Below are 42,874 nucleotides of genomic sequence, written 5' to 3' on the forward strand. Positions count from 1 at the left end.
CTGCAAATCGTTGCCCAACTATGTGTTGCGTACAAAGCCTCATGGGATCCCACCATTCTTCAGGGAGTATGCTATGACGAGTTACCAAACCTCTCTGAGTTCATCTCACTTCTACAGGCAGCCAAGGTATAACCTTTGCGCGAAGCCCCACAACTCCATGTTAAATGAGCAATCTGTGACTTATACCGGACATTCAGAGATCAACCTCGAAGGACGGCAATTGGCCGCTAGTCAACACTCCCTTTGCCGGTCAGTCCAGGTGGCCCGGAACAAGCGTTAGCGTTTCCAGTAAATTTTAAATCACCAGAAACGCCGTTCGGCATATTCCGACACAGATGATGGGATTCTTACATTCATTGGAGATTACGACCTGCCACGAGGGTAAGCACTGCGTAGATTTAGGTCAAAGCATCCACAGCCAGCCACCCAGCGCGGCGGCGGCAATGACCGGGATAATGCCGAGTTTGAACCGAAACAACGCCAGTAACGCGGCCAGACTCAGCCCGGCGGCAAACAGGTCGAACGATCCGTTCCAGCCCTGCGGCCAGAACACGTGGTAAGCAAAAAATACGGCCAGATTGACGATGACGCCGACCACGGCGGCGGTGACGCCGGTCAGCGGGGCGGTGAATTTCAGATTGCCGTGGGTGGTTTCCACCAGCGGGCCGCCGGCCAGAATGAACAAAAAGCTGGGTAGGTAGGTAAAGTAGGTGACGACGACAGCCGCCACACTGCCGGCCAAAAACGCCGAATCCGCGCCAAACCAGGCTTGGCCCCAACCGGCGACGAAACCGACAAAGGTGTTCACCATGATCAACGGGCCGGGCGTGGTTTCGCCCAGCGCCAGCGCGTCGATCATTTGCTGCGGCGTCAGCCAGTGGTAGTGTTCCACTGCCCCCTGATAGACGTAAGGCAATACCGCATAGGCGCCACCGAAGGTCAGCCAGGCGGCCTTGGTAAAGAACCAGCCCATTTGGGTCAAACCGCCCTGCCAGCCGTATTCTGCGCACAGCCAGCCCAGCACGCCGGCCCACAGCACCAAGCCTATCGCCAACAGGCGGTAGAACTTGCCCCAACTGAATAGGGCGTGCGCTGGCGTTGGCGTATCGTCGTCGATCACGGCCGGGCCGAAATTGGCCTTGGCGCTGCCGTGGCCGCCGCCGATCGCAAAATACTGCGGTGCCCACCGGCCGCCGACGGCGCCAATCAAGCCGGCCGCAATCACGATCAATGGAAACGGCAATTGCAACGCAAAAATGGCGACAAAGGCTGCCGCCGCCATCGCCCACAGCCAGCGGTTTTTCAAGGCCCGCGAACCGATCCGATAGGCAGCAAACAACACGATCGCCGTGACGGCCGGTTTGATGCCGTAAAGCAGGCCGGCCACCGCGGGCAAGTCGCCGAACCGCATGTAGACCCAGCCCAGGCCGATCAAAATCAACAGCGCCGGCAGAAAAAACAGGCCACCGGCGATCAAGGCTCCCGGGGTTTTGTGCAGCAGCCAGCCGATGTAGGTTGCCAATTGTTGGGCTTCCGGGCCGGGCAGTACCATGCAGTAATTCAAGGCGTGCAGATAGCGTTTTTCACTGATCCAGCGCCGGCGCTCGACCAACTCCTGGTGCATGATCGCTATTTGCCCGGCCGGTCCGCCGAAGCTGATAAAGCCCAGTTTCAGCCAGAATTTGCCGGCTTCGGCTAGGCTGGGGCTGACAGGTGCATGCTGCGGATTTTGGTTCATAGTCTGGGCCGGAGGGGGATACCGCTTTTTACCATGAGTAATTGGGGTTCAGTTCGGCCATTTTCTGACCCAAAGATGGCGGCCCCAGTATAAAAACACCGGAAACAGGCCCCACCAGAAAAAATGTTCCAGCCGGCCGGTCGCTTCGTCGCCGTAGGGGACGACGAAAGCCGGTACCGCCAGCATCCAGATTACGGATAAGACCACCGCCAGTTTGTTTTTGCGGTTTAACCGCCGGAACCAGGTAATTGTTCTGATCATGTTTGCTCGCCGTCGAGGCGGCGGACTTTTGCGCCAAGGAAATTGCGTAGCAACGACACGGCGACGATGGCGGCGGCGAATCCTCCGCAAGCCCACAGAAAGGGTTGCACGTAACCGATGATCACGGCGCAGCCGACCAGAAAAAAGCCCAGGAAGCTGAATTCCCAGCCGATGTGGTAACCGTCCAGCATCGCCGCCAAGCCCAAAATCAGCAATATAACCAAGTCGGCGCTGACGCCGGACAATTGGCCGGACTTGTTCAAAAACGCGGCGGCGATCACGACCACGATGGTATGCAGCCAATGCATCGCCTGCGCCCTCAACACCTGACCGAAATCGGCGGCGCCGTTCTTGGCCTGCAGCCAGGACACGAACACCGAAAGCGAGCCGAATACGAACACCATAGCCAGCCAGTAACCGTAGCCGTCATCCGGATTGAAATCGGTAATGTAAATTCCGGCCAGAGATAACAAAACCAGCAGAATAAACACGCTCTGCTCGACAAAAACGTAGCGCTTGCCGGGTTCGGTTTCGGGTATTGACGGTTCTTGATACATAGTTGAGATTCCTTCGGAATTGATATTGGCTGGACGTCATTATCGCGCCAGCATAGCTTGGACCGCTTGGGTCAGTAAAGCCGTGTGCGTGCTCAGGGCAATGGTTTGTATGCCAGCAGTTGGGCCATGGTTTCCAGCAACGCGATACGCGGATGAGTCTTGAGCCATACCAGGGCAATGGAACGACTGGGGCGTTGCCGAATGTCGATGTACCGAATGTCTTTGTCTTCCGGCTGAATCGCCACGGACGGCATCAAGGTAACGCCGACACCGTTCCTGACCATGAAACGCAGGGTTTCCAGGCTCGACGCCCGAAAATCGTGTTCGATGAAACGGGACGGGTCGCACAATTTCAGTGCCTGGTCGCGCAGGCAGTGGCCTTCGTCCAGCAGTAGCAGGTTTTCGTTGGCGGCTTGGTTGAGGTCGACTTCGGCCTGATCGGCGAGCGGATGATCGGCGCTGACTGCCAGCGTGAACGGGTCCTCGAACAATACGCGGGAGTCCAGCGTGTCGGGGGCGATCGGCAAGGCCAGCAGGGCCGCGTCCAGTTTTTTGTCGAGCAGCAATGCGATCAAGGCGTGGGTTTTTTCCTCAACCAGTTGCAATTTGAGTTCCGGGTAATGTTGCTTGATGCGAAAAACGTACTCCGGCAATACGTAACTCGCCAGCGACGGAAACGCGCCCAGTGACAGTTGGTTGCGTTGGCGGCCGCTGGCATGGGCAGCGATTTGGCGAATGGCGCGGGCGTCGTCGAGTATACGGCGGGCGATGGGTAAAATCTCCCGACAGGCTTCGGTTACGTCCACATTGTTTTTGTCGCGCAAGAACAGGTCCACACCCAGATAGTCCTCGAGCTTTTTGATTTGGGTGCTCAAAGTGGGTTGGCTGATTGCACAATGTTCGGCCGCTTGGCTGAAGTTTCTAAATTCCGCCACCGCTACCAGATAGCTCAATTCGCGCAATGTCATGGCTTGCTGCCCGTCGTTAGTTGGAAAGTCCGGAAACGTTGGTTTCGGCCGCAAATGATAACAACATAAAGCGAGACTTATTGATTCCGCCTATCGGCTTATCGAGGGAATCAATTTCAAATTGCGGGCTCTATTCGGTTCAATGTCGCCACCGAGCACAATCAAAGGGCGGACGGATAATTCGCTAGTACCGTTGGCAATGGCAGATAAGTTTATTTGCCATCGCCGTACAGCAATTCGGTAGTGCCTGAGCGATGGAGCCAAGTTTAAGCGGCTACGGTTTTATTTCGTAGCGGGATCTAAACTCAGCTATCGACGGTACGTATTTTCGTTGACTAACAATAATTAACAGAGGTGCACCATGAAAACCAAACCCATTTTGCTGGCGTCTGTCTTGGCGCTAGCCATATCCTCGGCATCGAACGCCGGCCAGGTGTTCCAGGAATCGCAGCCGACCATGAATAGCTTCTGGTGGCCGGAGCAATTGGATTTGACGCCGCTACGCCAGCACGCCGCCGAGTCCAATCCGTTGGGACAAAGTTTTAATTACGCGGCTCAATTCAAAACCCTGGACTTGACGGCGGTGAAAAAGGATATCGCCGGGGTGCTGCATACGTCCCAACCCTGGTGGCCGGCGGATTACGGCAATTACGGGCCGTTCTTCATTCGCATGGCCTGGCATAGCGCCGGTGTTTACCGCATCTTCGACGGCCGAGGCGGCGCCTCCGGCGGCCAGCAACGCTTCGAACCGCTCAACAGTTGGCCGGACAACGTCAACCTGGACAAAGCCCGCCGCTTGTTGTGGCCGATCAAGCAAAAATACGGCGCCAAGTTATCCTGGGCCGATTTGATGGTGCTGGCCGGCAACGTGGCGCTGGAAGACATGGGCTTCAAGACCTTAGGTTTTGCCGGCGGCCGTGCCGACGATTGGGAAGCCGAGGTCGTGAATTGGGGTAGCGAAAAGAAATTTCTGGCCGACGAACGCCATAACGAAAAAGGCGAGCTGGCGAAACCGCTGGCCGCCGTGCAAATGGGCCTGATTTACGTCAACCCGGAGGGGCCCGGCGGCAATCCCGATCCGTTGGCGGCTGCCAAACACATCCGCGAAGCCTTCGGCCGGATGGCGATGAACGACGAGGAAACCGTGGCGCTGATCGCCGGCGGCCATACCTTCGGCAAGGCCCACGGTGCACATAAGGCGGACGAATGCGTCGGTAAGGAACCGGCCGCTGCCGGCATCGAACAGCAAGGCCTGGGCTGGGCCAACAAATGCGGTGCAGGCAACGGGGTCGACACGGTCAGTAGCGGCCTGGAGGGGGCCTGGTCGACCAATCCGACCCGCTGGACCCACGATTACCTGACTTGGCTGTACACCTTCGAGTGGCAACAAACCAAGAGCCCTGCCGGTGCGACGCAATGGATTCCGAAAGACGGCAAGGGCGACAACTTCGTGCCGGACGCGCACGATTCGAGCAAGCGCCATCCGCCGATCATGTTCACCACCGATTTGGCTTTAAAAATGGACCCGGAGTATCAAAAAATCTCCAAACGTTTCCTGGATGACCCTAAAGCGTTCGAAGCGGCGTTCGCCAAAGCCTGGTTCAAGCTGACCCATCGCGACATGGGGCCGAAAGCGCGTTACGTCGGCGCCGAAGTGCCGGCCGAAGACTTTATCTGGCAGGATCCTATCCCCAAAGTCGATCATAAACTGATCGATGCCAAGGATGTCGCCAAGCTGAAATCGGCGATTCTGGCTTCGGATTTGACGATTCCGGAACTGGTCAGAACCGCCTGGGCATCGGCAGCCACCTTCCGCGGTACCGACCTGCGCGGCGGCGCCAACGGCGCGCGGATTCGGCTGGCGCCGCAGAAAGACTGGGAGGCCAACGATCCCGCCGAATTGGCTAAAGTGCTGGGCAAACTGGAAGCCGTCCAAGCCGACTTTAACCGCACTTTGAAAGGCGGCAAGAAAGTGTCGCTGGCCGACGTGATCGTGCTGGGCGGGTCGGCGGCGGTGGAAGAAGCCGCCAAAAAGGCCGGTTACAAGGTGCAAGTACCGTTCAAACCGGGGCGGATGGACGCGACCCAGGAGCAAACCGATGCCAATTCCGTCGCGGCGTTGGAACCGAAGGCCGACGGTTTCCGCAATTACTTCGGCAAGGATAATGCGCATTCGCCGGCGGAAATGCTGGTCGAGCGCGCCAACTTCCTGACCTTGACCGTACCGGAAATGACGGTGCTGGTCGGCGGTATGCGGGCACTGGATGCCAACGCCGGTCATAGCAAGCACGGCGTACTGACCAGCCGGCCGGGCACACTGAATAACGATTTCTTCGTCAATTTGTTGGATATGTCGACGCAGTGGAGCAAGTCGGCCAGTGATGGCATTTATGAGGGGCTTGACCGTTCGACCAAGCAAGTCAAATGGACTGCGACCCCCGTCGATTTGATCTTCGGCTCCAACTCCGAGTTGCGGGCGGTGGCCGAGGTGTACGCGGCGGACGACGCCAAACAGAAGTTCGTTCAGGACTTCGCCACTGCCTGGGCCAAGGTGATGGATTTGGATCGTTTCGACTTACGTTAAACGCTCAGGGCTCGACTTGTCCCGGTTCCGGTCAAGTCGAGCGTCCACAGCTCAAAAAAAGGTACGCTGAGGTGGCTCATCAGGATGGTGCGAGTGGCATAACAGGTTAACTTGAGTGCCGATGCGTTTGATTGCAGAGATTACGAATTCCGGATTACAAAGGAGTTATTTATGAGAGTTTTTGGCGGCGTTGGCATTATCGCCTGTTGGCTGGGCCTGACAATAGCGCCGGCCTTGGCGCAAGAATCCGCATTGGATGTCGGTGTCGGCGAACGTTTACTGGTGTTGGCTCCCCATCCGGACGACGAGAGTCTTAGTTCTGCCGGTTTGACTCAGCGAGTGTTTGCCAAAGGCGGCTCGGTGCGAGCCGTTGTCGTGACATCCGGCGATGCCTATGTCGATGCGGTAAAAATGGATACCGGCAAAAGCCGCTTGTCTGCGGCCGATTATTTGGCATTCGGCGAAAAACGGCTGGAAGAATCCCGCCGGGCGGCGCAGATTTTAGGCAACGGTTTCCTGCACTTGGATTTAATGGGATTTTCCGACGGTGCGATCTATTCCGCTCTGGTATCGCATTGGCGGCGTAACAGCCCGTTTCGGTCGCAATTCACCGGGTTCGACCATGTACCGTATCGCGACAGCCAGGATTGGGGCTACGCGCAAGACGGTAAAGATCTGGTCGCAGAATTGGTGGCGATCATGCAGGAGACCAAACCGACCATCATCAGTTTTCCGGATGTGATGGAAGATGATTCCGACCATGCCGGATTGGGTATGTTTGCATTGTTGGCGGTGCACGAATGGCGGGCGCAAGCATCGGCCGAACAGGTCAACCCGAAAATGTTGGCGTATCTGGTGCATTGGCCGCATTGGCCTACGGGTTCGGATTGGGGCGTCGCGGAGGATTGGAGCAACCAACCCATGCATTTGCCGGAAAATCTGCCGCTACGCCGGCATCGCCGGGTTTGCCTGGATTTGACGCCGACCGAGATCGCTCGCAAGCACGATGCGATTGCCCAGTACGCGACGCAGCAACGCATTATGGCCGATTTTTTGGCCTCCTTCGTTCGCAGCAGCGAATGTTTTACCCAGCTGACGCCGGCGAATACCAATCGGATAGAAGTGGTCATTGAGCATTGGCAACAGGTGCGCAAGGCCTTCAACAACCATCCGCTGGACCGGCGAAAAATTTGACAGGATTTGGCTTGCGGCGGGCTCCGTGGCAGTTGCCTCACGTTGGGCGACGCCGTAGCGTCAGGCGCCGGGATTCGCCCACACTCCCGATGTGGGCGATGCAGCCGCCGCTGGCGCTATCAGATTACGCCGCCGCAGAGTCCGGTGACCGGGTTGTAATGTTGTCCTGCCACCGGACAGATAATCCTGAAATTTACGCCCGGCTTGCGGTACTGGCCGATTGAATCCAGCATGAAGTAGGGAACTAACGGCACCGGGCCGTTAAACTGGTAATCCAAACCCACGCTGGAGAAAGGCGCTTTGCCGCCGATGCCGACGAAAAAACCGTTTTTGAAATCGTAGCCGCCGCCGACCTCGCCTTGCAGATAGTCGGCGCCGTTAAAGTATTTCAATCTTATTTGTCCGGGCTGCAGGCCGCCCCAAACCCGGAATGAAAACGAAATATCGCCGCCATAGGTATCGCCGTTCGAGCTGATGTTGGCATGGCGGAATCCGACGACCAATTCAGGAATGAAGCTTTCTCCCAAAGTCCATTTCAAGCCGGCGTAGCCGTTATCGACATTGCGGTTGCTACGCGAGCTGTTGATCAGCGGCGAGGTATTGACGAAGGAGGCCATTGCCGAACTACTGAATAGTAATGCGGCCGCCGCGATCGGCCCGAAATTGCGTTTATAGAGGAAAGTCATGGTTTTTCTCGTTATTGTTGTTATCGGTTGTCCGAACGCCGAGCGTTCGTGCCGCACAGTATCGGAGAGATTTCCGCGATCCAACAAACGGATTAGGCAAAATAAGGCCGGGTAGTCACACTTTTGCGAACCGGTTCCGGGATGGTTGTATTAGCGCCTGCAATTTTTAGGGCCTGCGCCGTTTGGCTTGGAACCGTCAGAACGGCGTATTGGCCGGGCGCCGGACAGAGGTAATAAGCTAAAGACAGTGTTTGTGCCGCGGCAGCTTTAGCCGCGGCACAAGATCGGAAGCTGCATTCCGGGCAAACCGGTCTGTGCTTGCCCGGTTGAGCGATAACCGCTTATTCGGCTGCGCTAGCGATTACTGCGGCGGGCCGTTGTTCGCCTTTGCCGATTTCCAGTAAATCCCAGAACAGCAGGCCGCCGCCGGCCGCGGTGATCAGGCCGAACACCATGCGCCAGACCATGGCCTGCATAAACCACGGGTGGTTTTGCGCGGCGAAGTAGCCGGCCCAGGTCGAGCCTTCGACGGCACGTTCTATGAAGGATTGCTCATAACCTGCGATCAACAGCGCTACGGTCATGCCTAGCACGCCGAGGTTCAATAAAATCGCCGCCGCTTTCCAGCGCCAGCCGTTGACCAGGTCGCCGCCCATCCAGACCTTACCGCGCGCCTGCTGCGCCGCCAGGTAAAAGAAGGCGATGTTGATCGTGGCGTAGGCGCCGAAGAAGGCCAGATGGCCGTGCGAGGCCGACCATTGCGTACCGTGGGTGTACAGGTTGATTTGCGGCAGGGTGTGCATGAAACCCCAGACGCCGGCGCCGAGGAAGTTGCCGAAGGTGTGGGCGATGATCCAGGCCAGGGCAGGGTGGTTACTGTTTTTAAAGCGATGGACGCCAGAATCGTAGACCGAGTGCACCACCATCGCTACCAGCGGGATTGGTTCCAAGGCCGAGAAAAATCCACCGATGCTGAACCAGTATTCCGGCGTGCCGATCCAAAAATAATGGTGGCCCAAGCCCAAAATACCGGAGCCGAACATCAGCGCCACTTCGATATACAACCAGGTTTGCACGATTTGGCGACGCACGCCAAGCAGTTTCATCAAGCTCCAGGCCATGATGCAGCCGACCAAGACTTCCCAGGTGGCTTCCACCCACAAATGGATCACCCACCACCACCAGTACTGGTCGACCGAAATGTTGGTTACGTAAAACATCCCGGCCAGATACAAACCGGCCAATGCCACCAAGTCCAGCACCAGTACGCCGGCGATGCCGGACCACCGGCCCTTGGCAAAGGTGGCGGCGACGTTGTAGAAAAAGGTCAAGACCACGACGACGATGCCGATGTCGGCCCAGCGCGGCGCTTCGATGTATTCGCGACCTTCGTTGATCAGCCACAGCGAGGTATCGTTGCCGGCGCCGAACTGGATGAACAAGTAAACTAAAACCACCAGCGTCACGGCGCCGGTCAGCACCCAAAACGCCAGTTGGCCCCATTTCAGACCGACGATTTCGACGCCGCTTTCGTCTTCCAGAAACCAGTAGACCGAGCCGATAAAACCGTACAACATCCACACCACCATGGCGTTGATGTGCACCATGCGGTTGACGTTGAAATCCAGGATTTCGTAAAGAAAACTCGGAAACAAGAATTGCAGCCCGGCCAGCAACCCAAACAGCAATTGCGCCATGAATAGCACCATGGCGACGGTGAAGTAGTGCACTGCCAGTTTCTGGCCGCCGCTTAAATGCGGATTGGCCATGAACTCAGCGTGACGTTGCTTGCAGCCGGACCAGCAGGCGGCCGCTTTGTCTTGGAAAGTTGTCGCTGTCATCGTCTTATTCCTCTGCGCCGAGTGCTCTGAAATTATGCGGGAAGCCGTTGGTGTCGATGGCTGCCATCCATTTCAGGAAAGCGACGATGCCTTCGGCCTCTTGTGGGGTGATCTCCAGGTTCGGCATCTTGCGGTTGGAACCGAAGGTGCGGGCGTTCTTTTCCGGATCGAGCAGGAAATTGAGCATCATCTGTTCACGCGATTCTTTGGCGATCCAGCCCTGGTCCAGCCAGGCTTTTGTCAGATCCGGCGCATAATAGGCGCCGTTGCCGAGCAGGGTGTGGCAGTTCATGCAGTTTTTGGCCTGCACGGTTTTTTTGCCCAGATCGACCAGTTTTTCAGCTTCCTCTTCGCTCAGGATTTTACCGAACAAGGGCGCTTCGGCGCCGATCACGGGCTGGTAACGCTGTTTGGTTTTATCGAAACGGTAACCGACGTCTTGGTTGATCACGCTGTAAGCCGGTACCCGCGGGCCGCCGGCGGAAATTTTCGCCAACGAGTCGAAGGTTAAAATCACTAGCAGTACGAATGAGCCGCCGGTGACCCAGATTGCGGTTTTCTTCCAGAAAGTTTCCGACGCCCAGCGCGGTGGGATGTGTTCAGTCATGGTGGTCTCCTGCTTGGTGAGGGGGATGATGGTCCGGCTGGTGCGTGGCTGCGCACAACTGCCAGATAAAGCGCGGCATCCAGCCGTAACCTAGCGCCATTAGCAGCGACAGAACCAGCCAATAGTCGCTGAAATGGTTGACGTAGCTAAAAACAGCGACGCAAACCATCAATGCGAAGTATGTTATCCACGCGGCAATGCCCAGCGACCGGCGGCCGCTGGCCTTGCCCCAGGCAAATAGCGCCGCGTACAGCGTGGCGAGCAAAATAATCAGCGCCGCACTGAAAAAACTCAGAAAAAAGTCGGATAACGCCACCGGTTCTATCAACATCGGTTACCACCGCCAGGTAAGTTTTTAAGGTGTTTTTTAAATGCAGCTTTACGACAAGTGTAAGCGCCATTAACATTTATTTCAAATACAGCTTTGTGAGGACTGGATATGCAACTGACTGCACACACCGATTACGCGCTGCGCGTACTGATTTATCTCAACGTCAATAACGAAAAATTGGTCACGATTACCGAGCTGGCCGAGTTCTTCGGCATTTCCAGAAACCATCTGGTCAAAGTGGTACACAAGCTGGGTGTCAAGGGTTTCATCAAAACCGTACGCGGCAAAGGCGGCGGCATCCGCCTGTCCCGGCCGGCCCAGGAAATCAGTATCGGTAATGTGGTGCGCGAAGTCGAAGGCCGGTTTCAGATGGCCGAATGCTTCAATCCGAAAAAGCAGGGGCTTTGCCCGTTGGAAAATGGGTGCGGCTTGACCGGTCTATTGGGTCACGCCATCGAACAGTTTTTGCAAACCTTGGATAAAGCCGTATTGAGCGACTTTAGCGCTCCGCAGGCCTTGACCAGACGGGCTGTCGGTTGAGGTATCGGGGTGGGTAACTGCGGTTAAGTTTATTCCTGCCAAAGGCAGACGCCGCCGCTAGCCTTGGTGATTTTAGCCAAACGTTGTTGATGTGCCGACAGTTCGTCGTCACTGCAGGCGATCACCTTCAAACGCGGCCGATCCGCCGGCAACCGCACAATCGCGCGTTCGCTGCCGCCGTCCTGCTGGTCGCCCTCGTCCAGCAATGAAGACTGGCCGCCGGTCATCAACAAATAAACGTCGGCCAGAATTTCGGCGTCGAGCAGCGCGCCGTGCAACTCCCGGTGGCTGTTGTCGATGCCGTAACGTTTGCATAACGCGTCCAGGCTATTGCGGGCGCCGGGATGTTTTTTGCGGGCATAGGCCAGCGTGTCGAATACGCTGCTGTTGCTTTCCACGGTGCGGGCTTCGCGCGGCAGTTGCGACAGCTCGTGATTCAAAAAGCCGACGTCGAACGGCGCATTATGGATGATCAGCTCGGCGCCGGCGGTAAACGCCATGAAATCTTCCACCACGTCGGCGAAGCGCGGTTTGTCGCGCAGGAATTCGTTGGTGATGCCGTGGACTTCAATCGCGCCGGCGTCGATTTCCCGATCCGGGTTCAGATAGACGTGGAAATGGTTGCGGGTCAGCCGGCGATTAACCAACTCGACACAGCCGATTTCGATGATTTTGTGGCCTTCTTTCGGGTTGATACCGGTGGTTTCGGTATCCAGAACGACTTGACGGTGAGTCGGTTTACTCATGCCTTGGCCTCAGGAGCAAAAGTGTTTCAACAATTCGGTTTGCACTTGGTAAAGCGGGTGTTGTTCGTCGTGTACTTGCCGGTATTGGCCGTCGGGACCGAGCAGCCAAGCCTGGGTGTTGTCCTTCAAATAGCCGTCCAGGTCGCCGAGTACACGTTCGACGATTTTTTTGTCGGCAATCGGGAAGCAAACTTCGACCCGGCGGAACAGATTGCGGTTCATCAAGTCGGCACTGGAGGCGTAGACGGCCCAGTCGCCGCCGTTGTAGAAGGCATAAACCCGGGTATGTTCCAAGAAGCGGCCGACGATGGAGCGGACTTCGATATTGTCTGAAACCCCAGGCACGCCCGGCCGCAGGCAGCAAACGCCGCGCACGATCAATTTGATCTCGACTCCGGCCTGCGAGGCGCGATAAAGGGCTTGAATCGCGTGCTCCTCGACCACGGCATTGACCTTGATTATGATCTTGGCCGTTTTACCTTTCTTGGCCTGTTCAATTTCTCTTTCCACCATTTTCAGCAAGCCGGGATGCAGCGTAAACGGCGATTGCAGCAATTTATTCAGCTTGCTAACCTTGCCCAGACTGGTCAATTGCATGAATACCCGGCGTACGTCCTCGGCCAGTTCCTTCTCGCAGGTGAACAGGCCGTAATCGGTATATAGTCTGGCCGTGCGCGGATGGTAGTTGCCGGTGCCGAGATGGACGTAATTGCGTAAGCTGTTGCCCTCCTTGCGCAGCACCATGCACATTTTGGCGTGGGTTTTATATCCGACTACGCCGTATACCACGTGCGCCGCGGCTTCCTGTAATTTGGCGGCCAGGCCGATATTGTCCTTTTCGTCGAACCTGGCCCGCAATTCGATCACGACCGTGACTTCCTTACCGGCACGGGCGGCTTTGATCAGCGCGGCGACGATAGGCGAATCGACACCGGTTCGGTACAAGGTTTGTTTGATGGCTAACACGTCGGGATCGGCTGCGGCCTGCTTGATGAAATCGACCACCGGCGAAAACGATTCGTAGGGATGGTGCAGCAGGATGTCCTGTTTGCGGATGCTGGCGAAGAAGTCTTTGTTGCGGCCGAAGGCCGACGGTACGCTGGGTTTGAACGGCGGAAACTTCAAATCGGGCCGTTCGATCATGTTGTAGATGGCTTGCATCCGGCTCAAATTGACCGGGCCGTTGGCCAAAAACAATCGATCTTGGGTCAAGTCGAAGCGTGCCAACAGGAATTGGGTGGTTTCTTCCGGGCAATTGGCGTCGATTTCCAGTCTAACCTCGTCGCCGTAGTTCCGCATCGCCAGTTCGCCTTCCACGGCGAGCAGCAAATCGTCGATCGCGTCGTCGTCGACGAAAAAGTCGCTGTTTCGAGTGACCCGGAATTGGTAACAACCTTTTACCGTCATGCCGTTGAACAGGTCGTTGACAAAGGCGTGGATGATCGACGACAGAAACACAAAATCGTGCGGCCCGCTGTCGGTTTCGCTGACCGGCAATTGGATGATGCGCGGCAGAGCCCGCGGTGCCTGCAGCACGGCGCGGCCGCTGTTGCGGCCGAACGCGTCTTTTCCGGTCAACGAGATGATGAAGTTCAAACTCTTGTTCAGGATGCGCGGAAACGGGTGGGCCGAATCCAAACCGACCGGCGTCAGAATCGGCAGCAATTCCTCGTTGAAGTATCTTTCCAGCCAGGCTTTTTGCGACGGCGACCAACGGTCGCGGCGCAGGAAGCGGATGTTTTCGCCTTCCAGCTTCGGGATCAGAATTTCGTTCAGCACCCGGTATTGTTCGGCGACCAGCTCGTGGGCTTTTTGCGAAATTTTCTCGAACTGTTCGTTGATGGTCAGGCCGTCGGCGCTGACCAGATTCGGGTCCATTTCCGCCATCTGTAACAAGCTGGCGACGCGCACCTCGTAGAACTCGTCGAGGTTGGAACAGGATATGCATAGATAATTCAAGCGCTCCAGCAGCGGGAGTCTTTCGTCCAATGCCTGCGCCAGCACCCGAACGTTGAATTCCAGCAGGCTGTGTTCGCGGTTCAGGTAGAGTTCGGGACTCGTCAAATCGATGGATTCCATGTCTGCTGCGGGTTGGATTGGGTTGAATTGATTATAAAGGAATTTTTTCGGCCTTGGGTTACAGCGGCGCCTCAGGCCTCGAACTTGCTATAATCGCCGCCATCACGCAAATCGGATGCCATTGATGAACTTCCCAACCATTGAGTCTTTTGTCGGAAATACGCCATTGGTGCGCCTGCAACGTCTGCCGGTGGCCGGCGGCAACACCGTTTTATTGAAGTTGGAAGGCAATAATCCGGCCGGTTCGGTCAAGGACCGGCCGGCTGTCAGCATGATCAAGCACGCCGAAGCCCGCGGCGAGATCAAACCGGGCGACCGGTTGATCGAAGCCACCAGCGGCAATACCGGTATCGCATTGGCGATGGCCGCGGCGATCAAGGGTTATAAAATGACCTTGATCATGCCCGACAACATGAGCGCGGAACGGATCGCGTCGATGAAAGCCTATGGCGCCGAGATCATTTTGACCCCGGCAAAACAGAGCATGGAAGGCGCGATCGATTTGGCGCGGGCGATGGAAGCCCGCGGCGAAGGCCGGATTTTGGACCAGTTTGCCAATCCCGATAATCCGCGGGCGCATTACGAAGGAACCGGCCCGGAAATTTGGCGCGACACCGATGGCAAAGTAACCCATTTCGTCAGCTCGATGGGGACTACCGGCACGATTATGGGGACTTCGAGGTATCTGAAGCAGCAAAATCCGGATGTTCAAATCGTCGGCGTGCAGCCGGCAGGCGAATCGAAGATACCCGGCATCCGCCGCTGGCCGCAGGAGTATCTGCCGAAAATCTACGACGCCAGCCGGGTGGATCGGATCATCGAAGTCGAGCAATTGGATGCCGAAAACACCACGCGCAGTCTGGCGGCGGTGGAAGGTATTTTTGCCGGGGTCTCTTCCGGCGGTGCCGTGTTTGCCGCGTTGAAATTGGCCGAGCAAGTCGAAAACAGATTGATCGTCACCATCGTCTGCGACCGCGGTGACCGCTATTTGTCGACCGGCGTATTTCCGACCTGAACCACCTCTTTTAAACTATCCGTCTTCGCATCCTGTCATGTCGGGTCGCGCTCTACCGAGCGGCCCCGACCTAACTTCTACTGATAATGGCCCACAAGAAAAAACTTCCGCTCGAACCCGTCACCGTAACCATCGAATCACTGTCCCACGACGGCCGCGGCGTCAGCCACGTCAACGGCAAAGTGGTATTCATCGACGAAGCCTTACCCGGCGAAACCCTGGATTTTGTCTACACCGACAGCCGCCGCGATTATGCTGAAGGCAAGGTCGTCGAATTGCACGACCGCAACCCGCATCGGGTGGAGCCGGCTTGTCCGCATTTCGGCCGCTGCGGCGGTTGCAGTTTTCAGCATGTCGACGACGCCGAGCAAATTCATTTCAAGGAAGAATTGTTGCGCGACCAGTTCCGCCGGATCGGTAAGCTGGAAATCCCGCAAATCTGGGAAGCGTTGACCGGGCCGCATTGGGGATACCGGCGTAAAGCCAGGATGGGCGTGAAATGGGTGGCGAAGAAGGGCAGGGTGTTGGTCGGCTTTCGTGAACGGCGCAATCCGTTTTTGGCGGAAATCGATAGTTGCAAGGTCATGCATCCTATCGTCGGCGAAAATCTGTTGGCCTTGGGCGAAATGATCGCCGGCCTGTCGATCAAGGACAAGATTCCGCAGATTGAAGTCGCGATCGGCGACAACGACTGCGTGCTGGCGGTGCGGGTATTGGAACCGCCTAATTTGGCAGACAAGCAGCGCATGCGCGAATATGCCGAAAAGTTGGGGGTAACGATTTGTCTGCAACCGAAAGGCCCGGACAGCATCGTGCCGCTGGACGGGGAAGCCGAAGTCGTGCCGAGTTATGCCTTGGCCGAGCAGGGCGTCAAATTCAATTTCCGCCCGGCGATGTTCACTCAAGTGAACTATGAAATTAACCGGAAGATGGTGAGCCGCGCCATTGAGGCCTTGGAGTTGGGCAAAGACGACCGGGTGCTGGATTTGTTTTGCGGCCTGGGCAATTTCACCTTGCCATTAGCGACCCGCACCGGCCATGTCGTCGGCGTGGAGGGCGATTTGCCGTTGGTCAACCATGCCAGGGAAAATGCCCGTCTCAACAATCTGCAGAATGTCGAGTTTCACGTCGCCGATTTGAGCAAAGACGTCAAGGATCTGCCGTGGTGCAAGCAAAAATTCGATAAAGTCCTGCTCGACCCGTCGAGGGCCGGTGCGTCGGAGGTTTTGCACAATTTCAAGCATTGGCAGCCGGAACGGATCGTTTATGTGTCCTGTAATCCGTCGACGCTGGCCCGCGACGCCGGTATTCTGGTCAACGAACTCGGCTACAAACTGGTCAAAGCCGGTGTGATGGACATGTTCCCGCAGACCGCCCACGTCGAATCGATTGCATTGTTTGTGAAATGACGGAAGCGTCGGCGGCTTGCTTGATCGATGTGTCGATCGCCGAACAGCGCTTGCGTTTGCTGCAAGCCGGCGAAGTGGCTGCCGATTATCCGGTATCGACTGCAAAAAACGGTCCCGGCGAAAGAAAGGGCAGTTACTGTACGCCGACCGGCTGGCACCGGGTTCGAGCCAAAATCGGTGCCGGTTTGCCGATTAACAGCGTGTTCAAAGCCCGGCGTCCGACCGGCGAGATTTACAGTCCCGACTTGTCGATTCAACAGCCGCAACGCGACTGGATTTTGAGCCGGATTCTGTGGTTGGGCGGTTTGGAGCCGGGCAAGAACCGTTACGGCGAGGTCGATAGTGGCTGGCGGTATATCTATATCCATGGCACGCCGGACGAATTGATGAACGGACAACCGGAGTCGCACGGTTGCGTGCGGATGAACAACGCCGACGTGATTGCCTTGTTCGCTGCGGTGCCGGTCGGTTGCCGGGTATTTATTCATGTCTGAGCCTGGTATCCAAGAGATGACGGGCAACTTAAAACTGCGAAGCATGCCTGCCGATCACGGCGTGCCACCTGTATGAATCGCATTGTTTTAGGCATCGAATACGACGGCAGCGCTTACGCCGGCTGGCAATGGCAGCAGAGTAAGCGCACCGTGCAAGGCGAACTGGAACGTGCCTTGAGCAAAATCGCCTGCGCGCCGATCAGTGTGTTATGCGCTGGCCGCACCGATGCCGGCGTCCATGCGCTGGAACAAGTGGTGCATTTCGATAGCCCGGTGCAGCGCGATTTGCGCGGCTGGTTGATGGGTGGCAACAGCCATTTGCCGGACGATATCCGGATTACCTGGGCGCAGCCGGCGGTTGCCGACTTTCACGCCAGATACAGCGCCATTGCCCGAGCTTACCGCTATGTGATTTTGAACCGGCCGACAAAATCGGCCCTGCTGCGTAATCAGGCAACCTGGTGCTATTGGCCGTTGGACGAGCAGCGTATGCACCGAGCCGCGCAGCATTTGCTCGGCGAACACGATTTTTCCTCGTTTCGCGCCCAAAGCTGCCAATCGGTCAGTCCGAACCGACTGATGTATTTCATCGACGTCTACCGCGACGGCGAGAAAGTGGTGGTCGATTTATGCGCCAATGCCTTTTTGCATCATATGGTGCGCAATATCGCCGGCGTATTGATCGAAATTGGTAGCGGTAAACAGCCTGAGGATTGGACTGCCGAGCTATTGGTCGCCAAGGACCGTACTAGAGCTGCAATGACGGCGCCGCCCCATGGTCTGCATCTGGCCGCGGTGTATTACCCAAGCGAATATGGCGTCGCCAAACATCCGCTTTTCGATAAGTTGCCGGCTAACGCCAAGCGGTTTGATTGACGCGAACGGTTTGGCCGGCGTTTGCTGGACGGGGCCAGCCTTCGTTATTTAGGTAGATCAGAGTTGACATCTATGCTGGCGATCTATACAATGGCGACTTCACTTGACTCAGCCGAGGTGGTGAAATTGGTAGACGCGCTAGCTTCAGGTGCTAGTGGGGGTAACCCCGTGGAGGTTCAAGTCCTCTCCTCGGCACCATTTATTTTTCCGGATAAATGGCCTTTGTAATTCCCGCATTTTATTACGATAAGCCTCAAAGACATACATTGGTCTTTGAATAGCGTTTCATAACTCTTGCATCAAGAGCACTTCTTTGGCGAGCATCCCTTTCAGTTCCGCCGCGGTAACTTTTGTTTGAGATTATTTCAATTCCGAGAGCAGTTGCTCTAGCATACGGTTAGCCTGACTTAAATAGCCCGAGCCGAACAAATTCAAGTGGTTGAGAATATGGTAGAGGTTGTACAAGGTTTTGCGGACTTTGTAGCCTGGATCCAAAGGGTAGTACGCTTGGTACGCCGAATAGAATTCTCGGTCGAAACCGCCGAACAATTCGGTCATGGCAATATCCGCTTCGCGGTCGCCGTAATAGCAGGCCGGATCGAACATCACCGGCTTCCCCTGGCTGTCGGCGGCAGCGTTGCCGCCCCATAAATCGCCATGCAACAGGGATGGTTGCGGTCGATAGCTGTCGAATAGGCTGTTTAGCCGTTCCTGAAGTTTTTCCCCCTGTTTTTGCAGTGTGCCGCGATGGCCGTTTTCGGCGGCAAGTTGCAATTGCTTGGCCAGGCGCTGGTCGCGCCAAAATTCCATCCAGTCATGATGCCTCGGGTTGTATTGAGGAGTTGAGCCGATGGTGTTGTCGATGGTCCAGCCAAAGTAGGCTTGCGGTTGGAGGTGTATGCGGGCCAGTTGTTCGCCGAATAGTGCGGCAGCACCGGCTGACAAGGAGCGCAGTTCGATGTATTCCAAAACCAAGTAGGCGTATTGCTGATGCTGGCCATGGCAGACCACATTCGGGATGCGGACAGCACCGATACCGGCCAATTCGGTCAAGCCGACGGCTTCGGCAGCAAACATGTCGGCCAATTCCGCTCGGTTAAGTTTGATAAACCAGTCGATACCCTGGCTTTGTAACCGATAAGCGGAATTGATGTCGCCGCCGCCGACGTTAGTCAGGCGAGCTTCGGCCAGATTTTGTCCGGTCGATTGCGCCAGATGCTGCATCAAGGGTTGCAATCGGTCCGACATCGGCAGGCCCTTATTTTCCCCAGCTGTCGCGTAAGGTCACGGTACGATTGAATACCAATTTGCCGGCTTTGCTATCCAGGTCGTCCAGGTAGAAATATCCGGTGCGTTCGAATTGGTAGCGCGTGTCCGGTGCCGGCTTGGCTAAGCTGGCTTCCAGGCGGCAGTCGCTAAGAATTTCCAGTGAGTTGGGATTGATGCCGTCCAGGAAATTGTCCAACGTGTCCGGGTTGGGGTTGCTGAACAAGCGGTCGTATAAACGCAATTCCGCCGGGATGGAATGCGCCTCGGATACCCAATGGATGACGCCTTTGACTTTGCGGCCTTCCGGGTTTTTGCCCAAGGTTGCGGGGTCGTAGCTGCAAATGAGTTCGACAACGCTGCCGGCAGCGTCTTTGATCACTTCATCGCATTTGATGACATAAGAGCCGCGCAAGCGCACTTCGCCGCCCGGCACCAGGCGTTTGAAGTCTTTGGGCGGGTTTTCCATGAAGTCGTCTTGTTCGATCAATATGACTTTGCCGAACGGCACTTCGCGGCTACCCATTTCCGGTTTTTGCGGATGGTTGGCAATCTGGTAGGTTTCGGTTTTGCCGTCTTCCCAGTTGCTGAGCGTCACTTTCAGTGGTCGCAACACCGCCATAGCTCGTGGTGCGCGTTCGTTCAAATCTTCGCGGATACAGTTTTCCAACACCCCCATCTCGATCCAGGAATCGTTTTTGGTCACGCCGATCCGTTCGCAGAAATCGCGAATCGCTTCCGGGGTGAAACCGGCGCGGCGTAGGCCGGAAATGGTCGGCATCCGCGGATCGTCCCAGCCGGAAACATGCTTCTCGGTGACCAGTTGCAGCAGTTTGCGCTTGCTGACGATGGTGTATTCCAGTTGCAGGCGGGCGAATTCGATTTGTTGCGGATGGCAAGGTGTGTTCAATTTATCCAACACCCAGTCGTACAAAGGTCGATGGTCTTCGAATTCCAAAGTACAGATCGAGTGGGTGATACCTTCCAGCATGTCAGACAAGCAATGGGTGTAGTCGTACATCGGGTAGATGCACCATGCGTCCCCGGTGCGGTGGTGGTGCACCCGGCGGATGCGGTAGATCACCGGATCGCGCATGTTGATATTCGGTGACGCCATATCGATTTTGGCGCGCAGCACATATTGGCCGTCGTTGAACTCGCCGGCGCGCATGCGTTGGAATAAATCCAGGTTGTCATCGATGCTGCGGTTGCGGTCCGGGCTTTCTTTGCCCGGTTGGGTCAAGGTGCCGCGGTCCATGCGCATTTGTTCTGAACTGGAACTGTCGACATAAGCGTCGCCTTGTTTAATCAGCTGCACCGCGTAGTCGTAGAGCTGTTCAAAATAATCCGAGGCGTGGAATTTGCCGGCATATTTGAATCCAAGCCAAGCGACGTCGCGCTCGATCGACTCCATGTACTCGACGCTTTCCTTTTCCGGATTGGTGTCGTCGAAGCGCAAATTACAGGTGCCTTTGTTTTCCAGTGCCAGAGTGAAATTCAGACAGATCGATTTGGCATGGCCGATATGCAGATAGCCGTTAGGCTCTGGCGGGAAGCGGGTGGCAACCTTGCCCTGGTTTTTGTTGGAGGCCAAGTCGGCGGCAATAATATGGCGAATGAAATTAGGCGCGGCGGTGCTGTTATCGTTGGCGGACATGTTCGGTTGCGAGTTGAGGTTTTAGATTTTTTGCGAGAACGCTGATAAAAGCTAAGCGTCCAGTCATTTTAACGAGTTTGTCGTGAGCCCGTAAAGGCGAATGCAAACCGCGATAGAAGCCGGAAAATGGTTTATCCAACTGATATATATAGAAATTGTTAAATTATTAGCACTCTTGTTAAACGAGTGCTAGAATTCGGGCATGTCTAATTTTTCAGAAAAATCGAGGAAGATATGAGTAACAGCTTGGCTTTACCCATCAATTTGTCGGTTGGGACTTTTGATTCATACTTGAACCTGATTGCGCAGATGCCCAAGCTCAGCGCCGAACAGGAGCAGGAACTGGCTTTACGTTACCGCGATCGTGGTGATTTGGAAGCAGCGCGCGAATTGGTGATGACGAACCTGCGGTTTGTCGCCCACGTGGCGCGCGGGTACTCCGGATATGGTCTACCGATGGCCGATATCGTGCAGGAAGGTAATATCGGCTTGATGAAGGCAGTCAAACGATTCGACCCCGACATGGGCGTACGTCTGGTGTCGTTCGCGGTCCATTGGATCAAAGCCGAAATCCACGAATATGTGATCCGGAACTGGCGTATCGTCAAAGTCGCCACAACCAAAGCGCAACGTAAATTGTTTTTCAATCTACGTAAATTCAAAAAGGAATTGAGCTATCTAACGCGGGAAGATGCCGAAGCGATTGCCGAAAATCTGGACGTAGACGTCAAAACCGTCTACGAGATGGAGCGGCGGCTGGACGGTCGCGACGTGGGGCTGGAGCCCACTGGCGACGATAGCGAAGATCAGGTGCAGGCCCCGATTGCCTACCTGGAACAACACGGCGCCGACCCGGCATTAATGCTCGAAGCCAGCGACTGGGAAGGTCGCAAGGAAGAGCTGCTGATGGATGCCATGGCGGGGCTGGACGAAAGAAGCAGGGATATTCTGGCTAGCCGGTGGTTGGTCGAAGAAAAAGCTACATTGCACGAGCTTGCCGATCGGTATCAAGTATCTGCAGAACGGATTCGGCAGCTTGAGCAAAACGCGATGAAGAAACTCCGAGCGGCGGTGACATTAGAAGCTTGATAAAAAAACATTTGTCATTTCTGAATATTTCAGTATAATGACGCTTTCTTTGCCGGGGTGGTGAAACTGGTAGACGCGCCGGATTCAAAATCCGGTTCCTTCGGGAGTGTCGGTTCGATTCCGACCCTCGGTACCACCTACCTATCTAAGGTAGTCCAAAGAAATTTAAAAACCCGCGAGCCTCAAGGCTTAGCGGGTTTTTTATTGTCCAAAGAAATCAAGCCAAAGCCCACCTTATGCACCAAAATTTGTTGTACTGGTAAATTTAGCCGCTAAAACTGTGGGCCAGTACAACACCGGTACAACAGAATGGCGATAAATCTGAATAAAGACACAGTCTATAGGGCAGCAAAATCAAAGGAAAAGGATTATAAAATCAGTGATGGCGGCGGTTGGTGCTACTGTTCAAAAAAGACGGTGCCAAGCGATAGATGTTCTACTACCGATTCGAAGGCAAACAAAACACCTTAGGCTTTGGCGTTTATCCTGACGTCACTCTTGAAAACGCCCGCCGAAAAGCGGAGGAAGCCAGAAGCAATCTCGCCAGCTGCATTAATCCCGGCGCGATCAGAAAGCAAGCCAAAGTCGACAAACAGCAAACCGTCGAAAATCAAAAACGCCTCGAAGCCGGTTTGCCAATCATCAATAACCACTTACGCGAAGGCGACGTGTTACACGTGCATTCGATAGACCGTCTAGCGCGCAATCTGAAAGACCTGCAAAACATTATTGAGCAGTTCACCGGAAAAGGTGTCTCGGTCAAGTTTTAAAAGGAGCACCTCACCTTCGAAGCGGCCAAGGCGCACGGGCGGAAGTTGGGCGCGCCGGCAAAAATGTCCGCCGAGCAGGCTGCCGAGATAAGAGCGAGGATCGAAGCCGGCGAAGAGAAAAGCGCCGTCGCCAAAGCCTATGGCATCAGCCGGCCGACCCTGTATAAACTGCTAGCCGCTTGATTGAGACTGGCGAAGAACTGGCGCGGGAAAATTGATTAAAGCCTGGGTGCCGGACGACTGCAAAACGGAAAATGAAGAGAGGCGCCGCCGATACCAGGACAGACATTACCGGCGCATTGGACAGGGATGACACAGCTAGCCCCATCAACACCTCTCGGATGATTGTAGCCCAAGCGGCACCTTGGCCGAAAGCGGCAGCGCCGACCGATAAAATCTCAATTACGCAAAAAAAGACTTGACAAGGTTTTTCGCGTAAAAACCAATTTTTTACCACCTCTCACCCTGCCGCGCAGAAAGCCGTTTCTCGCATCCGACGATCAGCCAGGCGCTGCGCCTGAGCCGAGACGATACACGGCCGGCAGCCCATTGCCTTGCGGCGCATGCGCGCCATTCTCGAAGGCAAAAATCGAGTTTTAAAACCGGCCTTATAATCAATAAGCCACTGATTAAGCTTGGTTTTATCCGAATTTCAAAAAGCCATATCAGTTATTCACCCTTTTGGCGACGCTGAACGTCGCTCGCAATTTTGGAGAAATAAACATGGCCCTCACAGTACCCAGTGCCGATAGTTTTGGTGGCTTGCCCGATGTCCGCCAGCGCAGCGACCGTCCGGCCGCCAGCTTTCTGAATCCGGGGGAAACCTTGGCTTTGGAATCGGCCAGCCAAGCCGCCACCGCGCTAAACAACGCTGCAATTCAACTCGCAAAGCAGGAGCGTGAAAAAAACATCGCCCTGCAAGCCAAAGCCGGCGCCAACGACTTGGACGTATTCGACCAAGACCAGGCCTTCGGTAACACGAAAAAATTTAAGTGTTGTCAAATAAAGTACGGTATTCGAGCTTTCCAACATGAGCTCTTCTCTCTATTTCTTGCTCAAACTTCTTAATAGATTAATTGCTAGTTGTGCCGTAGATTTTACGGGAGGATTTAGCCAATGTTTAAAACCAAGTGACACTAAAAAGGTAGCTTCACATTCGCTTGTGTTCAGACACTGGCAATATAGAACTGCCACTGTTTTTGCATCATTTAGATTATTACGAGAGGTTGCTCTAGTCTTTTGCATGCAATTTGGACAGTTTAATTTTATTTGAAAGTTGTTGCTGAGTTACTACAAAATATTGAGCACTATATTGTCTTGTTATTACTTAAGTCTTTCAGTTAAATTGGAGGCATCAAAACGCCAGTATATAATTCTGGAAAGCCTGCTTGTCGGGTCATTTGAATAAATATTACGACAAGCAGATAAAAAGTTTTTGGCCCCAACTGAAAAGCAGTTGTCATTTTCGGAATTTATCCACTTAATATGCTTATTAAAGAATATACGTAGCTTTTCTTTTGTAAGCTGCTTTAATGCGGCTTCATACTGTTCGACTGTAGAGTTGCTGAAAGCTGCGATTTCTCTATTCCCCCACCCACCATTAGAAACAATGTTTTCTAATGCTTCTATAAGACTTAGTTGTTGAGTTTTTTTTAGCTCAATTTCCTCCAATTTCTCAGTTATTTTTTTGTGAACTTTGTTCCCAAACTGCGTGCTTCCTGAAAAATCAATATTTTCTTGATTTTCTATGCTATCCAAACAAGCATCAATAAATTTATTTGCTAGTTGCGTTTCTCCAATATTCTCAACAGTTTCAACTATAGCTGTAACTGTTTCGTAATTGAGCATGCTAACCACAGTTAGCAGGTTATTTGCTAATTCTAACAATTCTGACTGGCTTTTATCAGGATCCCAATAAACACTTTGGAAAAAATCTCTAAGCCGGGCATCTACATCCGAACTATTTTTTTGCTTTTTGTATATTTCAAATTGAGATTTTATGCCTTCGATGTCAAGCATTCCATTCTGTAGGAAGTCATAAACCATTTCCTCGAATCTGTCTGAACTAACAATTCCTAAATTCCACAATAGCGCATCCCAATAAATCTCATTGTCCGTTCGTTTGTTTTCTTTGTCTGGAAGTAAGTGCCGCCAAGAGCTTGATGATTTTATATATTCAAACGGGGGAGGATTTTCGATGGCTCGATAATGAGATGCGGTTAACAATACGGTGCTCGGTATCCAATTAGTTAATATATCATCGTCAGCATTAGCCTCATCTCTTAGCAAAACAACTGTATTTATTATTTTATTAATAACTCTTATATTATTAATTTTCAACACTTCAATAGATTTCTTGATCTCAGAAATGTAGGCGTCTGATCTCTTGTTTGCGGCAATATCAAAAGACTCTGAAGATGTTGGTTCTAGCGTAATTTCGACATCAATTATTTTCTCGTGTAGAGAAGACCATATGGTGCTATCTGATAGCTTGTCAGTATTTATAAGAATTAAAAATCTGTTTTTGTGATTTTGAGAGTATTCATCTAAGAATCCAAGCAGCTCATCTATATCAAGCGATTTATGCTTTCGCTCAATGTCGTCTATTACAATTAACTTGTATTTTAATAGATTTGGCAGCCATAAAAGAATTCCTTCTTCTGTTGAATATCCTGTGAATTTTCCTAAAAATTTATCTATAATTCCGCCACCTGTTAGCATTGCCTTATCAACAATATCTATATCGCTTTGACAAATATCTTTAAAAAGTCGCAATTTAAGTTCATTTATTGTCTTCACCCCGAACAATGAAACATATATTGGTTTTTTACTAGAAATTGTTTTTTCTTCAGAAATGTCTTTCCAGAGCTTTGTTTTTCCAGTCCCCCATTTTCCTTTTAATACAACCACTTTGTGTTCATCGTTATTTAGTAGTTTCTCTAGTCTAAATTTTGTTTTCTTAAAGTTGTTACTCATTTTCAAAAATTCTTCTATATTTTTTATGGTAAAAATTATAATTTCCTGCAAAATCTAAATTATGCCTGAATTTGCATTTAGTTTGCATACATCCCAGTGTTTTTAATATCATTCAGTTAACCGGATAGCCCGACGAGGCGAAAAGCGGGTTTCGTCAGCTCTTTTCCGGTATTCCATAGTGACGGCTACGCTTTGACGCAGGGGCAATGCTGCTGGTGTATTTTTCCGGATAAGGCAATTGGTAACAGCTTGCATTTTTAGTGTTTGCTTATTTTAAAAAATAATGGATTCGTTTTGAAAAATAAATACTTAAATAAATTTCTGCTCGCAATGCCAAACCAGTAGACAAAGACTTTCGCCTAAACAACGGTTCTGGATTGTATTTGCTGGTTAAGACCAACGGCGCCAAATGGTGGCGATTCGATTATTCCATCGACGGCCGCCGAAAAACTATTTCTCTTGGCGTTTATCCCTCAACCAGCTTAACCGATGCCAGGCGTAAAACGGACAAGCCCGCGCGCCTGTGGTCAACGGCAGCGATTCCAACAAAATTTGAAAAACCCATAAAGCCCCCAAACAGGGAGCGTTAGAACAGGAAAGGCGCCTCGATGCCGGCCTGTGCTGATTATCAGCTTCAATATGTCACCCGAGAATGGCTGGCGTCGCCCGCTCACCCCGTTCTAAATATTACTCAGCAAAAGAAACAGTGCCGCTTCGAGTGATATGTCTTCCCGGCGATCGGACAAATGCCGATCGGCGACTTGAAGTCGCCGGATGTTTTCGCCATCGTCCAGCCGCTGATCATCAAAAACCAATGGGACCGCGCGGCGCGAGTGACGGCGGAGAAAGCCGCTAGTTGATAAGTCGATAAAATACGGTAAAAGTGGAGTAGAGTATTTTGCGAATAAGAAACTAACGAGGGCGAAGGTCATGATAGATAAGCAAAAAATCGGCGAGATTTACCGGCTTGCGGTCGAATGGCTGAATGCGGCCTGGGCTTGGCTACAGGGGCGTTGGCGCGCTTTTAATGCCAAAAGCGCGGATGGCGCCGGCCAATCCGGCAGCGACGCGCCGAAGCAATCGCGATTCTGGTTGTATCTGCTTTTAGGTATTTTCCTGTTGTCGATTTTTGCCGGCGGCGAACGTATCCAGGGTCGGGAAATCCCGTATAGCCAGTTCATCAATCTGGTCAATGAAGACAAAGTGGAAAATGCCGTCGTGACCCAGCGCTTCATTAACGGCACCTTGAAGCAGGAAGACCAAAAGATCGGCAAACAATTTTTCACGATACCGCTGTGGGACGAGTCGTTGGTCAAAAACCTGCAGGCGCATAAGGTGGAATATGTGGTCAGGAGCGGCGATAACTGGGCCAGCAGCTTGTTGTTCAATTGGATCATTCCAATCGCGATTTTTGCCGGCATCTGGATCTGGCTGTTACCGAAAATGGCCGGTGGAGGCGGTCGCGGTTTTCTGAATCTGGGCAACAAAATGCGCATCCAGCAGGAAAGCTCGAAAACTACGTTCGACGATGTAGCCGGCGCCGATAGCGCCAAACAGGAACTTAAGGAAACCATCGAATTTTTAAAAGCGCCGGAAAAATTGCAAAAGCTGGGTGGGCGGATGCCGAAAGGCGTATTACTGGTCGGCTCGCCGGGTACCGGGAAAACCTTGCTGGCGCGGGCCGTTTCCGGCGAGGCCGGCGTGCCGTTCTTCAATATCAGCGCTTCCGAGTTTATCGAATTATTCGTCGGTGTCGGCGCGGCGCGGGTGCGGGACTTGTTCGAACAGGCCCGGCAGAAAGCCCCTTGCATCATTTTCATCGACGAACTGGATGCGATCGGCCGTTCTCGCGGCGGCCCGGTGGTGATGGGCGGCAACGACGAACGCGAGCAGACCTTGAACCAATTATTGACCGAAATGGACGGTTTCGACGCCACTTCCGGCGTTGTGGTGATGGCAGCGACCAATCGGCCGGAAATTCTGGACAAGGCCTTGTTGCGCGCCGGCCGTTTCGACCGGCAAATCGTGGTCGACAAGCCCGATCAACTGGATCGGGTGGCAATCCTGAAATTGCACACTAAAGGCATGCAACTGGACAAAGACGTCGATCTGACCATCGTTGCCAAGCGCACCCCCGGTTTCGTCGGCGCCGATCTATCCAATATTGCCAACGAGGCGGCGATTTTGGCGGCCCGGGCCGGCCGCGACACCGTGAACATGGCCGATTTCGAAGCGGCGATCGACCGGGTTATGGCCGGGCCGGAAAAGAAAAACCGTGTGCTCGGCCCGGAGGAAAAACGCCGGGTGGCTTACCACGAAGCCGGCCATGCCTTGGTTGCCGAGAACGTGCCGACCGGCCAGCCGGTGCACAAAATCTCGATCATTCCGCGCGGCGTATCGGCGCTGGGATTTACTTTGCAACTGCCGGTCGAAGAAAAATACCTTTCCACCGAAGCGGAACTGAAAGACCAAATCGCCATACTGCTGGCCGGAAGGGTGGCCGAGCAACTGGCGTTGCAGAGCGTTTCCACCGGCGCCCAAAACGACCTGGAAAAAGCCAGCGAAATTGCCCGCAACATGGTGTGTTACCTGGGTATGAGTAAAAAACTGGGGCCGTTGATTTACGGCCAACGCCAGCAGCTGCAGTTTTTGGCCGGAGATGTTACCGAACAGCGTAACTACAGCGAAGAAACGGCGCGCGTGGTCGATGCCGAAGTTCGCGAGCTGGTCGAAGATGCCGAACGCCGGGCCCACAAAATTCTGACCAGTAAGCGTGGCCAGTTGGATCGGCTCGCCGAGTTGTTGCAAGACCGGGAAGTAATACAGCGAGAAGAGATGTTGGAGTTGATCGGCGCGTAGGTAGCGGCGTAGCCTTTTGTTACGTTGAAAGGGATGTCTGGCAGTCCGGCGGCTTTCGCATGTCGCCGGATTGAACATATCTGCTGAGCGTGAACGGCGCAGGTGCCGGAATCAGGCGATATATTCAACATGAAGATTATTGAAGTTTATTGTCGAAAAATTTTACAAGTGTTTGTTGAATAATCAGTTTTCTAATATTTATGGAGCGGTTTCGTTACGATGCTTCCGGCTATTTTGTTTAGCGGGATGGGCTTTGTGCTTAGTCGGAAATTTTTACATATTTCTGTAACAAAGACCTGTTTCGTGTGAGGCTCGTCACATAAAGTGGTTATTTTTTCTTGCTTATTTAGTAAGTGCACATATTTTGCTTGGTGTCGGTGTGTAGGGAAAGTCTTTAAGAATTGTGATTTTAGCGATAGCGAGGCCAAAGATTATGGACACCAAGAAAAACGACACATCAAATAAGAATCACGGCGGCGATTGCAGCCATTCGTCTCTGGCAAAAGAATTGGTAATGGGCTTGCCGACCGGAAGTTTCGTCTGCGCTCATTGCGGCAAGCCATTGTCATCGATACTTAGGGCCGATAGAAGATAGGTTGTCGCCGACACGGACGGCAGGTTGGTATCCAAAGCCTGTCGTTCCCAAATTCAATACCGGCCCGTATGTGGTCAACGCCATATACATTGGGCTTTTCGGTTAATGCCGCAATCGATTCAATATTTCTCGAGCGGCGTTGCCACTCCAGGTTTGAATCCGTGGCCGGAGGGCGGCCCAAGCGGCGCCAATCCGTCTGGCGGAGCCAGCCGTTTTGCGCCGGATTCTGGCAGCCAGCGCGGACCAGTCGATTTGGCGGTCGGCTATCCAACCGTGCCGGTATAGCCAGTGCAATAAACCGGAAACGAACAACAGGGTAGGGGTGAGACCGGCGCAGAACCATATAAACCGGGCACCGGCACCGAACGCTTCGCCGGTGTGCAAAGGCCAAAGCCAGACCGTGAATGTCTGACCCAACGAGAACCGGTGCGGATTGCGGACGTCTCGGATTTGCCCGCTCCAGCGGTCTACCCAGACCGTGGTAAACGGGTGATGTTGGTTGATTTCGTCGCGCTGGCGCAGATTGACGCGATACACGCCCAGCTCGCCGGCCGGCGTGGTTACTCGCCTGACCTCGGAACTGGGAAACGGTCCGCGGGCGACCAAAATCGCTTCGCCCACCGATACTGGCCTATCGTTCGGAACCGCGGTACTGCGCACGTTGGGGCCGGCGTCGCCGTGGCCCATGCCTTCGGCCGAAGTCAGGCTTTCCAGTAACGGCGGATAGGCCAAATGGAGGCCGGTGAACGCCAGCAACAGCAAAAATCCGGCCGCTGCCAAGCCCAACCAGCGGTGGAGGTCGAATATCAGCCCGATCAGACTGTCATCGCGGCGGACGCGGAAAGCGCAGGCCAGATTTCGCCAGCCCGGCCACCACAAATACAGGCCGCTGACGGTAGACAGCATCAGCAAGCCGCCCAGAATGGCCATCCCGTTACGGCCGGCGGCGTCCAGTTGCAATTGGGCGTGCAGGTCCAGGAGCCAGGTGGCGAAGGTCTGGCCCCACAATCGGCTGTCCAACACCGCTCCAGTGTAGGGGTTGATCGAAACCATCAATGGTGCGTAAAACGCGTCGACGCTTTCCTTGGGTTTGTCGAACCAGGCGGTCAGCGGCCGGTCCGGCGCGAGCGGCATTTCCAGTGTCCAGGCGCCGTGGCGGTCGGGATGGGCGGTACGTAACGAAGCCAGGATTTTATCCAGCGGCAGCGGAGCGCCATCGCGCGGAATCTCGATCCGCAGTTGCGGATTGAACAGGCTGTCCAGTTCCTCGCGGTAAACGCTGAGGCTGCCGGTCAGGCCGATCAGCGCAAATACCAATCCCAAGCCCAGCGCCAATAACAAATGGCACTGGCGCCAAAATTTTCGGGCGTTGACAATAAAGCGCGGGCGGACGATCAGTGGGTAATACGGTTCAGGCATGGTTGGGTTTGCGTTATATTGCAGGTCGTACACGGCCAGGCGAATCGGGGCCGGCTCGGCGTTTTGGCTTCGTGACGCCGACACCACGAAAAAAATCGGCGCAGTTTAACGCGTTTCCTTGCCGCAGTTGGCCGAAAAATCGACTAGACTGGCCGGATTGTTTGGCAGCATAGATTCGATGGTAGAGTTAAAAAGCAAATCGGCACCGGCTGTTCCGGGAGAAAATCAACAATGACCGGCTACAGCTTGGCGTTTTTTGCCGGCATTGTCGCGGTTCAGCAATTCAGCCGCTTGCCGAATTCGGCGGAATGGCTCGGCTTGGCGGCGCTCGCGCTGCTGGCCTGCGTCAGGCGCCATTATGCCGTGTTAAGTTTGTCGCTTGGCCTGGCTTGGGCTTGCGCATTCGGCGCTTGGCGTTTGGCGCAACAATTGCCGGACCGTTACCAAAATACCGAAATAGAAGTCGAGGGCTACATCGCCAGTCTGCCTCAGGTTCAGGAACATCGAACCGGTTTCGATTTTGTGGTTACGAGCGCGCCGGATGCGGTTCCGGAGAAGATGCGCTTGTCCTGGTATACGCCGGAGTTCGACCTGAAGGCCGGGCAGAGTTGGCGGTTTCAGGTCAAGTTGCGAAAACCCCATGGCCGTTTCAATCCCAGCGGTTTCGATTACGAAGCCTGGCTGTTTGCCAATCACATTGGCGCCACGGGTTACGTCAAGAGCAAGCCGCCGCCGCAACGGATCGCCGACAGCGCCAGCCTGGGCCGCTATCTTGCAGTCTGCCGCAATCTGATCGCGGACAAAATCGACGCGGCATTGCCGGGAAGTTCGCAACTTGGCGTGATAAAGGCATTGACCATCGGCACCCAGAACGCAATCAGCCAACAGCAATGGCAAATCTTCCGCGTCACGGGTGTCGTACACTTAATCGTTATTTCCGGATCGCACATCGGCCTGATTGCCGGCTGGTTCTATCTGGCGACGCGGCGAATCTGGATTAACTTGGGTTTGCTCGGCATTTCGCCGCAATCGGCCGCCGCGCCGGTTGCTTGGCTGGCGGCGCTGTTCTATGCCGGTTTGGCCGGATTCTCGGCGCCGACGGAGCGGGCGGTAATCATGCTTGGCGTGGCGCTGGCGGCAATTGCCTGGCAACGCAATCCGGCACCGACACAGGTGCTGCTGTGGGCCTTGTTGGCTGTCGTGCTTGCCGATCCGTTGGCGGTTTTGTCAGTCGGCTTTTGGTTGTCGTTTGTGGCTGTGGCCTTATTGATGTATGTCTCGGTCGGACGGCTGGCACGTCCCGCCTATTGGCGGGATTTGGCCGTGGCGCAATGGGCCAGTTTGCTTGGCCTGGCGCCGCTATTGGTCTTGTTTTTCCAACAGGTGTCCTTGATCGCGCCGCTGGCGAACTGGTTGGCGGTGCCGCTGATCGGAATCGTGGTGGTACCGTTGGCATTGTTGGCTATCGCGCTGTTGTTCGTCTGGCCGGCCGCTGCGAGCATTTTATTGCAGGTGGCAGATTCGGTATTACAGGGCTTGTGGTGGCTATTGCAGCATCTGGCAGCACTGCCTTTGTCGCAATTGAGTTTAGCGTCGCCGCCCTGGTATGCGCTGCTGCTGGCGATGATCGGCATTCTGTTGGCGTTGGCGCCGCGCGGCTTTCCGGGGCGGCAGCTGAGCCCGTTGCTGCTGATTCCATTATTTTTTCCCCCTATCGACAAACCCAAGTCCGGTGAATTCGGCTTGACGCTGTTGGATGTCGGCCAGGGTCTGGCTACGGTGGTGCGGACCGCCGATCACGTGTTGCTGTTCGACACCGGGGCCAAATATTCCGAATTTTCCGATATGGGCGAATCGGTAGTGTTGCCCTTCCTGCGTCTGCGCGGTATTGCCAAGGTCGATGCGCTAATTGTCAGTCATGGTGATAACGACCATAGCGGCGGTGCCGAATCAGTGCTGGCCGAACTGCCGGTAGAGCGCCTGCTGAGCAGCGTTCCGGAGTGGGCCGAGCGCGAGCGTGCCGGCTATTGCCGGGCCGGGCAGGAATGGCTGTGGGACGATGTGCGTTTCCGGATGTTGGCGCCGCCGCACCCGGCATTCAATAAAGAAAACGATAATTCCTGCGTATTACAGGTCATCGCGGCCGGACAGAGTGCACTGCTGACCGGCGACATAGAGCAGACTGCCGAATCCTGGTTGACTGCGACTTACGGCGACGAGTTAGCCAGTCGGGTATTGGTTGCACCGCACCATGGCAGCAAGACCTCATCGACCCAGGCGTTTTTGGATGCGGTTAAACCCGAATGGGTGTTGATCCCGGCCGGTTACGCCAACCGTTTCGGCTTTCCCCATCGCCAAGTGCTGGAACGTTATCGGCAACTCCCGGCTACGGTGATGAATACCGCTGAGCTGGGCGCAATCGATATCGTGAGCAGCGGCCAGTCTCCGGTGGCGGAGCGGCCACGGCGACGACGCTATTGGCATTCGGACTAGCCGGAATGTTAGCCGGGAAGCCGAGATGAATTGTGCCGGCCGGAGGTTTGTGCCTATACTCTGGCAAACCGAACACAGGAGTACCGATTCGTGCAGAACGAAAACCGCAGCAGAATACGTTTTAATCCGGCCGGATTAGTCGCCCACATTATTATCGATCCGCCGCCGCCCGGCGGGGAAATCGTCATCGACGGTCAAGTGGTGGATATGAGTTATAGCGGAATCAAAATCCGTTTGCGGGAGCCGTTGGGTCAAGCTATCCAAGAGGCCGAGTTGCGTATTTCGATTGTATTGCCGGAGTCGGGAATACCGGTGTCGATTCACGGCACCATCAAGCATGTTCAGGAAGAACAAGAGTGCGGTTTGCAATACGACCCCGACAGGCACCAAGAACACGAATTGGACGATCTGATGTTCGAATGCGTCAAACTGGCGCCGCAGCTGGAAGCGGGTCATGAAATTTGATCCGCAAGCGTGGTTGCAGATCTGGCGCACTCTGAACGGCGATGCGGCCTATCAGCGCTATTTGCGCCATTGGCAGGCCGAGCATGCCGGCCAACAGGCCGAACCGCTCAGCCGCAAGGCGTTTTTCGCCGCCGAAACCCACCGCAAATGGAGCGGCGTCAAACGCTGCTGCTGACGCCCGTCAATCGATGGTCTGTATCCAATGGCAACGTTCGTTGACGACGGGCGCGGTTTTGTCGTTGGCGATACCTTTCGCGATCATCGCTACGACTCGCTCGTCGGTATCGTAGCCGATGTGGGCATCCATCGGGTTGGCAAGCTTGCCCAAACCGAATGCATCGTAAACCCGAGCTACGTTGATGTTGATGTTGGTAACATCAATGCACAGCCGCGAGTCCAGATACTTGTTGACGAAGTCGTGCGGGATCGCATAACTGAGTAGATCGTTGGGGTCGCTGAACGCAATCACCGACGTTTTCGCGAGTATCCGTTCGCCGTATTTGGCGCCATTGCTGTTGCAATAGGCCTCGGCTTGGTTGGCGACTTCCGGTAGGCTGCGCCCCAACTGCAACATCGGCAATTGGTTGGACATCATGTAGATCGGCACTTCCTTGTTTTTCAAGACATTGGTCAGCGCGGTGTAATAGCTGGCGGTATCGCCGTTGCTCAGTTTCGACGCCAGATGTTGCAGGCCGTCGATGGTGATCCGACTGCCCAAACTATGCGAGACGAAGGCGTAACTGTCGTTGTAAAACGGTGTGACATTTTTGGTGGAACAGCTTTGTTGGACATCGTCCGGCAGGCTGTTCCAGTCGCCTTGTATCATCCAGCAAAACGATTGGGCGAAGGCCGACAGGATGTCTTCGCGTTTCTCTCCGAGGTAGATGATCGGATCGGGACCGGTATCGTTGGAGAACTTCTTCAATAAGTCGTTGACCTCGGCGCGGCGGAAAGACTGTTCCCCGGAATTGTCGTAAGACAGCACTTCCTTGTCCTTGGCGCTGATCTCTGACCAAGTCAGCTCGTAGAACAGCATCTCTTGGGTCCGGTCGGCATTCAGATAGCGGTTGATGCGTAAATTGCCCAACGGCCGTGCCGGCTCCTTGGCATCGGTCAAGCGGATGTTTTTGATGTTCCGGGAGGTGACGGTCAGGTCCAATTCTTTTGCCAGCTTTTCCATGAACTGGGTGGAATAGCCCGGCAAATGGTTACCGACGCCGTGCACCATCAACAATTTCATTTTCCGGTTGGCGATTTCCAACTGCGGTTTGATGCCGCTGAATTTTTCGCCTTTGATCTCGCAGATGCGGGTATCTTCTTCTTCCTGTTTTTCCAGGATGGCTTCGGTGATGCCTTTGCCGATACTGGCGCAGCCGGACGATAACAGGGCCAGCGCCAGCAGCGGTAGCTTCAGGTTGAGTATTTTCATGTGTGTTGCGTTTACGGGCAGGGTTGCTTGGTTGTTGGCGGCTGCAGGCCACGGTTGCCGCAGGTTGCACTATTTATCGAGCTTTTTCTTGGCGGCGTCGGCTTGGGTGCCGACTTTCTCGACGGTTTCCCGATATTTGGCTTGAGCCTGGTTGGCGCTGTCGGCGATGGTGGCATTGTCGGTATTGGCTTCTTTGATCATGCACTCGAAATAGTCGCGCGATTTTTGTTGCCAGGTGTTGATTGCGGCAATGCTTTTATTGAACGCATCGACATCGCTGTCATCGACGACCGGTGTTTCCGGTGGCGTACCGCAAGCGGCCGGAACCCAAGTGCCGTTGCCCAAAGTACCGGCGGTGGTGATGCTGCTGGACACCAGCAGGGCGGTCGTCGCTAAAACGGTCAGTTTCATTCGCTGTCTCCATGACGGATTTAAACGGAAATTTATCGGCCGCAAGCGGCCGTGGGGTTTGCCGGCGGGATTATTCCGCAACCCGGCGCCAATGCCAATCGCCGGCATAAAAAACGGCGACTTAGCTGAGCATTTGCCGGATATGTTCGATCTCGTCCTTGGCCTGGTCGAGAATGTTGATGCTTAGATCGGCGTCCAGGTTCCCGGCCGCCAATTTTTTGTACGCAGGTAGTTCGTCCATCTTCGGCATCTGTTTGACGTCGACTTTGCCGATGAAGCTGTGCAATTGCGAAATCATCACGATGTCACTGTAGCTGGCGGATTCGCCACTGTCGCGCCGCCAGTTTTCGGCGTGAATGATCACGTCCTCGAAGTCGGCCGGGAAGTCCCATTTGCGCACGATCTGCACGCCGATCGGGCTGCGCAATTCGCGCACGGCTTCGGCTAGGTCGCCCGGATTATCCAGAATATCCGGCTGGCGGTCGGCGTAAGCCAGGATCGGCACCACGCCAATGTCGTGGATCAGGCCGGCCAGCATGGCCCGGTCCGGATCGAAGCCCGGCGTCTTATGCGCCAGTACCGCACTGATCGCCGCCACGTAACTGCTGTGAGCCCACAGCTCCTGCATTCTGCGCCGGATCACTGGCGAACGGGCATTGAACACGGCTTTCAAGGCAAACGCGGTGATAATGTCTTGCGCTGCCTTCAAACCGAGTCGGGTCAAGGCCTCCGGGCAGCTTTCGATGCGGCGTCGGCCGCGGTAGAGCGGACTGTTCGAGATCTTGACCAGGCGGGCGGTGATGCTGGGGTCGATTTGCACCACGCGGGCGATCTTGTTGCTGTTGGCGCTGGGTTCGTTGATGGCGCGGCGGATTTTTAGCGATACGTCCGGAATGGTGGGCAAGGCCAGCGAATCGGATTGCATGTATTTGAAGCAATCCTGGTACAAGCGGTTTTTGGCCAGCTTGGCGCTGAGCGGATGGGTTGCGGCCTCGGTCATGGACATTGCTTAATTCGGACAAGCGGCAAGGGTTTGGTTTAAAATCCGCCGCTGCATTTTTACACACGGATACGCTATGACTATAACAGGCCCGGATGTTATTACAACCCTGAGCAGCATTCGAGATTACATCCGCTGGGCCGCCAGCCGCTTTGCCGAACACAAGGTATTTCTCGGCCACGGCACCGCAACGCCGCTGGACGAAGCCGCGGCAATCGTGCTGCATACCTTGTACCAGCCCTACGATCTGGCCGATAGTTACTTGGATAGCGTATTGACGATGGCCGAGCGCCAGCAAGTGGTCGAACTCATAGAGCGGCGTATCGTCGAGCGCAAGCCTTCCGCTTACTTGACCCACGAAGCCCTGTTTGCCGGTTTGTCGTTTTACGTCGACGAGCGGGTGCTGGTGCCGCGCTCGCCGATCGCGGAATTGATCAACGAACGCTTCGAGCCTTGGGTCGACGAAACCCAAGTATTCAATATTCTGGATTTGTGTACCGGTAGCGCCTGCATCGCCATCGCCTGCGCTTATGCCTTCCCGGAAGCGCAAGTCGATGCGGTGGAACTGTCCGACGCGGCGTTGGCCGTGGCCCGCATCAATCTGGAACAGCACGAGTTGCAAGAGCAATTGCAGCTCTACCAGTCGGACTTATTCGATAAACTGCCGGCCAAACCTTACGACATCATCGTCAGCAATCCGCCCTACGTTTCCATTGCCGAGTGGGAAAGCCTGCCTCCGGAATTCCATGCCGAACCGGCGCTGGGTTTCAAAGGCGGCGAACACGGCCTGGATTTGGTACTGCGAATTTTGGTCGATGCCGAGCGCTATCTGGCGGAGCAGGGTATCCTGGTGGTCGAAGTCGGCAGCAGCGCCCAGACCTTGCAGGAGATGTTCCCGGAAGTACCGTTCCACTGGCTGGAATTCGAACATGGCGGCGACGGCGTGTTTCTGCTGACCGCCGAACAAGTTTCCACTTACCATTCACTCTTTACCAACGCGCTCTAACCATGTCCGGAAATACCATAGGCAAACTGTTCACCGTTACCACCTTCGGCGAAAGCCACGGCCCGGCGCTGGGGGCGATCGTCGACGGCTGCCCGCCGGGACTGGAATTGTGCGAAGCCGATTTGCAGATCGATCTGGATCGGCGCAAGCCGGGAACCTCGCGCCATACCACCCAACGCCGCGAAGCCGACGAGGTCAAGATTCTGTCCGGCGTGTTCGAAGGTAAAACCACCGGCACGCCGATCGGTTTGTTGATCGAAAACACCGACCAACGCTCCAAGGATTACGGCAAAATCGCCGAAAGCTTCCGTCCCGGCCACGCCGATTACACCTACCACCACAAATACGGTATCCGCGACTACCGCGGCGGCGGTCGTTCTTCGGCGCGGGAAACGGCAATGCGGGTCGCGGCCGGCGCGATTGCCAAGAAATATCTGTTCCAGCAACACGGCATTCAGGTGCGCGGTTATTTGTCGCAACTCGGGCCGATCAAGATCGAAAGTTTCGACTGGAACGAAGTCGGCAATAACCCGTTTTTTTCCCCAGACGCCGGCAAAGTTGCGGAAATGGAAAAATACATGGACGCGCTGCGTAAGGAAGGCGAATCGATCGGTGCCAAAATCGAAGTCGTCGCCAGCCAGGTGCCGCCGGGCTTGGGCGAGCCGATTTTCGACCGGCTGGATGCTGAATTGGCCTACGCCTTGATGAGCATCAACGCGGTCAAGGGCGTTGAGATCGGCGACGGTTTCGACTGCATTGCCATCAAAGGCACTCAGTTTCGCGATGAAATCACGCCGGAAGGGTTTTTGAGTAACCACGCCGGCGGCATTTTGGGCGGTATTTCCACCGGCCAGGATATAGTCGCCCGCATCGCGTTGAAGCCGACCTCCAGCCTGCGCCTGCCGGGCCGCAGCATCAACACCCAAGGTGAACCGATCGAAGTCATCACCGAAGGCCGCCACGACCCTTGCGTCGGCATCCGCGCCACCCCGATTGCGGAAGCTATGGTAGCCTTGGTCTTGATGGATCACTTGCTGCGCCACCGCGCCCAAAATTTGCACGTCGACTGCGGTTTGCCTGTCTTGCGTTAGATGCCAGTCCCGTATTGGCGGCTATCCGGCTTTTATTTCTTCTACTTCGCGACGCTCGGAGCGTTTCTTCCGTTCTGGAGCTTATATCTGAAGCAGGCCGGATTTGCCGCCGATGAGATCGGCGAACTGACCGCGCTGATGGTGGCGACCAAAATCATCGCCCCGAACTATTGGGGCTGGCTGGCCGACAAAACCGGCCGTAATCTGCGTTTGATTCGGCTGACGCTGCTGCTGGCGGCATCCAGTTTTGCCGGGTTTTTGTTCCGCAACGATTACTGGTGGTTTGCGTTGGTCACCGTCGGCTTCAGCTTTTTCTGGAATGCGACGCTGCCGCAGTTCGAAGCGGCAACTTTGTTTCATTTGCAGGCCGAGCCGCAACGTTACAGCCAGATCCGCTTGTGGGGGTCGATCGGTTTCATTGCGGCGGTGCTTGGCATCGGCCGTTTTCTCGATTATTTCAGTATCGCCAACTTGCCGTTGATCATCGGCGGTTTGATGTTGTTGAACTGGCTGGCGGCGCTACTGACCCCGGAAGCCCGGCCCCGTATCGACCGCGGTCAAGCCGGGCCGGGTATCTGGCAGGTATTATTGCGCTGGGAGTTGCTGGCGTTTCTGCTGGTTTATCTGTTGTTGCAAGTGGCTCACGGTCCTTATTACGTGTTCTATTCGGTATATTTACAGCAACACGGTTACAGCGCCAGCGAAACCGGCCTGCTATGGGCCACCGGAGTTGGCGCCGAAATTCTGTTGTTTCTGGCGATGCGGCGTCTGTTGAGTTGGTGCAAGCCGCGCAGCTTGCTGCTCTGGGCGATTGCTCTCAGCGTGGTGCGGTGGCTGTTGATTGCCGACGGCGTTGGATCGCTAGCTTTGACCATCGCCGCGCAGTTGTTGCACGCCGCCACGTTCGGTGTCGCGCACGTCGTGGCAATGCAATTGCTCTACCAATATTTTGGCGAACGCCATCAGAGCAAAGGCCAAGCCTTGTACAGTAGCGCCAGTTTCGGCGTCGGCGGCATGCTCGGCAGTTTGTACAGCGGTTATTTCTGGGACGTGTTGGGCGGGCGCGAAGTTTACGTGATTGCGGCGCTGGTTTGCGGCGTGGCTTGGCTGATCGCTTTCCTGGGCCTGGCGCGGGAATCGCGGCCCGGATTGGGTTAAAATTGTGACGATTTACTAACAAGGGTTATCAAGTGTTCGAGGTTATCAAAAACGGCGGCTGGATGATGGCGCCGATCATTTTGTGTTCGATTGTGGCGATGGCGATCATCGGCGAGCGATTCTGGTCGCTGCAACGCAAACGTATTCTTCCGGCCGAGCTGGTGCCGTACATTTGGCAATTGCATCGCGAGAACAAGCTCGACGAAGCCACCATCCGCCGCATCAAACTCAGTTCGCCGCTAGGGCGAATACTGGCCGCCGGCTTGCTTAACCGCAAACACGGCCGCGAGATCATGAAATCCAGTATTGAGGAAGTCGGTCGCCAAGTCGCTCACGAACTGGAACGCTATTTGAACGCCCTGGGCAGCATCGCCTCGATCACGCCACTAATGGGTTTGTTGGGCACTGTGGACGGTATCATTCGGGTGTTTTCCGATATCGCGGTCGGCGGCATGGGCGACCCGGCGGTGTTGAGCGGCGGTATCTCGGAAGCCTTGATCTGTACCGCGTCCGGTTTGACTGTGGCGATACCCAGCCTGTTTTTTCACCGTTATTTCGAGCGGCTGGTCGACGACCACGTGGTGCGGATGGAAGAGGAATCGTTGCGTCTGGTCGACATCATGCAAGGCGCCAGAGAGGACGTGTAATGGAATTTCGCCGCCGTCGCCGCGCGCCAGTGGAAATCGGTTTGATTCCGATGATAGACGTGTTGCTGGTTCTGCTGCTTTTCTTCATGGTGGCGACGACATTCCGCCACCATTCGGAGCTAAAGATCAATTTGCCGGAAGCGCAGGGTAGCGATGCGGCCGAGCCGGGCAAAACCATCAATTTGTATGTCGACGCCAAGGGCGTTTATTCCTTGTCCGGCGAAGACAACCAATTTCACGAACTGGTCAATCAAAACCTGGACGGCCTGAGAGCGGCGCTGGCTAAGTTCGCCGGCGAAACCCGGCACTTGCCGTTCATCATCAGCGCCGACGGCAAGGCGCCGCACCAAGCCGTGGTTAGTGCCTTGGATGTGGCGAACCAACTCGGTTTCCATCACATTACCTTTGCCGTCAATCAGCCGGAACAGCCATGAACAAAAAACTCCTGAAGTGGTTCGAAGATGCCTGGTATGGCGAGATGTATATCTCGGCCTGGTTCATGCCGCTGTCGATGCTGTATGTCGATGCGGTGCGCTTGCGCCGTTTCGCTTATCGGGTTGGTATCAAGAAAAAAACCAAACTGCCGGTGCCGGTGATCGTGGTCGGCAACATCACGGTCGGCGGGACCGGCAAGACGCCGTTGGTGGTTTGGATGGTCGAATTTTTGCGCCGGCAAGGCTATAAACCCGGCGTGGTCAGTCGCGGTTACGCCGGCGCCAAAACCGACTCCGGCCCGCAACTGGTCGCCGCGGACAGCGACCCGGCCAGCGTCGGCGACGAACCGGTGTTGTTGGCCCGCCGTTGCGGCTGCCCGGTGGCGATCGGCCGGGACCGGCCGGCAGCCGCCAAACATCTGCTAGCTAACCATCACTGCGATGTGATTATTTCCGACGACGGCTTGCAACATTACGCGCTGGAACGCGATATCGAGATTATCGTGATCGACGGCCAGCGCCGGTTCGGCAACGGCTATTGCCTGCCGGTCGGCCCGTTGCGCGAACCGCCCGAACGCGTGCGGGAAGTCGATCTGGTGGTGGTCAACAGCCCATTGGAATTGCTGGAAGGCGAGATAGCGATGCAATGCGTCGGTCTGCAATTGGTCAACTTAAAAACCGGCGAAAGCCGGCCTTTAACCGAGTTTAAAGGCCTAGCGGTCCATGCCGTGGCCGCGATCGGCAATCCCAAGCGTTTTTTTAACCAATTGGCCGAGGCCGGCCTGGTCTGCGAAACCCATGCCTTCCCGGATCATCACCCATTTAGCGCTGCCGACTTGCAGTTCAAAGACCAGCGGCCGGTGGTCATGACCGAGAAAGACGCCGTCAAATGCGCCGCCTTTGCCGCCGATAATTTCTGGTATTTACCCATCGATGCCGAATTGCCCGAGGCATTTTCTCAACAGCTCTTAAAACTATTGAAAACCAAAACCCATGGATAAAAAATTGCTCGATATTCTGGCTTGCCCGCTGTGCAAAAGCTCGCTGATTTACGATAAAGACCAGCAAGAGTTGATCTGCAAGGCCGACAAGCTGGCGTTTCCGATCCGCGACGGTATTCCGGTGATGCTGGAAGACGAAGCCCGCGAACTGAGTTTCGAAGAAGCCGAAGCCCTGAAAAAATGAGCGCCGGCTTCAAGGTCGTGATTCCGGCCCGCTACGGCTCCACCCGCTTGCCGGGCAAGCCGTTGCTGGACATCGCCGGCAAGCCGATGATCGTCCATGTTTGCGAACGGGCGCTGGCAGCCGACGCCGAGCAAGTGGTCGTCGCCACCGACGATCAGCGCATTTTCGCTGCGGTCGGCAATCTGGGCCTGCAGGCGGTAATGACCGATCCCAATCACCAATCCGGCACCGAACGTATTGCCGAAGTGGCGCGCATCATGGGCTGGGATGACGATCAAATCGTGGTTAACCTGCAAGGCGACGAGCCGCTGATTCCGCCGGCCTACATCCGCGACGCGGCCTTGGCGTTGGCCGGACAAGACCAGGCCGGCATTGCTACCTTGGCGGCCAAGATTTTGGACGCCGACGAAATATTCAATCCCAACGCCGTGAAAGTGGTGTTGGATAAGAACGGCTATGCGCTGTATTTTAGCCGGGCACCGATTCCTTGGAACCGGGCCACGTTTCCCGACCAGCACGATATTGAGTCCGCGGCGTTACCGCATTTACGACATATCGGCATGTATGCCTATACCGTGGGTTTTTTGAACCGTTATTGCAGTTGGTCCGCCTCGCCGCTGGAGAGCGTCGAATCGTTGGAGCAATTGCGGATTCTGTGGCATGGCGAAAAGGTGTTGGTAAAGATCGTCGACAAGACGCCGGAGGCAGGGGTGGATACGGAGGAGGATTTGGTGAGGGTTTCCAGGTATTTGCAATCAACTATTTAGAGTTGATACGAAACACATTTATGTTCACCTGGCGGCTATTGGCTTTGCTGTTTATTGTTTCTGATATTGCTTACGCATCAGAGTCTTATTTTAGGAGTTGCGACTGTAATGGTCAACAAAAACCGGACACCACATCAGGCAGCGTTTCTATAAAATTCCTGCTCGAATTCAAGCGGGGATTGATAGCCCAATGTTGAGTGCGATCGGCGGCCGTTATAAAAAGCCAAATAA

42 protein-coding genes, 2 tRNA genes and 1 pseudogene are annotated in these 42,874 nt (G+C 54.9%); 27 read left to right on the forward strand and 18 right to left on the reverse strand.

What is annotated here, in order from left to right; genetic code table 11:
* Positions 1–403 precede the first annotated feature (403 nt).
* The 4 genes from chrA to AC0IM9_RS19245 form a co-directional block, all read right to left on the reverse strand.
* On the reverse strand, positions 404–1,738 hold the full coding sequence (gene chrA, locus AC0IM9_RS19230; RefSeq protein ID WP_482805086.1) for a chromate efflux transporter: 1,335 nt from the start codon (positions 1,736–1,738) through the stop codon (positions 404–406).
* A gap of 48 nt (positions 1,739–1,786) precedes the next feature.
* Positions 1,787–1,999 (reverse strand): hypothetical protein, encoded by a 213-nt coding sequence (locus AC0IM9_RS19235; RefSeq protein ID WP_482805087.1) that lies wholly within the window; start codon positions 1,997–1,999, stop codon positions 1,787–1,789.
* Positions 1,996–2,556: a hypothetical protein gene (locus tag AC0IM9_RS19240; RefSeq protein WP_482805088.1), complete on the reverse strand. Its 561-nt coding sequence runs from the start codon at positions 2,554–2,556 to the stop codon at positions 1,996–1,998. The genes AC0IM9_RS19235 and AC0IM9_RS19240 overlap by 4 nt, the downstream gene beginning before the upstream one ends.
* Before the next feature lie 92 nt (positions 2,557–2,648).
* Positions 2,649–3,524: a LysR substrate-binding domain-containing protein gene (locus tag AC0IM9_RS19245; RefSeq protein ID WP_482805089.1), complete on the reverse strand. Its 876-nt coding sequence runs from the start codon at positions 3,522–3,524 to the stop codon at positions 2,649–2,651.
* A gap of 361 nt (positions 3,525–3,885) precedes the next feature.
* Between AC0IM9_RS19245 and katG the strand changes: the two genes are divergently transcribed.
* Entirely contained in the window at positions 3,886–6,108 is a 2,223-nt protein-coding gene (katG, locus tag AC0IM9_RS19250) for a catalase/peroxidase HPI (protein ID WP_482805090.1), read from the forward strand.
* A gap of 171 nt (positions 6,109–6,279) precedes the next feature.
* Positions 6,280–7,302 carry a PIG-L deacetylase family protein gene (locus tag AC0IM9_RS19255; RefSeq protein WP_482805091.1) on the forward strand — a complete coding sequence of 341 codons (1,023 nt, stop codon included), beginning with the start codon at positions 6,280–6,282 and terminating at the stop codon, positions 7,300–7,302.
* A gap of 119 nt (positions 7,303–7,421) precedes the next feature.
* On the opposite strand, the gene AC0IM9_RS19260 is transcribed toward AC0IM9_RS19255, so the two are convergent.
* From AC0IM9_RS19260 to AC0IM9_RS19275, 4 genes are all read right to left on the reverse strand, one after another.
* Positions 7,422–7,988 carry a hypothetical protein gene (locus AC0IM9_RS19260; protein ID WP_482805092.1) on the reverse strand — a complete coding sequence of 189 codons (567 nt, stop codon included), beginning with the start codon at positions 7,986–7,988 and terminating at the stop codon, positions 7,422–7,424.
* Between the two features lie 341 nt (positions 7,989–8,329).
* On the reverse strand, positions 8,330–9,757 hold the full coding sequence (locus tag AC0IM9_RS19265; protein ID WP_482805121.1) for a cbb3-type cytochrome c oxidase subunit I: 1,428 nt from the start codon (positions 9,755–9,757) through the stop codon (positions 8,330–8,332).
* Between the two features lie 76 nt (positions 9,758–9,833).
* Positions 9,834–10,436 (reverse strand): c-type cytochrome, encoded by a 603-nt coding sequence (locus AC0IM9_RS19270; protein ID WP_482805093.1) that lies wholly within the window; start codon positions 10,434–10,436, stop codon positions 9,834–9,836.
* Entirely contained in the window at positions 10,429–10,767 is a 339-nt protein-coding gene (locus tag AC0IM9_RS19275) for a hypothetical protein (protein WP_482805095.1), read from the reverse strand. Before AC0IM9_RS19275 ends, AC0IM9_RS19270 begins: the two co-directional genes overlap by 8 nt.
* Positions 10,768–10,875: 108 nt before the next feature.
* On the opposite strand from AC0IM9_RS19275, the gene AC0IM9_RS19280 reads away from it, so the two are divergent.
* Positions 10,876–11,307, forward strand: coding sequence for an RrF2 family transcriptional regulator (locus AC0IM9_RS19280; protein ID WP_482805096.1), 432 nt, complete (start codon positions 10,876–10,878; stop codon positions 11,305–11,307).
* 29 nt (positions 11,308–11,336) lie between these two features.
* On the opposite strand, the gene dnaQ is transcribed toward AC0IM9_RS19280, so the two are convergent.
* Positions 11,337–12,053, reverse strand: a complete 717-nt coding sequence (dnaQ, locus tag AC0IM9_RS19285; protein WP_482805097.1) for a DNA polymerase III subunit epsilon — start codon at positions 12,051–12,053, stop codon at positions 11,337–11,339.
* Positions 12,054–12,062: 9 nt separating this feature from the next.
* On the reverse strand, positions 12,063–14,132 hold the full coding sequence (gene ppk1 / locus AC0IM9_RS19290) for a polyphosphate kinase 1 (RefSeq protein WP_482805098.1): 2,070 nt from the start codon (positions 14,130–14,132) through the stop codon (positions 12,063–12,065).
* 124 nt (positions 14,133–14,256) lie between these two features.
* Here ppk1 and cysM point away from each other — a divergent pair, with 124 nt between their 5' ends.
* From cysM to AC0IM9_RS19315, 5 genes are all read left to right on the forward strand, one after another.
* A complete protein-coding gene (gene cysM, locus AC0IM9_RS19295) occupies positions 14,257–15,147 on the forward strand; it encodes a cysteine synthase CysM (protein ID WP_482805099.1) in 891 nt (296 codons plus the stop codon).
* Between the two features lie 86 nt (positions 15,148–15,233).
* A complete protein-coding gene (gene rlmD, locus AC0IM9_RS19300; protein ID WP_482805100.1) occupies positions 15,234–16,556 on the forward strand; it encodes a 23S rRNA (uracil(1939)-C(5))-methyltransferase RlmD in 1,323 nt (440 codons plus the stop codon).
* Positions 16,553–17,050, forward strand: a complete 498-nt coding sequence (locus AC0IM9_RS19305; protein ID WP_445370669.1) for a L,D-transpeptidase family protein — start codon at positions 16,553–16,555, stop codon at positions 17,048–17,050. The genes rlmD and AC0IM9_RS19305 overlap by 4 nt, the downstream gene beginning before the upstream one ends.
* Positions 17,051–17,122: 72 nt before the next feature.
* The gene (gene truA / locus AC0IM9_RS19310; protein ID WP_482805101.1) at positions 17,123–17,926 is read left to right on the forward strand and encodes a tRNA pseudouridine(38-40) synthase TruA; all 804 of its coding nucleotides are present in this window, start codon (positions 17,123–17,125) and stop codon (positions 17,924–17,926) included.
* Between the two features lie 111 nt (positions 17,927–18,037).
* Positions 18,038–18,124: transfer RNA gene (locus AC0IM9_RS19315), tRNA-Leu, on the forward strand.
* 162 nt (positions 18,125–18,286) lie between these two features.
* On the opposite strand, the gene AC0IM9_RS19320 is transcribed toward AC0IM9_RS19315, so the two are convergent.
* Positions 18,287–19,174 (reverse strand): fructosamine kinase family protein, encoded by an 888-nt coding sequence (locus AC0IM9_RS19320; RefSeq protein ID WP_482805102.1) that lies wholly within the window; start codon positions 19,172–19,174, stop codon positions 18,287–18,289.
* Positions 19,175–19,184: 10 nt separating this feature from the next.
* The gene (locus AC0IM9_RS19325; protein WP_482805103.1) at positions 19,185–20,849 is read right to left on the reverse strand and encodes a glutamine--tRNA ligase/YqeY domain fusion protein; all 1,665 of its coding nucleotides are present in this window, start codon (positions 20,847–20,849) and stop codon (positions 19,185–19,187) included.
* 234 nt (positions 20,850–21,083) lie between these two features.
* Here AC0IM9_RS19325 and rpoH point away from each other — a divergent pair, with 234 nt between their 5' ends.
* The 5 genes from rpoH (at position 21,084) to AC0IM9_RS19350 (ending at position 23,776) form a co-directional block, all read left to right on the forward strand.
* Entirely contained in the window at positions 21,084–21,938 is an 855-nt protein-coding gene (gene rpoH, locus AC0IM9_RS19330) for an RNA polymerase sigma factor RpoH (RefSeq protein ID WP_140912955.1), read from the forward strand.
* Positions 21,939–21,989: 51 nt separating this feature from the next.
* Positions 21,990–22,074: transfer RNA gene (locus AC0IM9_RS19335), tRNA-Leu, on the forward strand.
* Between the two features lie 295 nt (positions 22,075–22,369).
* Positions 22,370–22,708, forward strand: coding sequence for an Arm DNA-binding domain-containing protein (locus AC0IM9_RS19340; RefSeq protein ID WP_482805104.1), 339 nt, complete (start codon positions 22,370–22,372; stop codon positions 22,706–22,708).
* A gap of 63 nt (positions 22,709–22,771) precedes the next feature.
* Positions 22,772–22,891 carry a helix-turn-helix domain-containing protein gene (locus AC0IM9_RS19345; protein WP_482805105.1) on the forward strand — a complete coding sequence of 40 codons (120 nt, stop codon included), beginning with the start codon at positions 22,772–22,774 and terminating at the stop codon, positions 22,889–22,891.
* Between the two features lie 498 nt (positions 22,892–23,389).
* The gene (locus AC0IM9_RS19350) at positions 23,390–23,776 is read left to right on the forward strand and encodes a hypothetical protein (RefSeq protein ID WP_482805106.1); all 387 of its coding nucleotides are present in this window, start codon (positions 23,390–23,392) and stop codon (positions 23,774–23,776) included.
* On the opposite strand, the gene AC0IM9_RS19355 is transcribed toward AC0IM9_RS19350, so the two are convergent.
* Positions 23,753–23,977 (reverse strand): ogr/Delta-like zinc finger family protein, encoded by a 225-nt coding sequence (locus AC0IM9_RS19355; RefSeq protein WP_482805122.1) that lies wholly within the window; start codon positions 23,975–23,977, stop codon positions 23,753–23,755. The two genes, AC0IM9_RS19350 and AC0IM9_RS19355, sit on opposite strands and share 24 nt — an antisense overlap.
* 54 nt (positions 23,978–24,031) lie before the next feature.
* Entirely contained in the window at positions 24,032–25,684 is a 1,653-nt protein-coding gene (locus tag AC0IM9_RS19360) for a hypothetical protein (RefSeq protein WP_482805107.1), read from the reverse strand.
* Between the two features lie 317 nt (positions 25,685–26,001).
* On the opposite strand from AC0IM9_RS19360, the gene AC0IM9_RS19365 reads away from it, so the two are divergent.
* From AC0IM9_RS19365 to ftsH, 3 genes and pseudogenes are all read left to right on the forward strand, one after another.
* A complete protein-coding gene (locus AC0IM9_RS19365) occupies positions 26,002–26,274 on the forward strand; it encodes an Arm DNA-binding domain-containing protein (protein ID WP_482805123.1) in 273 nt (90 codons plus the stop codon).
* Positions 26,275–26,418: 144 nt separating this feature from the next.
* A pseudogene (locus AC0IM9_RS19370) lies at positions 26,419–26,544 on the forward strand (hypothetical protein); the annotation flags it as partial.
* A 70-nt stretch (positions 26,545–26,614) separates the two neighbouring features.
* Entirely contained in the window at positions 26,615–28,543 is a 1,929-nt protein-coding gene (gene ftsH, locus AC0IM9_RS19375; protein ID WP_482805108.1) for an ATP-dependent zinc metalloprotease FtsH, read from the forward strand.
* Positions 28,544–29,240: 697 nt separating this feature from the next.
* Here the strand turns inward: ftsH and AC0IM9_RS19380 are convergent.
* Positions 29,241–30,557, reverse strand: coding sequence for a PepSY-associated TM helix domain-containing protein (locus AC0IM9_RS19380; RefSeq protein ID WP_482805109.1), 1,317 nt, complete (start codon positions 30,555–30,557; stop codon positions 29,241–29,243).
* Between the two features lie 231 nt (positions 30,558–30,788).
* Between AC0IM9_RS19380 and AC0IM9_RS19385 the strand changes: the two genes are divergently transcribed.
* The 3 genes from AC0IM9_RS19385 (at position 30,789) to AC0IM9_RS19395 (ending at position 33,690) form a co-directional block, all read left to right on the forward strand.
* Complete coding sequence (locus AC0IM9_RS19385; RefSeq protein WP_482805110.1) at positions 30,789–33,050, forward strand: DNA internalization-related competence protein ComEC/Rec2; 2,262 nt, start codon at positions 30,789–30,791, stop codon at positions 33,048–33,050.
* A 90-nt stretch (positions 33,051–33,140) separates the two neighbouring features.
* Entirely contained in the window at positions 33,141–33,515 is a 375-nt protein-coding gene (locus AC0IM9_RS19390) for a PilZ domain-containing protein (protein WP_482805111.1), read from the forward strand.
* Positions 33,505–33,690 (forward strand): YbdD/YjiX family protein, encoded by a 186-nt coding sequence (locus AC0IM9_RS19395; RefSeq protein WP_482805112.1) that lies wholly within the window; start codon positions 33,505–33,507, stop codon positions 33,688–33,690. The genes AC0IM9_RS19390 and AC0IM9_RS19395 overlap by 11 nt, the downstream gene beginning before the upstream one ends.
* 6 nt (positions 33,691–33,696) lie before the next feature.
* Here the strand turns inward: AC0IM9_RS19395 and AC0IM9_RS19400 are convergent, their stop codons facing one another.
* The 3 genes from AC0IM9_RS19400 to AC0IM9_RS19410 form a co-directional block, all read right to left on the reverse strand.
* The gene (locus AC0IM9_RS19400) at positions 33,697–34,944 is read right to left on the reverse strand and encodes a hypothetical protein (RefSeq protein WP_482805113.1); all 1,248 of its coding nucleotides are present in this window, start codon (positions 34,942–34,944) and stop codon (positions 33,697–33,699) included.
* 69 nt (positions 34,945–35,013) lie between these two features.
* Complete coding sequence (locus tag AC0IM9_RS19405; RefSeq protein WP_482805114.1) at positions 35,014–35,355, reverse strand: hypothetical protein; 342 nt, start codon at positions 35,353–35,355, stop codon at positions 35,014–35,016.
* A 121-nt stretch (positions 35,356–35,476) separates the two neighbouring features.
* The gene (locus AC0IM9_RS19410) at positions 35,477–36,355 is read right to left on the reverse strand and encodes an HDOD domain-containing protein (protein WP_140912963.1); all 879 of its coding nucleotides are present in this window, start codon (positions 36,353–36,355) and stop codon (positions 35,477–35,479) included.
* 76 nt (positions 36,356–36,431) lie between these two features.
* Between AC0IM9_RS19410 and prmB the strand changes: the two genes are divergently transcribed.
* From prmB to kdsB, 8 genes are read left to right on the forward strand one after another with little or no spacing between them, the layout of a single operon-like run.
* Positions 36,432–37,361 carry a 50S ribosomal protein L3 N(5)-glutamine methyltransferase gene (gene prmB / locus AC0IM9_RS19415; RefSeq protein ID WP_482805115.1) on the forward strand — a complete coding sequence of 310 codons (930 nt, stop codon included), beginning with the start codon at positions 36,432–36,434 and terminating at the stop codon, positions 37,359–37,361.
* A 2-nt stretch (positions 37,362–37,363) separates the two neighbouring features.
* A complete protein-coding gene (gene aroC, locus AC0IM9_RS19420) occupies positions 37,364–38,452 on the forward strand; it encodes a chorismate synthase (RefSeq protein WP_482805116.1) in 1,089 nt (362 codons plus the stop codon).
* The gene (locus AC0IM9_RS19425) at positions 38,453–39,610 is read left to right on the forward strand and encodes an MFS transporter (RefSeq protein WP_482805117.1); all 1,158 of its coding nucleotides are present in this window, start codon (positions 38,453–38,455) and stop codon (positions 39,608–39,610) included.
* A 32-nt stretch (positions 39,611–39,642) separates the two neighbouring features.
* Positions 39,643–40,257, forward strand: coding sequence for a MotA/TolQ/ExbB proton channel family protein (locus AC0IM9_RS19430; protein ID WP_140912967.1), 615 nt, complete (start codon positions 39,643–39,645; stop codon positions 40,255–40,257).
* A complete protein-coding gene (locus tag AC0IM9_RS19435) occupies positions 40,257–40,691 on the forward strand; it encodes an ExbD/TolR family protein (protein ID WP_482805118.1) in 435 nt (144 codons plus the stop codon). Before AC0IM9_RS19430 ends, AC0IM9_RS19435 begins: the two co-directional genes overlap by 1 nt.
* Complete coding sequence (gene lpxK, locus AC0IM9_RS19440) at positions 40,688–41,692, forward strand: tetraacyldisaccharide 4'-kinase (protein ID WP_482805119.1); 1,005 nt, start codon at positions 40,688–40,690, stop codon at positions 41,690–41,692. The genes AC0IM9_RS19435 and lpxK overlap by 4 nt, the downstream gene beginning before the upstream one ends.
* Positions 41,685–41,876 carry a Trm112 family protein gene (locus AC0IM9_RS19445; protein ID WP_140912970.1) on the forward strand — a complete coding sequence of 64 codons (192 nt, stop codon included), beginning with the start codon at positions 41,685–41,687 and terminating at the stop codon, positions 41,874–41,876. Before lpxK ends, AC0IM9_RS19445 begins: the two co-directional genes overlap by 8 nt.
* A complete protein-coding gene (gene kdsB, locus AC0IM9_RS19450; RefSeq protein ID WP_482805120.1) occupies positions 41,873–42,643 on the forward strand; it encodes a 3-deoxy-manno-octulosonate cytidylyltransferase in 771 nt (256 codons plus the stop codon). Before AC0IM9_RS19445 ends, kdsB begins: the two co-directional genes overlap by 4 nt.
* Positions 42,644–42,874 lie beyond the last annotated feature (231 nt).

Source organism: Methylomonas sp. Uni0011 (genome assembly GCF_056850255.1).

Excerpts from the sequence above, each read along its gene's own strand:
- katG (WP_482805090.1), top strand. The coding sequence starts at position 3,886 with ATGAAAACCAAACCCATTTTGCTGGCGTCTGTCTTGGCGCTAGCCATA.
- AC0IM9_RS19270 (WP_482805093.1), bottom strand. The coding sequence starts at position 10,436 with ATGACTGAACACATCCCACCGCGCTGGGCGTCGGAAACTTTCTGGAAG.
- AC0IM9_RS19400 (WP_482805113.1), bottom strand. The coding sequence starts at position 34,944 with ATGAAAATACTCAACCTGAAGCTACCGCTGCTGGCGCTGGCCCTGTTA.
- AC0IM9_RS19305 (WP_445370669.1), top strand. The coding sequence starts at position 16,553 with ATGACGGAAGCGTCGGCGGCTTGCTTGATCGATGTGTCGATCGCCGAA.
- rpoH (WP_140912955.1), top strand. The coding sequence starts at position 21,084 with ATGAGTAACAGCTTGGCTTTACCCATCAATTTGTCGGTTGGGACTTTT.
- AC0IM9_RS19410 (WP_140912963.1), bottom strand. The coding sequence starts at position 36,355 with ATGACCGAGGCCGCAACCCATCCGCTCAGCGCCAAGCTGGCCAAAAAC.
- prmB (WP_482805115.1), top strand. The coding sequence starts at position 36,432 with ATGACTATAACAGGCCCGGATGTTATTACAACCCTGAGCAGCATTCGA.
- AC0IM9_RS19280 (WP_482805096.1), top strand. The coding sequence starts at position 10,876 with ATGCAACTGACTGCACACACCGATTACGCGCTGCGCGTACTGATTTAT.
- AC0IM9_RS19320 (WP_482805102.1), bottom strand. The coding sequence starts at position 19,174 with ATGTCGGACCGATTGCAACCCTTGATGCAGCATCTGGCGCAATCGACC.
- AC0IM9_RS19240 (WP_482805088.1), bottom strand. The coding sequence starts at position 2,556 with ATGTATCAAGAACCGTCAATACCCGAAACCGAACCCGGCAAGCGCTAC.
- truA (WP_482805101.1), top strand. The coding sequence starts at position 17,123 with ATGAATCGCATTGTTTTAGGCATCGAATACGACGGCAGCGCTTACGCC.
- chrA (WP_482805086.1), bottom strand. The coding sequence starts at position 1,738 with ATGAACCAAAATCCGCAGCATGCACCTGTCAGCCCCAGCCTAGCCGAA.
- lpxK (WP_482805119.1), top strand. The coding sequence starts at position 40,688 with ATGAACAAAAAACTCCTGAAGTGGTTCGAAGATGCCTGGTATGGCGAG.
- AC0IM9_RS19445 (WP_140912970.1), top strand. The coding sequence starts at position 41,685 with ATGGATAAAAAATTGCTCGATATTCTGGCTTGCCCGCTGTGCAAAAGC.
- AC0IM9_RS19245 (WP_482805089.1), bottom strand. The coding sequence starts at position 3,524 with ATGACATTGCGCGAATTGAGCTATCTGGTAGCGGTGGCGGAATTTAGA.
- AC0IM9_RS19345 (WP_482805105.1), top strand. The coding sequence starts at position 22,772 with ATGTCCGCCGAGCAGGCTGCCGAGATAAGAGCGAGGATCGAAGCCGGC.
- AC0IM9_RS19360 (WP_482805107.1), bottom strand. The coding sequence starts at position 25,684 with ATGAGTAACAACTTTAAGAAAACAAAATTTAGACTAGAGAAACTACTA.
- AC0IM9_RS19235 (WP_482805087.1), bottom strand. The coding sequence starts at position 1,999 with ATGATCAGAACAATTACCTGGTTCCGGCGGTTAAACCGCAAAAACAAA.
- aroC (WP_482805116.1), top strand. The coding sequence starts at position 37,364 with ATGTCCGGAAATACCATAGGCAAACTGTTCACCGTTACCACCTTCGGC.
- AC0IM9_RS19260 (WP_482805092.1), bottom strand. The coding sequence starts at position 7,988 with ATGACTTTCCTCTATAAACGCAATTTCGGGCCGATCGCGGCGGCCGCA.
- dnaQ (WP_482805097.1), bottom strand. The coding sequence starts at position 12,053 with ATGAGTAAACCGACTCACCGTCAAGTCGTTCTGGATACCGAAACCACC.
- AC0IM9_RS19395 (WP_482805112.1), top strand. The coding sequence starts at position 33,505 with ATGAAATTTGATCCGCAAGCGTGGTTGCAGATCTGGCGCACTCTGAAC.
- AC0IM9_RS19425 (WP_482805117.1), top strand. The coding sequence starts at position 38,453 with ATGCCAGTCCCGTATTGGCGGCTATCCGGCTTTTATTTCTTCTACTTC.
- AC0IM9_RS19340 (WP_482805104.1), top strand. The coding sequence starts at position 22,370 with ATGTTCTACTACCGATTCGAAGGCAAACAAAACACCTTAGGCTTTGGC.
- AC0IM9_RS19275 (WP_482805095.1), bottom strand. The coding sequence starts at position 10,767 with ATGTTGATAGAACCGGTGGCGTTATCCGACTTTTTTCTGAGTTTTTTC.
- rlmD (WP_482805100.1), top strand. The coding sequence starts at position 15,234 with ATGGCCCACAAGAAAAAACTTCCGCTCGAACCCGTCACCGTAACCATC.
- ftsH (WP_482805108.1), top strand. The coding sequence starts at position 26,615 with ATGATAGATAAGCAAAAAATCGGCGAGATTTACCGGCTTGCGGTCGAA.
- AC0IM9_RS19265 (WP_482805121.1), bottom strand. The coding sequence starts at position 9,757 with ATGGCCAATCCGCATTTAAGCGGCGGCCAGAAACTGGCAGTGCACTAC.
- kdsB (WP_482805120.1), top strand. The coding sequence starts at position 41,873 with ATGAGCGCCGGCTTCAAGGTCGTGATTCCGGCCCGCTACGGCTCCACC.
- AC0IM9_RS19405 (WP_482805114.1), bottom strand. The coding sequence starts at position 35,355 with ATGAAACTGACCGTTTTAGCGACGACCGCCCTGCTGGTGTCCAGCAGC.
- AC0IM9_RS19255 (WP_482805091.1), top strand. The coding sequence starts at position 6,280 with ATGAGAGTTTTTGGCGGCGTTGGCATTATCGCCTGTTGGCTGGGCCTG.
- AC0IM9_RS19380 (WP_482805109.1), bottom strand. The coding sequence starts at position 30,557 with ATGCCTGAACCGTATTACCCACTGATCGTCCGCCCGCGCTTTATTGTC.
- AC0IM9_RS19325 (WP_482805103.1), bottom strand. The coding sequence starts at position 20,849 with ATGTCCGCCAACGATAACAGCACCGCCGCGCCTAATTTCATTCGCCAT.
- AC0IM9_RS19385 (WP_482805110.1), top strand. The coding sequence starts at position 30,789 with ATGACCGGCTACAGCTTGGCGTTTTTTGCCGGCATTGTCGCGGTTCAG.
- AC0IM9_RS19435 (WP_482805118.1), top strand. The coding sequence starts at position 40,257 with ATGGAATTTCGCCGCCGTCGCCGCGCGCCAGTGGAAATCGGTTTGATT.
- cysM (WP_482805099.1), top strand. The coding sequence starts at position 14,257 with ATGAACTTCCCAACCATTGAGTCTTTTGTCGGAAATACGCCATTGGTG.
- ppk1 (WP_482805098.1), bottom strand. The coding sequence starts at position 14,132 with ATGGAATCCATCGATTTGACGAGTCCCGAACTCTACCTGAACCGCGAA.